The sequence below is a fragment of the Saccharothrix sp. S26 genome (assembly GCF_021390395.1).
In the GTDB taxonomy this organism is placed as follows: domain Bacteria; phylum Actinomycetota; class Actinomycetes; order Mycobacteriales; family Pseudonocardiaceae; genus Actinosynnema.
This window is the reverse complement of sequence record NZ_JAJUWT010000001.1, coordinates 172404-228483: the sequence shown is the minus strand read 5'-3', so window position 1 is coordinate 228483 and position 56080 is coordinate 172404. Positions and strand designations below refer to the sequence as shown.

Below are 56080 nucleotides of genomic sequence, written 5' to 3'. Positions count from 1 at the left end.
CCACCACGACGTCCAACACGTCCACGACCAGCACCACCACCACCCAGCCGGTGTCGAACTGCCGCGTGACGTACACCGTCAATGCCTGGAACACCGGCCTGACCGCGAGCATCACGGTGGCCAACACCGGCACCACGGCCATCAACGGCTGGACGCTCGCGTTCACCCTGCCCAGCGGGCAGGCGATCACCAGCGGCTGGAACGCGACCTACTCGCCCACCAGCGGCATGGTCAACGCGACCAACGTCAACTACAACGGCTCCATCGCCCCGTCGGGCTCGGTCACGATCGGCTTCCAGGCCACCCACGGCGGCAACACCGCGAAGGCGGACTCGTTCCGGCTCAACGGGATCCCCTGCACGGTCGGCTGACCGCGCGCGAGAAGGGCCCCGCCCGGACAGGCGGGGCCCTTCTCGCGCGCTCAGGCCCAGAGGTGGCCGTCGAGCCGTTCCGCCGCCTCGTCCAACGTGCCCGCGTACGCGCCGGTGGACAGGTACTTCCACCCCGCGTCCGCGACCACGAACGCCACGTCCGCCGACTCGCCGCGCGCCGCCGCCTTCTCCGCCGCGGCCAGCGCCGCGTGCAGGATCGCGCCGGTGGAGATGCCCGCGAAGATGCCCTCCACCTCCAGCAGCTGCCGGGTGCGGCGCAACGCGTCGTACGAGCCGACCGAGTAGCGGCCGGTCAGCACCTCGGCGTCGTACAGCTCGGGCACGAAGCCCTCGTCGAGGTTGCGCAGCCCGTAGACCAGCTCGCCGTACCGCGGCTCGGCCGCGATGACCTGCACGTCCGGCTTGTGCTCGCGCAGGTACCGGCCGACGCCGACCAACGTGCCGGTGGTGCCCAGGCCCGCGACGAAGTGCGTGATCGTCGGCAGGTCCTTGAGGATCTCCGGCCCGGTGCCGTGGTAGTGCGCGCCGGGGTTCGCCGGGTTGCCGTACTGGTAGAGCATCACCCAGTCCGGGTTCTGCGCGGAGAGCTCCTTCGCCAGCGCCACGGCCTGGTTCGAGCCACCCGCCGCGGGCGAGAACACGATCCGCGCGCCGTACGCCTGCAACAGCTGCTTGCGCTCGGCGGAGGTGTTCTCCGGCATCACGCACACCAGGCCGTAGCCCTTGAGCTTGGCGGCCATGGCGAGGGCGATGCCGGTGTTGCCCGACGTCGGTTCGAGGATCGTGCAGCCCGGCGTGAGCACCCCGCTGCGCTCGGCCTCCTCGATCATCATCAGGACCGGGCGGTCCTTGATCGAGCCGGTCGGGTTGCGGTCCTCCAGCTTCGCCCACAGCCGCACGTCCTTCGACGGCGACAACCGGGGCAGCCCCACCAGGGGCGTGCCGCCGACCGCGTCGAGCAGTGACTCGTACCGGGCCACGATGCGTCCTCCGGAGGGGTGGGTCAGCCGCCCGCGACGGCCGGGAGGATCGTCACGGTGTCGCCGTCCTTGACGGCCGCTTCCAGGCCGCCCGCGAACCGCACGTCCTCGTCGTTGACGTAGACGTTGACGAACCGGTGGAGCGCGCCCTCCTTGACCAGGCGCTGCTTGAGGCCACCGTGGTTGGTCTCCAGGTCGTCGATGACCTCCGCGAGCGTCGCGCCCGCGGCCTCGACGGACTTCTGCCCACCGGTGTGGGTGCGCAGGATCGTGGGGATGGAGACGGTGACGGCCATGCTGGTACCTCCGAGGAGCCGGGTTTGGTGAAGGTGGTGCCACGAGTGGTGCGCGAGGGCGCACCTGGAGGGCTCAGGGACAGTCGGGGGTGTCGTCGGCGCCGGTGTGGGCGAACATGTACGACTCCACGACCTCGACCGGCTCTTCGGTCACCACGCCGTCCACGATCCGGTAGGAGCGCAGCTCGTGCTGCTCCGGGTCACGGGTGGAGATGAGCACGTAGTGCGCCTGCGGTTCGCTCGCGTAGGAGATGTCCGTGCGGGACGGGTATGCCTCCGTCGCCGTGTGCGAGTGGTAGACGACGATCGTCTCCTCGTCGTTCGCGCTCATCTCGCGGTGGACGCGCAGCTGCTCCATCGAGTCGAAGCGGTAGAACGTCGGCGAGCGCTCGGCGTTGTCCATCGCGATGAACCGCTCCGGGCGGTCGGAACCCTCCGGGCCCGCGATGATCCCGCACGCCTCGTCCGGGTGGTCGCGACGGGCGTGCGCCACCATCGCGTCGACGAGGTCACGGCGAATCACCAGCACCCCTCCATCCTACGTGGTGGGGGAAGGTGTCCCGGGGTGTGAGAACTCGCACTACACCGGTTCGCGCGTGCCTTCGTAGACCGCACGGTGCACCGCGGGGTCGGTCGGGTGGACGCCCAGCAGGCCGCCCGCGCCCAGCACCGCGAGCCCGAGCGCGGAAGCGCCCCTGGCCATCAGGCCGAAGCCGTGGCCCCGGAGCCGGAACGACGTGAGGTAGCACACAGTCGCCGCTGCGTTGGCGGCCAGTTGCACGAACGCGGCCCGCCGCTTGTTCTCGGGCAGCGTGCCGTACTCGGCCAGTTCGGTGGCCAACGCCGCCGGTGCGAGGGCCAGCCCCGCCCCGATAGCCGTCCGCGCCGCCTTGCCGCCGCCCGGCATCAGGTCCAGCGCCGCGGACGCCGCGTACAGCCCGATGGGCAACGCCACGACCGCCGGGTGCACCGGCCGTCCCAGGGCTCGCGCGCGCAGCAGCTTGGTCACCTCGCGTCGGCGTAGGGCGGCGGGCACCGCCTCCGCCAACGCCCCGGCCGCCTTGCCGACCGCCGGACTCGTCCGCACCCACTTCAACGCCTTCTGCACACCGGCCATACCGGCCGGGTACCCCGTTCGCGAGCGTTGAATTCAGCCGTTCCGAACGTAGGACACACGCGGCGCGAACGTAGGACTCTCGCGCGAGTCCTACGTTCGGAACGCGAGAGTCCTACGTCCAAAACCCCCGAGTTCAACGCTCAGGACCGGCCGACGGCGTGGTGGAGGGCGGTGGTGGCGGTGGTGCAGAGGGTGTTCAAGCCGGTGTCGGTCGGGTGGCCGGTGGCGACGGCGAAGACGGTGGCGGGCGCGGTCACGCCGGCGCGGGCCAAGGCGTCCTGGGCGGACATCGCCACCCTTCGGCACCCCGCCGGGTCCAGGTCGGCGTCCACCACGACCAAGCCGACGGCGGTCGAGCCGATCAGGGCCAGAGCGGGGGCGTCCAGCGGCACGGCGGAGGTGCACATCGCGTAGCCGTCGGCCGGGGGCAGGCCCAAGGGCTCGGCGGCGGGGACGATCGGGACGACCTCGAACGGCTGCGGGCCGACGGGGAAGCCGTGGCCGCGTTCGGCCAGCCAGCGCACGACACCGTCGACCACCGAAGGCCCGCCCAGCACCACGGCGTGCACCCGCCGCACCAACGTCGACGGGTCCAGCAGGTCCAGCTCACGGGTGCCGACCGGCGCGCCCCGCACGTCCACCCCGGCCACCGCCCCACCGGGCGTCAGCAGCACGGCCGCCCCCGCCGCCCGCCCCACCAGCATCAGTTCATGACCGCTTCGACCAGCGTCTCCTGCACCCACGTCAACCAGTGGTAGACGCCCAGGTGCGGCGACCGCGGGTCGTCCGGCGGCAGCTCGTCGGGCATGTCCTCCTGCACGTCCAGCGCCGTGCCCAGCGCCAGCCGCACGTCGTTCAACGCCGACAGCCACGCCTCGGCCTGCTCCAACGCCAGCCGCACCTCACCGCCGTCGGGCGGGCACGTCTGGAGCACCACGGCCGCGACCCCGGTCTTGAGGTCCAGCAGCTCCGGCTCGTGCAACGACCGCAGCGCGTTGGCCGAGTCGACCTCGGCCGGGTCCGGCGCGTCGGGGTCGAGCCGGTGGAAGTCCGGCAGCAGCCGGCCCAGGATCGGGTCGTCCGGCGGCGTGGACGGCCCGGTGCGGATGCCGGTCAGCTCCGCCAGCTCGTCCTGCGGCGCCTCCTCGGCGCGGGCCAGCAGCATGTCCTGGATCTGGCTCACCAGGCCGCGCACCACGGCCGCTTCCTGCCGGTCGAACCGGCCGAGCACCTGGTCGCCGGTGCGTGTCCACTTCTTCACGACGAACGCTGCATGGTCGCCCAGAGCCCGGCCGCGTGCAGCTTGGCCACGTCGGCCTCCACCTTGTCCTTGGTCCCCGACGACACGATCGCCCTGCCCTTGTGGTGCACGTCCAGCATCAGCTTGGTCGCGTGGTCGCGGCTGTAGCCGAACAGCTTCTGGAACACGTACGTCACGTAGGACATCAGGTTCACCGGGTCGTTCCAGACCAGCGTCTGCCAGGGGCGGTCCTCGGAGCGGACCTCCTCGCCTGCCGGGTCAACCTGCGTCCGCTCATGCTCGACGGGCGTGGTCATACCGCCAATGGTGTCATGTTCCGCTCCGCGGTGGAGCCCGCAGGGCCACCCCGGCCGACCGCTTAGGCTCTGTCCCCATGTCGACGTCGCTGTTCACCGACCACTACGAGTTGACGATGCTCGCCGCGGCGCTGCGCGACGGCACCGCGGACCGGCCGTGCGTCTTCGAGGTCTTCGCCCGGCGGCTGCCGGAGGGCAGGCGGTACGGGGTGGTCGCGGGCACCGGCAGGCTGCTGGACGCGATCACCGACTTCACGTTCACCGAACGTGACCTGGAGCTGCTGGAACGCACGAACGTGGTCGACCAGGCCACGCTGTCGTGGCTGGCGGACTACTCGTTCACCGGTGACGTGGACGGCTACCCGGAGGGCGAGCTGTACTTCCCGGGCTCGCCGATCCTGTCCGTGCGCGCGCCGTTCGGCGTGGGCGTGGTGCTGGAGACGCTCGCCCTGTCGATCCTCAACCACGACAGCGCGATCGCGTCGGCCGCGGCGCGGATGGTCAGCGCGGCCAACGGGCGGCGCATGATCGAGATGGGGTCGCGCCGCACGCACGAGGAGGCGGCGGTGGCCGCCGCACGCGCCGCGTACCTGGCCGGGTTCACCGCCACGTCGAACCTGGAGGCGGCCCGGCGGCACGGCATCCCGACCGCCGGGACGTGCGCGCACGCGTTCACCCTGCTGCACGACAGCGAGGAGGAGGCGTTCCGGGCGCAGGTCGAGGCGTTGGGCGTGGACACGACCCTCCTGGTGGACACCTACGACATCACCAACGGCATCAAGACCGCCGTGGAGGTGGCCGGGCCTGAGCTGGGCGCGGTGCGGATCGACTCCGGCGACCTGGGCGTGCTGGCGCGGCAGGCGCGCGACCAGCTCGACTCGCTGGGCGCGCGGAACACCCGGATCGTGGTGTCGGGCGACCTCGACGAGTACTCGATCGCGATGCTGCGGGCCGAACCGGTGGACGCGTACGGCGTCGGCACGTCGCTGGTCACGGGGTCCGGCGCACCGACCGCGGGCATGGTCTACAAGCTGGTCGAGGTGGACGGGCGGCCGGTGGCCAAGCGCAGCTCGCACAAGGAGTCGCGCGGCGGGCGCAAGAGCGCGCTGCGGCGGCACAAGGAGACCGGGACGGCGTTGGAGGAGGTCGTGTTCCCGCACGACGCCCAGCCGTCGACGGGCGAGCACGACCGGCTGCTGGCCGTGCCGCTGGTCCGCGCTGGACAACGGGTGGACGACCTCGACACCCTGGTGGAGAGCCGGGAGCGGCTGCGTGCCGCCCTGGTGACGGTGCCGTGGGAGGGTCTGAAGCTGTCCCGCGGCGAGCCCGCGATTCCGACGACGTTCCTGTGAGGCTGTGATGGGCAAGGCGCTGATCGTGGTGGACGTGCAGAACGACTTCTGCGAGGGCGGGTCGTTGGCGGTGGCGGGCGGTGCGGCGGTGGCGGCGGCGATCTCGGCGCACGTCGCGTCGTCGTCGTACGACCACGTCGTGGCGACGCGCGACTACCACGTGGACCCGGGGTCGCACTTCAGCGAGACGCCGGACTTCGTGGACTCGTGGCCGGTGCACTGCGTGGCGGGGACGGCCGGTGCGTCGTTCCACCCGGAGCTGGACGTGACGGCGGTGGAGGCGGTGTTCTCGAAGGGCGAGTACGCGGCGGCGTACTCGGGGTTCGAGGGCACGTCCGGCGCGGGCGAGCAGTTGGTGGACTGGCTGCGGGCGCGTGGCGTGGAGCGGGTGGACGTGGTGGGGATCGCCACGGACCACTGCGTGCGGGCGACGGCGTTGGACGCGGCGGGCGCCGGGTTCGCCACGACCGTGCTGCTGGACCTGACGGCCGGTGTGGCGCGGGCGACGGTGGACGGGGCGTTGGCGCAGCTCGGTGACGCCGGCGTGACGCTGAAGGGCACCCCGCGCGTCGGCTGACCCCCTGGGTGCCCCGGATCGGCTCCGGGGCACCCGAACCCGCGGGTGGCGTGTTCTGAGCGTTGAACTCGGGGGTCCTGAACGTAGGACTCTCGCGTTCTGAACGTAGGACACACGCGTTCTGGAGGTAGGACTCGCGCGGGTTAGGGGGTTGGGGAGCAGGCGGTGGAGCCGAGGACGACGTCGCCGGTCAAGCCCGAGGCCTCGGTGAAGCGCAGGTGCAGCATGTTCATCGCGATGCTGCCGTCGTTCGGGTCGGGCAGGATCGTCTCGCCGAACGTCGCGGTCGCCAGCACCGCGCCGTTGCCCGCCTTCACCTCGTGCACGTAGTTCGGCGTGATCTGCTCCGGCAGCCCCGAGAAGCCCTGCAAACCGTCGGCCGCCCAGCCCGCGCTCGTGCCGGACTCGGTGCCCGTGCACGTCACCTTCCACCGGGCCACCCGCAGGCGCGGCCCGCCCGCCGACACCAGCGCCGACAGCTCGAACTCGGTGCCGTCCGCCTCGGACGTGGTCCTGGTCGTGCCGTGGTCCGGGTCCACGACCGCGGTGGCGCACGACGACGTGCCCGGGCCGAACCGGACGCCCGTGCGGCTCACCGCCTCGGACGAGTTCGACGTCCGGCCGTCCACCGCGCACGGCGCCAGCGGCGCGACGGTGACCCGCGTGCCCGCCTTGGTGAACTCGGCGGAGCCGACGGACGCCACCCCCGCCGGGTTGGCCGCCGACGCCGGTGGCGCGGCCGCGACCAGGCCGAGTACGAGCGCCGAGGCCACGGCGCCGACCCGGCGCGCTCCGATCTGCTTCATCGTGTCGCCCTTCTCCTTCATCACGGACGTGAGGACTATCGAGCCCCGGCGGACGGCGGCTGACGATCTAGCGCCCACATCACCCGCAAGTGGAAAAACCGATACCTGATCGAGTGACAGGGCGCGGTCAGCACGGGATGCGCACGGGCAGCGGCGCGGTCGAGAAGTCGTTCGGCAGGCCGACGAGCCGCTCCAAGGCCCCGCGCACCCTGCCCGCCGCCCGCCCGTCGCCGAACGGGTTGCGCCCCAACGGCAGCCGCAGCCGCGCGCCGAGCACCCAGCCCGCCTCGGCGATGATCCGGATCGGGTCGGTGCCGACCAGCCACGCGCAGCCCGCGTCCACCGCGGCCACCCGCTCGGTCGTGTCACGCAGCACGAGCACCGGCACGCCGAACGTGGGCGCTTCCTCCTGGAGGCCGCCGGAGTCGGTCAGCACCAGCGCGGCCCGGCGCAGCGCGCGCACCAGGTCGGAGTAGTCCAACGGCTCGGTCACCACGATCCGCTCGTGCCCGCCGAGCAGGTTCCGCGCCGCCGCGCGCACCCGCGGGTTCGGGTGCACGGGCAGCAGCACGCGCACGTCGGGGTGCCGGTCGGCGATCGCCCGCACGGCGCGCAGCACGCGCGACAGCGGCTCGCCCCACGACTCGCGCCGGTGCACCGTGACCAGGACCAGGCGTTCGGAGCGCTCGTCGAGCACGCGTTCCAGCACGGCGAGCCGGGGGTCGCGGGCGGGCAGGTCGGCGGCGGCGACGCGCTGCACGGCGTCGACCACGGTGTTGCCGGTGACCACGATCCGGCGGTCGGCCATGCCCTCGCGGACCAGCGCGGCCGCGGCGTCGTCGGTGGGCGCGAGGTGCAGCGCGCAGATCCGGGCGATCATCTGCCGGGTGCCCTCCTCGGGGAACGGCCCGGCGAGGTCGCCGGTGCGCAGGCCGGCTTCGAGGTGGGCGACCGGGATGCCGCGCCAGAAGGCGGCGAGCGCGCCCGCCAGTGCGGTGGTCGTGTCGCCCTGGACGAGGACGACGGCCGGGTCGCGCTCGCGCAGCAGCCGGTCGAACTCCGCGACCAGGCGGGCCAGCAGCTCGGCCTGGCTGCCGGTGACCCGCGGCACGTCCAGCTCGACGTCCGCGAGCAGGCCGAACGAGCGCAGCGCCTGCTCGACCATGCCGTTGTGCTGTCCACTGTGCACGATCACGGGTCGGAGCACCGGGTGGTCGCCCAGCGCCAGCGCCACCGGCGCGATCTTCACCGCTTCGGGCCGGGTGCCCGCGAGCAGCACGACTTCCTTCACCTTGCTCCTCTCACTGCGGTTCGGTGGGTGGTGCGGCGCCCCGGGCGCGCGACTGGGGGTGGGCGCGCGACCGGGGCGCACGCGCGCTACTCGTCGGCCGCCGCTCGTCGCCCGCGTGACGCGCGGATCAGCAGCAGGCCGGCCACCAGCAGCACGACACCGGCCACCACCCACCACGCGACGCCGGCGCCGGTGGCCGCCAACGAGCCGATTCCCGTACCGACCGCGACACCGCTGCCGGGAACCCTGTACATGCTCAGACCGCCTCGAGGTCGTGCCGGCGGCGCAGCGCCGCGGCGCCGACGGGCACGCCGAACAGCGCGAGCAGGCCCAGCCCGATCCACAGGCCCGCGCCGGACGCCATCGGGATCGGCAAGCCGGCCGGACCGCAGGTCGCGGACGAGATCACCAGGTCGCCGGAGCCGAGCGAGCCGAGCACGCCACCGATCAGGGTGACGTGGACGGCGTTGACGGTGAGGCTGCCGTCGGCGTTGCGGACCTGCTCGTTGAACACGACCCTGGCGATGTCCACGCCCAGGAGGTCGACGTCGATCGCGGTGTTGGGCGCGGGTTCCGCGTCGACGTCGCCGAGCCGGCCGAGGTCGAGCCCGGCGAGCTTCGCCTTGCCCATCACGCCCTTCTGGGTGGCCGCGCACTCGGCCTCGGCCAACTGGGCCGACAGGCCGCCGGTGACGGTCGCGAGCAGGTCGAGGCGGACGTCGGCGGTGCTCGCCCAGGAGCTGACGCCGCCGGTCTTGTCATCGCGTGACGCGGACGCGTCGAGCACGCCGGTGCGCAGCACGCCGGGCCGGTCCACGGACGCGAACGTGCTGGTCGTGGGGCCGTCCGCGGCGGCGGCGGCGAAGGGCCCGGCGGACACCGCGTCCCGGCCCAGGAGCGAGAGGGCGAGCTTGGCGCCGTGGGCCGAGGCGTCCCCGGGCGCCGCCGAGGCGGGCGCGGCGCTCACGACGAGCGCCGCGACGGCGACCAGCCCGGCCACCGCGGCACGACGCGTCATTCGGACACGCATGGGGCTCCTTTCTCGAAACGTGTTTATCGAGCAATTGCCCCTATCGGCGTTCCTCCCGTGGGATTAAGGGTTACTGACCGTAAAGGGGGACGGCGGCCACTCGAATCGCCCAATCGGGACCACCGCAGGTGGGTAGTCAGCCCGAAATCACCTCACGTTGTCACTCGATCCGGGGGTGAGGTTCGCAGTACGGCGATCCGATGACCTTCAAGCAGCCCTATCGGGCGATCCCTGATCGGATGGAAGGACTCTTTCAGTGGCGCTTGCCGTGCCCCGCACCGAACGCCTCAACCGGGTGGTCGTCGTCGCACTGGTGGCGGCCGCCGCCGGCCTCGTGGTGGCGCACCGGGCCTACCGGACCGCCGAGATCCTGCTGTCCGGGCTGCTGCTCGACCTGATCAGCTCCGACGGGGTGGAGGTCGTCGTGGCACGGCAGACCGTCTACTTCGGGCTCGGCTCCGGCACCCCGCTCGGCCTGCGGATGACGCCCGAGTGCACGTCGGCGTTCCTCGTCGTGCCGCTGCTGGCGGTGGGCGCGGTGATGATCGCGTTGCGGCCGCGGATCACGCGCAGGGTGCTGTTCGCGCTGGTCGTGGCGGGCGTCGCGGTGGTCGTGGTGAACCAGGCGCGGGTGTTGACGCTGGTCGGGCTGGTCGAGTGGCTCGGCGTCGACCGCGGCTACTACTGGGGCCACACGCTGCTCGGCTCGATGGTGAGCGTGTTCGGCGGCGCGGCCGCGCTGGTGGCGTTCGTGTGGTTGGCGACGCGGCGGTGAGGCGCGCCGACGTGGTCGTGGTGGCGCGATGAACCTCGACGTGCTGCTGGGGTTCACCCAGGCGTTGGCGCTGACGATGAGCGTCGCGTTCGTGACGTACGTGTTCCTGATCGTGGTGCCCTACCTGCGGTACCGGCCGCGGCCGGTGGGGCGGGCGGCCGACTTCGAGTGGCACTTCCTCGTGCCGTGCCGCGACGAGGAGGCCGTCATCGGTGACACGGTCCGGTACCTGCGCGAGTCGTTCCCCGGGGCGCACGTGTGGGTCATCGACGACGACTCCGACGACGGCACGGCGGAGGTCGTGCGCGGCTTCCGCGACGACCGCAACATCCACCTCGTGCGACGGCGGCGGCCGCACGCGCGGACCGGCAAGGGTGACGCGCTCAACGACGCCTACCGGACGTTGAAGCTGTGGATGGGGCGGCACGCGGACGCCGACCGGGCCGTGGTCGTCGTGGTCGACGCCGACGGGCGCCCCGCCCGCAACTGCCTGGACGTGTGCGCGGCGGAGCACCTGTTCGGCGACCCCGCGATCGGCGCGGTGCAGGTGGACGTGCGGATGGTGAACGCGGGCGTGCGGCAGGCGGGCGTGCCGCGGTGGCGCGGGGTGCTCGGCGACCTGCTGGTGCGGATGCAGGACCTGGAGTTCCGGACGGCGATCGCGGCGATCCAGCTGTCACGCGGGGTCACCGGCACGATCTCCATGGGCGGCAACGGCCAGTTCACCCGGTTGTCGGCGTTGGACTCCATCGCCGGGCCGGCCGGTCAGCCGTGGCGCGGGTCGCTGCTGGAGGACTTCGAGCTGGGGGTGCACCTGCTCACCGCGGGGTGGCGCACCGGGTTCACGTTGGACGCGCACGTGCACCAGGAAGGGCTGTACAGCCTGCGGCGGTTCCTCGCGCAGCGCACCCGGTGGGGCCAGGGGACGATGCAGTGCCTGCGGTACGTGCGGCGGATCTGGGCGTCGCCGCACCTGTCCACGTTGGGCGCGTCGGAGATGATGTACTACCTGGCCCAGCCGTGGATGCAGTTGCTCGGCACGCTCGTCTACCCCATCCCGTTGCTGCTGCTGGGCCACCGGGCCGTGACCGCGCCGGGCGAGGTGTGGACGTGGTTCGTCGACGGCGCGTGGATCCTGTTCACGGTGTACGGGATGTTCGGCCTGCTGCCGTTCGTGCTGTGGGGACCGGTGTACCGGACGCGGTGCGCGCCTGCGCTGGGTCGTTGGCGGGCGGTCGGCCTCGGGTTCGCGTACGCGCTCTACATCTACACCTTCTACATCACGTCGTGGCGGGCCGTGATCCGGTTGGCGCGCGGGCGCAACGGGTGGGCCAAGACGCGCCGGAACACCGAGCGGATCACCGGCGACGTGGCACTGGACCACTGACCCCGCGCGAGTCCTACGTTCAGAACGCGAGTGTCCTACGTTCAGAACCCCCGAGTTCAACGCTCAGGACGCGTTGGGGTGTCCGACCCGCCCTGACGGGGTGGGCGGGTACGGTCTTCGCCGTGCCCGCCACCACCGCGATCCCCGACACCCGGACGTTGCTCGCCGTCGCCGTGGAGGCGGTGGGCGGAGCCGAACGGCAGGGCCAGGTCGACATGGCCGAGGCCGTCGAACGGGCGATCCGCACCGGAGAGCACCTGGCCGTGCAGGCGGGCACCGGCACCGGCAAGTCGCTGGCCTACCTGGTGCCCTCCCTGCGGCACGCGGTGGCCGAGGAGTCGACGGTCGTCATCTCCACCGCCACGATCGCCCTGCAACGCCAGCTCGTGGACCGCGACCTGCCGCGCCTGGCCAAGGCGTTGCGCAAGGAGCTGGGACGCGAACCGCGCTTCGCCATCCTCAAGGGCCGCCGCAACTACCTGTGCATGCACCGCCTGCACACCGGCGCGCCCGACGAGCCCGAGGACGCGGGCCTGTTCGACCCGTTCGCGGTGTCCAAGATGGGCCGCGAGATCAAGCGCCTGCACGAGTGGTCGTCCGACACCGAGACCGGCGACCGGGACGAGCTCGTCCCCGGCGTCACGGACCAGGCGTGGCGGCAGGTGTCCGTGACCGCGCGCGAGTGCCTGGGCGTGAACAAGTGCCCGATCGGCGTCGACTGCTTCGCCGAGAAGGCGCGGGCCGAGGCGGGCAAGGCCGACATCGTGGTGACCAACCACGCGATGCTCGCCGTGGACGCGCTGGAGGGCTACCAGGTGCTGCCCGACCACGACGTGGTCGTGATCGACGAGGCGCACGACCTGGTCGACCGGGTGACGTCGGTGGCCACGGAGGAGCTGAGCGCGTCCCTGGTCGCCACGGCCGCGCGGCGCTGCGGACGGCTCATCGACCAGGGCGTGGCCGACCGGATGGCCGAGGCGAGCGACGGCCTGGCGATGATCCTCGAGGAGATGCCCCCGGGTCGGCTCGACAGCCTGCCGCAGGCGTTGGCGGGCGCGTTGCGGGCGACCAAGGACGCGGCGCACGCGTGCATCACGTCGTTGGGGCCGGAACGCAAGGAGGACGTCGACGGCGCGACCTCGCGCAAGCTGGCGCTGTCGCTGCTGGACGAGGTGCACGACTGCGCCACGCGGATCCTGGAGGCGTTCGACGCCGACCACGACGTGGTGTGGGTGTCGGGTGACTTCGCGGACCGCACCAAGGCGCCGTCGCTGCGGGTCGCGCCGCTGGGCGTGGGCGGGTTGCTGCGGGAGCGGCTGTTCGGCAAGCGCACCACGGTCCTGACGTCGGCGACGTTGACGTTGGGCGGGACGTTCGACACGTTGGCGCGGCAGTGGGGGCTGCCGGCGTCGTCCGGGGTGAAGAAGGCCGAGGGTGCGGCGACGGACAAGGAGCCGCCGTCGGACGTGAGCGGGCCGCGGTGGAGCGGGCTGGACGTCGGCTCGCCGTTCTCGCACGGGAGCGCCGGGATCCTGTACGTGGCACGGCACCTCCCACCGCCGGGGCGCGACGGGCTGCCACCGTCCTATGTGGACGAGATCGAGGGCCTGGTGAACGCGGCCGGTGGACGGACGTTGGGGCTGTTCTCGTCGATGCGTGCGGCGAAGGCGGCGGCGGAGGCGTTGCGGGGCAAGCTGGAGCACCCCGTGCTGTGCCAGGGTGACGACGCGACCGGGCAGTTGGTGAAGCGGTTCGCCGAGGACGCGCGGACGTGCCTGTTCGGGACGTTGTCGTTGTGGCAGGGCGTGGACGTGCCGGGGCCGTCGCTGTCGCTGGTGGTGATGGACCGCATCCCGTTCCCGCGGCCGGACGACCCGCTGGCGTCGGCGCGGCAGAAGGCGGTGGAAACGCGTGGCGGCAACGGTTTCCTCACCGTGGCGGCGACGCACGCGGCGCTGCTGCTGGCCCAGGGTGCCGGGCGGCTGCTGCGTTCGATGAACGACAAGGGCGTGGTGGCGATCCTCGACCCGCGCCTGGCGACGGCCCGTTACGGCGGGTTCCTGCGCGCCTCGCTGCCGCCGTTCTGGACGACGTACGACCCGGAGGTCGTGCGTGCGGCGCTCAAGCGGCTCGACGCGGCGAACAACTGACGGCGTTCGCGCAGGTCGCGTGTTCTGAGTGTTGAATTCGGGGGTTCTGAACGTAGGACACGCGCGTTCTGAACGTAGGACACGCGCGACGCGAACGTAGGACTCTCGCGTTCTGAACGTAGGACTCGCGGGTCAGCCGTCGACGAGGAGGCCGCGCAGCGGGCCTTGGAGGCGGCCGGCGCGGCGGGAGACGCCCGGCAGGGCGGTCAGGCGGTGTTTGCCGGGAGAGGTCAGGGTCGGGCGCCAGAGGCGGTCCACGACCTCGTGGGCGGGGCCCGACACCGCGGACAGCGGGCGTTGCAGGTGTTCCGACCACAGGCGCAGGCGGGTGTCACGGGCGACCGCCGGGTCGTCGGTGACGAGGTTGACCTCGGTGTCGTTGAACAGCGAGTGCTCGTTGAGGTTGGCCGAACCCACGCTCAGCCAGCGGTCGTCCACGATGGCCAGCTTGGCGTGCACGTAGACCGACGAGGACGTCACGCCGTCGTGCGAGGACAAGGTCGCGGCCACCAGGCGGTGGTTGCCGTCGTCGGCGTCCAGCAGGCGCCCGAGCTGGCCGCGGGTGGTGTCGGCGCCGTTGCTCGGCTTGCGCGGGAGCACCAGGACGACCCGGAAGTCCGGGTGCGGCGGCTTGCGCAGCTTGGCCAGCAGCACCTCGGTCACCTCCGGTGACCACAGGAACTGGTTCTCGATGTAGACCAGGCGCTGCGCCGAGCGCAGTGCCCGCAGGTAGGAGTCGAGCAGGCTGAACTCGCCGCGCGAGCAGAAGTCGTAGGTGCGCTCCGGGATCGTGCGCACCAGTTGCGCCGACGACGAACCGGCGGGAGCGGGCGGGGTCACGGGCGGCAGTTGCTCGCCCGCGATCTCCTGCCAGCGCTGCCGGAAGTGCTCGGCCACGTCGGCGACGATCGGGCCGCGCAGGCGCGTGCCGATGTCGTGCCAGCCCAGCGGTTCGCGCGGCGGGTGCTCGGCGGTGTCGTGCCGGTCGCCCTCCACGGCGGTCAGGTCCATGCCGCCGACGAACGCCACCTCGTCGTCCACCACGACGATCTTCTCGTGGTGGCAGTGCAAGGTCCGCTCGCGCGCGTCGATCTCGCACCGCACCGCGCTGTCCCGGGTGAACTCCCGTTGGCTCGCCAGCACCCGCTTGCGGGTCGGCTCGAACATCGGCACCGGCGGCCCCGCCCACAGCAGCACGCGCACCGGCACCCGGGACGCCGCCGAGGCCAGCAGTTCGCGCAACGTCGGCGAGCCCGGCTCACGGGTCAGCCGGAAGTCCGGGCTCGCGCACCACCCCGCCAGGTGCACGGACTTGCGGGCCGACGAGATCGCCTCGGCGATGGCGGGCAGCACCTCGTGCCCGTCCACCAGCACCTCGACCCGGTTGCCGGTCCGCACCGGCCGCCGCGGCGTCCACCAGCCGTCCGCGGGGTCGAACACCGAACCCCACCCGAGTTTGCGCAACCGTCTCGCGTGGTGCGCGCACAACAAGCTCTCCAGCCCGTCACCGAGCTTCGCGTCCAGCACGTCCAGCAGGCCCACGCTGGGGATGGTTACCGCAAAACGGTCATCCGAAACGTCGGTTCACGGCCACCGTGGCCGTTCCGGGCGCCACCTCGGTGTACCCGGCGTCCCGCACCAGCACGACGTCCGGCCGCGCCACCAGCTCGTCCCACGCCGCCACCGACGGCGACCGCACGGCGCACCGGTAGTCCAGCGCCGCCCACTCCTTCAGCTCGGCGTCGGACAGGTGCGGCGCGAGCAGCATCGACGCGTGCCCCACCTGGGCCGCCGCCTTGCCCGCGGTCATCTCCACGCGCGGGTTCAGCCACAGCTCGTGCGCGCCGGGAGGGATCGGGCCGGGCTCGTCGGGCGGCAGCTCGCTGCCCGAGATCTGCAACCGGCTCAGCTCCTTGGGCAGGTCCACCACCCGACCCGGCACGAACGCCCGCACCGACGCGCTGCCCACCGTGATCGTGACGCCGGGCAACGCCTGCACGGCCTCCCAGTGCGCGCCCCGCGCCCGCCGCGCCACCTTCCGGATCCGGCCGCGCACCCAGGCCACCAGCTCGTCGTGCCACTCACCGCCGGGCAGGGCCCGGTCGTCCAGGCACACCGCGATCGCGGCGGCCGCGGCGGCTTCCAGCACGTCGGTCCTCGACGGCGGCGCGGACCGCTCGATCCGCATCACCACCGGCATCGCCCGCACCGACGCCGGATCCTCCTCGTCGGTCGCGTAGTGCCGGTCCACCAGCATCCGCAGGATCGGGTTCACAGCCGGTTCAGCTCCAGACCGTCCGCCGCGTCCGCGGCCTCCACCTCCGCGCGTGTCACGCCCAGCACGAACAGCACCGCGTCCAGGAACGGGTGCGACAGGGCGGTGTCCGCGACCTCCCGCAACGCGGGCTTGGCGTTGAACGCGATGCCCAACCCGGCCGCGCCGAGCATGTCGATGTCGTTCGCGCCGTCACCCACGGCGACCGTCTGCGCCAGCGTGATGCCCTGCTGTTCGGCGAACCGCCGCAGCGCCACCGCCTTGCCCGCCCGGTCGACCACGTCGCCGACGACCCGCCCGGTCAGCTTGCCGTCCACGATCTCCAGCTCGTTGGCCGCGCAGAAGTCCAGCGCCAGCTCGTCCACCAGCCGCTGGATCACCCGGGTGAACCCGCCGGAGACGACCCCGCAGCGGAACCCGAGCCGCTTCAACGTCCGCACGGTCGTGCGCGCGCCCGGCGTCAGCTCCAGCGACTCGGCCACCTCGTCCAGCACGGACTCGTCCAAGCCCTCCAGCAACGCCACCCGCCGCCGCAGCGACTCGGTGAAGTCCAACTCGCCGCGCATCGCCGCGTCGGTGATCTCCTTGACCTGCGGCTCCACCCCGACGTGGGCGGCCAGCATCTCGATCACCTCGCCCTGGATGAGCGTGGAGTCGACGTCGAACACCACCAGCCGCTTGGCCCGCCGGGTCAACCCGGCCCGCTCCACCGCGACGTCCAACCCGCCGCGCACCGCCACCTCGGCCAACGCCGACCGCAGCTGGGCGTCGCTCTCCGGCGTGTCGGCGGCCACGGACACCCGCAGCTCGAGGCCCGTCACGGGGTAGTCGGCCACACCGCGGATCGCGTCGATGTTCACGCCCAACGACGCCAGCCGCCGCGCCACCTCGGTGAACGCGCGGGCCGTCACCGGGCGGCCGAGCAGGATCAGCACGTGGCTGGACTCCAGCCGCGCGGTCCGCCGCGAGTCCGCGCCGATCTCCACCTCGACGTGCATGGACACCGTCGCCATGGCCTGCTCGACGGCCTCCTGCAACCCCTCCGGGTCGTGGTCGGCGGCGACGAGCACGCCGAGCACCAGCCGACCGCGGATGACGACCTGCTCGACGTCGAGGATCTCCACGCCGTGCCTGGTCAGCACCGCGAAGAGCACCGAGGACACCCCCGGCTTGTCCGGTCCGGTGACGGTGATGAGGACGGGCGTGGCGCTGGGCTTGGTCACTGATGGCTCCTATGCCAGACAGCGGCGAGCCCCGACGACCCGGGCCCGAGGATTCGGACGCCGGTCGTCGGGGCTCGCCGTTGAACCTGCGCTCAGGTTACAAGCGTTACTTGTGGTCGCCCTCGGTCCCTTCCGAGGCTGTGCCCGATTGCACAGCCGCGGCGGCCACCTCGGACGGCGCCTTCGGCGCGTCCTCGTGCGCGATCGCCTTGCCGGTGAACGTCACGTGCGCCTCGCTGTGCAGCCGCTCGATCATGTGCGGGTAGTGCAGCTCGAACGCCGGGCGCGCCGACCGGATGCGCGGCAGCTCGGTGAAGTTGTGCCGCGGCGGCGGGCACGAGGTGGCCCACTCCAGCGAGTTGCCGAAGCCCCACGGGTCGTCCACGTGCACGGTCTCGCCGTAGCGGTAGCTCTTGAACACGTTCCAGATGAACGGCAGCGTGGACGCGCCCAGGATGTACGCGCCGATCGTGGAGATCGTGTTCAGCGTGGTGAAGCCGTCGCTGGGCAGGTAGTCGGCGTACCGGCGCGGCATGCCCTCGTTGCCCAGCCAGTGCTGCACCAGGAACGTGGCGTGGAAGCCGAGGAACGTGGTCCAGAAGTGGAGCTTGCCCAGCGGCTCGTCCATCATCCGGCCGGTGATCTTCGGGAACCAGAAGTAGATGCCCGCGAACGTGGCGAACACGATCGTGCCGTACAGCACGTAGTGGAAGTGCGCGACGACGAAGTACGTGTCCGAGACGTGGAAGTCGATCGCCGGCGCGGCCAGCAGGATGCCGGACAGGCCACCGAAGAGGAACGTGACGATGAAGCCGATGCTGAACAGCATCGGGGTCTCGAACGTCAGCTGCCCCTTCCACATCGTGCCGATCCAGTTGAAGAACTTGATGCCGGTCGGCACCGCGATCAGGAACGTCATGAACGCGAAGAACGGCAGCAGCACCGCGCCGGTGGCGTACATGTGGTGCGCCCACACCGCCACGGACAGCGCCGCGATGCCCAGCGTCGCGTAGACCAGGCCGTTGTAGCCGAAGATCGGCTTGCGGCTGAACACCGGGAAGATCTCCGACACGATGCCGAAGAACGGCAGCGCGACGATGTAGACCTCGGGGTGGCCGAAGAACCAGAACAGGTGCTGCCACAGGATCACGCCGCCGTTGGCGGGGTCGAACACGTGCGCGCCCAGGTGGCGGTCGGCCAGCAGGCCCAGCAGCGCGGCGGTCAGGATCGGGAACGCCAGCAGCACCAGCACCGAGGTCACCAGGATGTTCCAGGTGAAGATCGGCATGCGGAACATGGTCATGCCGGGCGCGCGCAGGCACACCACGGTGGTGATCATGTTGACCGCGCCGAGGATGGTGCCCAGACCACCGACGACCAGGCCGGAGATCCACAGGTCGGCGCCGACGCCGGGCGAGTGGATGGCGTTCGACAGCGGGGTGTAGGCGAACCAGCCGAAGTCGGCCGCGCCGCCCGGCGTGAGGAAGCCCGCCATCACGATCAGGCCGCCGAACAGGTACAGCCAGTACGAGAACGCGTTGAGGCGGGGGAACGCCACGTCCGGCGAGCCGATCTGCAACGGCAGGACGAAGTTGGCGAAGCCGAACACGATGGGCGTCGCGTAGAGCAGCAGCATCACCGTGCCGTGCATGGTGAACAGCTGGTTGAACTGCTCCTGCGACAGGAACTGCATACCCGGCCGAGCCAGCTCGGTCCGCATCAGCATGGCCATCGCGCCGCCCACCATGAAGAAGGCGAACGACGTGACCAGGTACATGATCCCGATCTGCTTGTGGTCCGTGGTGCGGAACATCCGCAGCAGGAACGAACCCTTGACCGCCTCGCGAGTCCCGAAGGGCCGCGTTGCGATCGGCTGCGGGGCTACGGCCGTCACGGTGCCTCCTGCACTGTCTGGTACTGGCTGTGCCGGTGGGTGGCGCCGCCGGCTCATCGGATCGTAGACGGCGCTGTTCCGGGAGGTGCGGCTGGGCTGCCCCCTGGATCAAGTGAGGTAGCGCAGGTCACAGTGTTGGATTGCCCCTGCTTCGCAGATGGCGGCTCCCTCGACGCGACCTCGCGGTCCCAGGGGGAAGGCGAGGTCGCGTCGAGGGTGGGATAGGTCGAAGGCGCAGGTGAAGGTCAGCGGCGCAGGAGGGAGCGCAGCTTCGGGGAGGCGACGAAGGCGGCGCCGGCGGCGACCAGGGCCAGGCCGACGATGAGCAGCCAGCCGCCGTCGAAGCCCGTGTTGGCCAGGTTGCCCTCGTTGTCCGTGCCCGGTGCGGCGGCGGGGGTCGAGGTGCTGGTCGGGGTGACCGCGACGGAGTCGGTGGTGGTGGTGGTCGTCGTCGGGGTGGCCTCGGTGGTGGTCGTCACCGTGGTGGTCGTGGTGGTCGGGGCGGTGGTGGTCGTGGTGACCGAGTCGTCCTGCTCGGCGCAGACGAACCAGTGGCTGATGCCCGCCGGCTTGCCGCTGGCGTTGAGCGGCGCGTGCAGGTCTTCCCAGGCCAGGTCGCCCAGGTCGGCGGCGTCGTAGACGTTGTAGGCGTTGCCGCCCTTCACCACGACGCCGGTGAGGACGTAGCCCTCCGGGTGCGCGGTGACGGTGATGTTGACGCCTTCGACGGTGAAGGTGCCGGCGGGCATCGTCAGCTCGTCGCCGGGCAGCCCGACGACGTCGCAGGCGTCGCCGGGCTGGCCGATGTCGACGTTGCCCCCGACCGCGGTGGCACGGTCGTCGCCCGCGTCGAGGGGCGCGCCCGGCGAGGCCGAGGCGGTGCCGCCCAGCAGACCGGTGGTGCAGAGGGCGAGCAGGGCGGCTGCTCCGAGAAGACGGCGGGTGGTGATGCGCATGGTGCTGCTCCGCGTGGTTCGAGGGCTGACCGGGGGATCGAACTACACCGACCACCCCTCTATCGAGGTAGCCCATTCGAACGAAGCGGGTTGCCGTCTATTCGTTATGACGTGGTGATGTTCACCGTCCGTATCGGACCGTTCACTTCCGGAGGAGCTTGCGGAGTTTCGGCGAGACGAGGAACGCGGAACCCGCGGCCAGCAGGGACAGCCCGGCGACGAGCAGCCACCAGCCGTCGAAGCCGGTGCTCGCCAGGCCCTCGCCCGAGCCGGGCACGACCACCGCGCCGGCGGCCTTGGTGGTCGTGGTCGGGGTGATCACGACGAGCGGTGCCGTGGTCGTGATCACGGGGACCGCGGTGGTGGTCGTGGGCACGGTGGTGGCCGTCGTCGTCACGGTCGGCTGAGTGGTGCCCACGGTGGTCGTCGTGGTCGTGTCACTGGTGGTCGTAGTGGTGGTCGTCGTGGTGGTGACGGGGGTCAGGCAGACGAACCAGTGGCTGATCGCGGCCGGCTTGCCGCTCGCGTTCAGCGGGGCGTGCAGGTCCGGCCACGGCAGCGCGCCGAGCGCCGGGTAGACGTTGTAGGCGTCGCCGCCCTTGACCACGACGCCGCTGATCTGGGAACCGTCCGGGTTGGCGGTGATGTCGATGTACGTGCCGTCGTCGGTGAACCCACCGGACAGGGTCGCCTCGGTGCCGGGCAGGCCGACGGTGGCGCACGCGTTGCCCGGCTGGCCGATGTCGATGTTCCCGGCGACGGCGGTCGCGCGGGGGTCGCCGGACTGCGGCGGGTCCTGGTTCGGCTGGGCGGACGCGCCGCCGGCCAGGACACCGGCCGCGATCACGGCCAGCAACGGGACTGCTCCGAACAGGATGCGGCTTGTCGTGCGCATGGGGGTCTCCGCATGGGCTCGCAGTGGCGTTCGGCGGATCGGACTGCTCCGTCGCTGCTGTATCGCGTTGCGCCGTTCGGTTGATGCACGTCGAGACCGAGTCGTTATGCCGCGCTCACCTGGAATGACCGGATTTCACCCGTGCCGGGGATGCCGCCCGCGACCTTTACCGAACCCGAACACGCTCGTCGCCCTGATCACGGCCCCCGTCGTGCCACGATGCGCGGCGTGCCGGGACTCGTGCTGGTCGTGGAGGACGAACGGGCCATCGCCGACCTGATCTGCCTCTACCTGCGCCGGGACGGGTTCGGCGTGCACGTGGAGGCGGACGGGCACGACGCGTTGGCCGCGGTGCGGCGGTTGCGGCCGGTGGCGGTGCTGCTGGACGTCGGGCTGCCCGGGATGGACGGGGTCGAGGTGTGCCGGGCGCTGCGCGCGGCGGGCGACTGGACGCCGGTGCTGTTCGTGACCGCACGCGACGACGAGGTGGACCGCGTGCTCGGCCTGGAGCTGGGCGCGGACGACTACGTGACCAAGCCGTTCAGCCCGCGCGAGCTGGTGGCCCGCGTGCGCACCGTGCTGCGCCGGGGAACGCCGCAGGTCAGCCCGGTGCACGTGGTGGGTGAGGTGAAGCTGGACGGCGACCGGCGGCGGGTGTGGGCGGGCGCGGCCGAGGTGGCGTTGACGTCGACGGAGTTCGACCTGTTGGCGCACCTGATGCGGCACCCGGGCCGGGTGTTCGCGCGGGAGCAGCTGCTGAGCGCGGTGTGGGGTTACGCGGCGGCCGCGGGCACGCGCACGGTGGACGTGCACGTGGCGCAGTTGCGGGCCAAGCTCGGTGATCGCAGTCCGATCAGGACCGTGCGCGGGGTCGGCTACTCGGTCGAGGCGTCGTGACCGGCCGCACGAGCCTGGCGTTCCGGATCACGGCGCTGTGCCTGGCCGTGGCCGGGGTCGCGGTCGTGGTGGCCGGGCTGGTGTCGGCGCGGCTGGTGCTGAGCACGTCGCGGGAGGTGAGCCGGCAGGCGCTGGCCGACCAGGCGGACGTGGTGGCCGGGCAGCTCGAGGTCGGACGGGCCGGGCGGCTGCGGGCGGTCGAGGTGTTGCGCGGGCAGGGCATCGACCTGGTGCGGATCGGGCCGGACGGCGGGTTGGTCGGCGCCGCGCCAGCCGTGCGCGCGGTGCGTGACACCGGGGTCCGGTCGGGCACCGCGGGCACCCGGCTGGTCGAGGTGCGGCCCGGGGTCGCGCTGGTGCAGGAAACGGCGACAGGCAACGGGCCGGGGCGCGAACTGCTGCGCAACATCGCGGTCGCGCTGGGGTTCGGGCTGCTGGTGGCGGCGGTGGCCGGGTGGCTGCTGGGCAAGCTGGTCGCGCGGCCGTTGCGGCGCACGGCGGAGGTCGCGCGCACGATGAGCGGCGGTCGGCGTGACCTGCGCGCGCCGGAGCACGGGCCGGCGGAGGTCGCCGAGGTGGGCGGGGCGGTGAACGCGCTGGCCGACGCGTTGGCGCGCAGCGAGGCCAGGCAGCGGGAGTTCCTGTTGTCGGTCTCCCACGAGCTGCGCACGCCGTTAACCGCGGTGAGCGGGTTCGCCGAGTCGTTGGCCGACGGCGTGGTGTCCGGTGCGGAGGTGCCGGGAGTGGGCCGCACGATCTCCGAGGAGGCGCACCGGCTCGACCGGCTGGTCACGGACCTGCTGGACCTGGCCCGGTTGGGCGCCGACGACTTCCGGGTCGACCTCGCCGCGGTCGACCTGGTCGACGTGGTGTCGTCGGCGGCGCAGGTGTGGCGGGCGCGGTGCGCGGCGAAAGGCGTCGAGTTCCGGCTGGAACTGCCGCCGGGACCGACCGTGCGGCGGACGGACGCCCGGCGGCTGCGGCAGGTGCTGGACGGGCTGCTGGAGAACGCGCTGCGCCTCACGCCCGCCGGCAAGCCGGTGGTGCTGGCGCTGGACGACGTGCTGCAAGTGCGTGACGGCGGTCCGGGGTTGTCCGACGACGACTACCGCGTCGCGTTCCGGAAAGGTGCCCTGCACGCCAAGTACGAACGGTCCCGACCGGTCGGCACCGGCGTCGGCCTCGCCCTGGTGCACGGCCTGGTGACCCGGTTGGGTGGCACGATCGAGGCCGGTCCCGCACCCGAGGGCGGCGCGGCGTTCACGGTGAGGTTGCCCCATGCATGAGCTGGAAGTCCGGTGGCACGAGGCGGTCGGGGTGCTGGGCGGCGCGCACGGGCCCGCGGACCTCGTGCGGCGCTACGCCGAACCGCACCGCGGCTACCACAACGCCGACCACGTGCTGGCCGTCGTGCGCGACGTCACGGTGCTCGCCGAAGCCGACCACCGCACGGCACGCGAGCGCGCTGTGCTGACGTTGGCCGCCCTGGCGCACGACGTGATCTACGACGGCAAGCCGGGCGACGACGAGCGCCGCAGCGCCGAGTGGGCCCGGGACCGGCTCGCCGGCCTGCCCGAGGCCGACGAGGTGGCCGACCTCGTGCTCGCCACCGCCGACCACGCCTCGGACGACCCGCTGACGTGCCTGCTCCTGGACGCCGACCTGGCCGTCCTCGGCGCCGACCCGGCCGTCTACGAGCGCTACCGCGCGGCCGTGCGCGCCGAGTACGCGCACGTGCCGGACGACGCCTGGCGGGTCGGCCGCGCCGCCGTGCTGCGGTCGTTGGCCGGGCGCGACCCGCTCTACGTCACCCCGTACGCGCGCGCACGCTGGGAGGACCGCGCCAAGGCCAACCTCGCCGCCGAGCTCAGCTCGCTCGGTGACCCGCCATGAGCACGTCGAACGTGGGGAACGACTTGGCGATCTCGCTGCCGGTGAAGTTGCCGACCCAGCCGTCGTCGTCGTGGAAGAACCGGATCGACACGTAGTCCGGCCGGGTGCCCATGTCGAACCAGTGCGTGGTGTTCGCGGGCACGCTCAGCAGGTCGCCCGCCTCGCACAGCACCGCGTACACGCGCTCGTCGACGTGCAGGTAGAACACGCCGGAGCCCCGCGCGAAGAACCGGTCCTCGTCGTCGTCGTGGGTGTGCTCGGCCAGGAACTTCAGCCGCGCCCGACCCGCCGACTCCAGCCACTCGGGGTCGTCCGACGGGGTCATCTCCATCGCGTCGACCAGGATGTAGCCCTCGGTCTCGGTCACCCGCGCGACCTGCTCGGCGTACACCTCCAGGGCGTTGTCCTTGGTCACGCCCGGCACCACCGGCCACTGCTCGTAGCGCACGCCCAGCCGCTTCAGCTCGGCCGCGACCTCGGCGGGGTCGGTGGTGCGCACCAGGGCGGTCTCCGGGTCGGTGTCCGACCACACGGTCAGCAACGTCATCGCGCCTGCTCCCTCACGCTCGCGGTGGGTTCGTGGTCTCGGCTTTGAAGCGCAACAGCCACTCCAAGCACTCCAGCCGGTGCCGCGCCTGGTAGAGGTCGTCACCCCACACGTACACCCCGTGCCGGGCCACGATCAAGGCCGGCACGTCCGGGCGGAAACCGGCCTCGAACGCGTCGCCGAGCACCCGCATGTCCTGGCTGTTCGGCACGACCGGGACCACGACGGTCTCGTGCGCCTGGCGGCCGAAGCCCTTGAGCATCTCCAGGTCGCTCAGCTCGACGCCCCCGGGCCAGCGCTCGGCGGCGACCACGGGCGCGAGGGCGTGCACGTGGACCACCGCGCCCGCGCCGGACACCGCCGCGATCCGCCCGTGCAGGCCCGCTTCGGCCGACGGCACGCGCACCGGGTCGTCCGTGCGGCCGTCGGCGTCGATGATCACGACGTCGTCGGGCGTGAGCTCGCCCTTGTCCTTGCCGCTGACGGTGACCGCGAGCCGCAGCGGGTCGCGGTCCACGACCACGGACAGGTTGCCCGACGTGCCGCGCATCCAGCCCATCGCGGTGTACCGGGCGCACTCGGCGGCCAGCGCCTCCCCCGGCGTCACAGGGCCCGCACCGTCCGGTGTGGACCGAAGTCCGCGTCGCCGTACGGCTCCCCCGGCCGCGCCACGCCGACGGTCCGCCAACCCGCCTCGGCGGCGGCGTCCAGCTCGGCGGGCACGTCGGAGTAGAACGTGATGTCGTCGGAGCCGAGCACGGAGGCGATCTTCAGGTACGACGCGGCCTCGCGCTTCGGGCCCGCGTTGACCGTGTCGAAGTGGTGCTCGAACAACGACGTGAGGTCGCCGTCCGCGGTGTGGGCGAAGAACGCCACCTGGCCCGCGACCGAGCCCGAGGAGAACACGGCCAGCTTGACGCCCCCGGCGTGCCACGCGCGCAGCGCCGGCACGACGTCCGGGAAGAACTCGGCCACCAGGTCGCCCCGCGCGTACCCGCGCTGCCAGATCAGGCCCTGCAACGTCTTGAGCGGCGTGACCTTCTGGTCGGCGTCCATCCAGCCGTGCAGCACGCGCACCAGCTCGTCCGTGCCGCCGTCCACACCGGACAGCTCCCGGATCTGCGCGACGGCCTCGGCCACCGCCGGGTCGTCGCCGTGCTCGTCGATCCACGGCCCGAGCCGGGGCCGGGCGTAGTCGTACAGCGTGACCAGGACCTGGTCGGTGGCGCTGAGCGTGCCTTCGATGTCCAGCACGACCCATTCAGTCATGAACGTCCCCAACGTAGTAATCGGCCAAACCGTCCGGAGCGTACGCACCGCGGTCGGTCACCACCGTCGTGACGAACCGGGGCGGGGTGACGTCGAACGCCGGGTACAGGCCGCGGGCCCGGTCGGTGGCCGTGCGGCGGCCCAGGGTGTGCAGCACCTCGTCGCCGGGCCGGTGCTCGATGGGCACGTCGGCGGCGGTCGGGGCCAGGCGGTCCGGTGCCTGCACCATGGCCAGGAACGGCACGTCGAACGCGTGCGCGGCGACCGCGAGGCCGAGCGTGCCGACCTTGTTGACCACGTGCCCGTCCATGGTGACGCGGTCGGCGGCGGTCAGCAGCACGTCCACCTCGCCGGTCGACATGACCGCCGCGCCCATGCCGTCGGTGATCAGGGTCGTGTCCACGCCCATCTCTCCCAGCGTCTCCGCGGTCAGGCGTGCGCCCTGGAGGTACGGTCGGGTCTCCGTGCAGACGAAGCGCAAACGTTTGCCCATGGCCTGGGCAGCGGCGACGGTCTCGGTCAGGTACAGGTCGGCCCAGCAGTGCGTGAGCACCGCGCCCTCGTCCGGCAGCAGTCGCGCGGTGTGCGCGCCGAGGCGGCGGCTGCGGTCGCGGTAGCGCTCGTCCCCCGCTCGCGCGCCGGCCAGCGCACCGGCTTCGAGGTCGTCGGCCGCGTCCACCCCGGCCAGCACGGCGGCCACCGCCTTGCGCAGGTGGTTGTTGGTGGGACGGGTGGCGACCAGGAGCCGCCCGGCCCGGTCGAGCCGGGCGCGGGCCTCGTCGCGCGGCAGGCCGCGGGCCTCGCGGGCGGCCAGCACCATGCCCCACAGCGCGGCGAAGTACGGCCCGGAGGACTGCGTGACCATGTCCTCGATGGCCTTGGCGACCTCGGCGACCGTGGCGCAGCGCACCCACGTCTTCTCGAACGGGAAGTCGCGCCGGTCCAGGATGTGCACCCCGTCGTCCTCGAGGCGCACGCTGCGGGCGAGCAGCGGTTCCATCAGCTGTACCCGGTGAACGGGGCGTGCTCGCCGGTCAGGTAGTACGCGCCGAGCTCACGCGCCTTGTACGACACGGGGTCGTGCAGGGTGAGGGTGCGGGCGTTGCGCCAGAACCGGTCGAAGGCGTAGCCGGCGGCCGTGGCCCGCGCACCGCACAGCTCGAACACCCGGCTGGTGGTCTGGTTGGCGACCTTGGTGGACACGACCTTGGCCGAGGAGATCGCGGCGGCGGTCTCGGCGCGTTCGTCGTGGGTCAGGTCCGCGCCGCGCCGCGACGCCAGGTCCAGCCGGTCCGAGGCGTGGTCGGCGAGGAGGCCGGCGGCCCGCACCTCGGCGACCAGCTCGCCGTACGTGGCCAGGACGTACGGGTCGGCGGTGGCCGCGTCGACGCCGCTGAGGAACCACGGGCGGGTGGTCGTGCGGGTGTACCGGGACGCCTCGGCCAGCGCGCCCTCGGCCATCGCCACGTACAGCTGGGCCAGCACGAGCTGGAACCCGAGGGCGGCCAGCGAGAGGCGCGGGCTGGTCTCGTCGTGCGTGCCGAGCACCTGGTCGGACGGCACGTGGACGCGGTCGAACACCACGCCGCCGCTGGCGGTGAGGCGCTGGCCGATGTTGTCCCAGTCACCGCGGTAGGTGATGCCGTCGGCCTTGGCGTCGAGGGTGAACGTGACCTTGTCGCCGGTGTCGGTGTGCGTGGCGCTGACCACGAGCCGGTCGGCGACCGACGCGCCGGTGGCGAACGTCTTGCGGCCGCTGACCTCGAACCCGCCGTCGACCGGGCGCAGCTCCAGTGCGGCGTCCAGCGGGTTGCTGACCCCTGCCCAGAAGAGATCGGCACCGGACCCGTTGTCGCCGGGTCGGTGGTCCGGGTTGTCGAACAGGCCGCTGCGCCACACCTGGAGGTAGTGGTAGCCGAGGAGGTGGCCGACGTTGGCGTCCGCCGCGCCGACGACCCTGGTCACGGCCTGCTGCGTGGCCCAGTCGCCGATCCCGAGCAGCCCGGAGCGGCGCAACGCCTCGACCTCGGCCACGGGCTCGGCACCCCGCCGGTCGCGTTCCGCCGCGTCCACCCGCAACGCCGCGGCCAGCTCCTCGGCGACGGTCAGCCACTTCTGCCGACCATCGGTGCTCGTCATGCCTTGCCTCCGTCTGCCTCGCCCGCACGTTCCCAGCAGGCGAGCCTAATCGCCGCGACGGGCCGCGGACTGAGCGTTCCGCCACATGGGAGCACCCGCGACGGCGGTCAGGCGCGCGGGCGGCAGTGGTGCGGCAGGCCCAGGTCGGCCAGCAGTTTCGGCACGGATCGGCCCCGGGTCGCCTCCACGTGGTCGCGCCACACCTCGCGGTCGGCGCGCCACGCCGTGAGGTAGTCCACGCACAGCCGCGGCTCGATCAGGCGGTTGCGACCGCGGGCGGCCTTGAGCGCGGCGATCATCCTGCCCTTCGCGGCACCGTCCGGCTGGGTGTCCTCGACCAGCGCGATCACCTCGTCGATGAACCGCCTGCGCTGGCCCAGGAACCACCGCCAGTAGCCCGCGGTGGCCTCGGTCAGGCCGCGGCCGGTGTCCAGCAGGCCGAACAGCCCTTCGGCCAGGCAGTCGCCCAGCTCCTCGGTGCGGGCCCGAGTGGTGTCGCGGTAGGGGTCGTACGGCTTCTGCAACGCCAGGCCCGTCACCGCCGACGGCGACAGGCCCGTGTCGTTGAGCAGGAAGAACCAGTCCTCGTTGTAGATGTTCGGGAAGAACGAGGTGAACGACTCGCGGCCGATCGCCAGCGCGCCCGTGCCGATGAACGTGTCCTGGTCGCCGCCCGCCTCCCGGTAGGCGTGGCAGACCACCGAGTTGTCCGGGTAGCCGCCGACCGACAGGCCCACGCCGGTGAAGGTGTCGAGCAGGCCCACCGCCGTGCCGAGGTCGTCGGGGTTGGGGATCACCACGTCGTCGTCCACGTAGACGACCCGCTCCCAGCCCGCCGCGGTGGCGAGCAGCAGCCCCAGGTTGCGCTTCAGGCTGGTGTCGGTGCGGCGGTCGAACCGGCCGCCGCGCAGCATCGCCGTCGTGCGGAAGTCGGGCACCACGCCCGCGGGGGCGACGGCGAGGTCGACCGCGACGATCTCGACACCGGCGCGTTCGGCGAGCGCGGTGGCGGCGTCGGCGGACGCGTGACGGCTGCACAGCACGACCAGCGTGCAGCCGTGGTGCGCGGCGAGCGTGACGACGTGCTCCAGGTAGGCGGTCGGTCGCGCGGTCGGCACGATGATCGCGTCCACCGCGGCGGGCACGGCGAACGCGTCCCGGGTCAGCAGGTGGCGGTGCGAACCGTGGTGGTTCGCCGACCGGGGGCCTCGCGGCCCGGGTCGCCCGCCTGGCGCGGGGGTCCCGGCGAGCGCGGGCGCTGCGGCGTTCAACTCTGGCCCTCCGGCCATTCGAAGAGGCGGAAGTACGGCAGGTTCCAGTCCGGCGTGACGACCTGGCCGTTCACGACCATCACCCTGGTGAGGACGCTGTAGGAGGCCAGGCCGGCGAACCGCTGGCCGAGGTACTCGGCGTTGCGGTCGCGGAACCTGCTGTCGGTGAGTGCCCGCACGACGCCGAGGGTCCCCCTGCCGTACTGGCCGTTGCAGATCGTCACCGTTCGCTTGTGGTTGAACGGGTTCGTGCCGCGGTAGAAGTGCCCGACGTCCTCCAGCAGGACCTCGCGGCCGTCGTGGTTACCGAGCTTGGGCGCGTAGAGGCGCTCGTCGCCGCCGGGCGTGCGCACCACGAACCCGCCCGCCTCGTCCTCGACGTGCCGGGCGACCTGCGTGATCGGCAGGTCGACCCGGTCGAGCAGCTCGCGGGTGACGAGGTTCCAGTCGACGCCGCCGAGCAGCACGAGGTGCGTGGTGTAGTCGTCGGGCGCGAGGTCGGAGGCGATGCGGAAGTTGACCTGGCTGCGCGGGTTGAGCGCGCGGATGTGGCCGTGCAGCTCGATCAGGGCGTCGAGGTCGGCGTAGGTGTACAGCTCGACGTAGTCCGGCTGCGTGGGGTCGGAGTAGGGCATCTTCGCCCGCATGTCGGCCGGGAGCTGGGCGACGACGATGGTGATCACGTGCCGGTCGTGGAAGTACCAGAAGCCGCGGTCGGCGCGGTCGTGCGCGGGGGTGGCGCCGTCCTCGCGCTCGGCGGCCGCGGCCCGCAGGTCGGTCAGCTCGCGCAGCAGCTCGTCACGCCGGCGCAGCTCGTCCGGGGTCAGCTCCTCGACCGGGACCAGCCGGTAGGGACGGGAGGCGACGGACCGCTTGGTGGCGAAGAACGTGGCGTAGGCGGCGAGGCGGTGCAGCGGCGGGGTCTTGGGCTTGGTGCGGCTCTCCCACGACGACAGCAGCGGCACGCTGGCCGGCTTCTCGGCGCTGAACGCCTGGGCAAGATCACTCTGCGTGATCGTCACGTCGGGCCAGCGCTCCTCGCGCAGCGCCCGGAGGCGGTGCGCCAGCGTGTGGGAGTCATCCGCAACGACCACGACCGCGCGCCCTTCAGTGAACTTCAGCGCACTAGCTGAAGCGTGAAACATACACGATTGCGGAGAAAAGTCACGAGCCGATACCCCCGTAAGGGGCTTGTCACTCCTATACAGCTGGACTTACCCTCAAGTTACTGAGGTTCAGTCAACTTCAGTGAGTCTAGGTGAAGTTCACCCAGGAAGCCATCCGGGGGTCATCATGAACATGCTCACCGCGTTAGCTCAATCATCTCCCACCACCGAGTGGACGCCGCTCGTGGTGGTCGTCCTGATCGGCGCGTTGACGCTGGTCATGGGCCTGGTCAAGCTCCTGCGCCGAGTGCTCGGCCTGCTCACCCGGATCCTGCTGACGGCCGGTGCGGCGATGACCGGGATCGCCACCATGCTGGCCATGTGCACCGTGCTGACCACCGTTCTGCTGGTCTACGTGCGCTGAACCGCCACGTGCGGCCCACCCCCTTCGACTACGGTATGCGGGCCCGCATCGAAGGGGGAGTCGCACGATGGACCTGTCGCGCAGACCGTCCTCCGGGGGAACCGCTCTCGCCGCACCGGCGGGCGCGACCCCCGGGACGACCGCCGCGCCGGCCCGGACGCCGCGTCCACACCGGCCGTCCACACCGCACCTGCTCGAAGCCGAGCAGCTGGTCGGCTACCTGTCCCTGCCGACGTGCCCGTTGGCGAACAACACCTACAAGGAACCCGACCAGCCGAACGTGGTCCGGTGGGGCTCGCCCGGCGACGCGTCCGGGTGGGTCAACCAGAGCCAGTGCGCTTCGTTCCTGACCGCCGTGCTCAAGCGGACGTACCGGTGGGCGACTTCAGGTTTCTTCAGCGCCCACTTCGGCGTCGCCAGCCCGTTCGCGCGGGACTACCGGGCGGCGTTCGCGGAGCGGGAGATCCCGCACTTCGAGCGCGTCACCAGGGTGGCGGACCTTCGTCCGGGTGACCTGATCGCCATCGACTACCGCAACGACCAGGACACCAACACCGGGCACGTGGTGATGGTGCGTTCGGTCAAGGGCGTCTACACCGCGCCGACCCGCGGGCTGAACTTCGCCGGTGAGACGCAGTACGCGGTGGAGGTGGTGGACTGCACGTCCGAGCCGCACGGCGTGTACGGGGTGGGCAACTACTTCCGGTTCCCCGACAACCGCATCTTCAACGCCACCGCGTCGACCGACGGCGCCGGGTACGGGCACATGATGTTCTACGCCTCCGACGCGACCGGCGAGTTCAGCCGGTACCGGTGGAGCGTGAACACGTCGTCCGCGGGGACGTACGCGGCGGCGGAACGACCGGTGTCCGCCGCCCGCGTGACGTTCTGAGCGTTGAACTCGGGGGTTCTGAACGTAGGACTCTCGCGTTCTGAACGTAGGACACACGCGTTCTGAACGTAGGACTCTCGGGTGTTGGTCAGAGGCGTTGCCAGAGGGCGGGGGCGTTCGGTGGTTCCCAGCCCACCAGGGACGTGTGCGACTGGCGGCACTGGTAGGTGACGCCGTTGTAGGTGACCTGGGTGCCAGCCGTGTACGCGCGGTTCGGGGCCCAGGCGCCGGACGGTTGGGTGGTCGTGGTGGTCGTGGTGGTGGTGCCGCCGTTGTCCCAGGGAACCTGGGGTGAGCGGTAGAAGTCGAGGCCCATGGCGGTCCAGCGCGGGGCTTGCGCGCCCAGGCGCAGGCGGAACGCGTCCCAGTTGTGCGTCGACCACGGCGACCAGCCCAGCTCGGCGATCGCCGGCAGGCGCGGGAACGCCATGAAGTCGACGTGCGCCGGCGTCACGATCGTCTCGCTCCACAGTGGGGCCTCGACGCCCAGCACGGCGGACTCGGGCACCCCGCTGACGTGCGTGCCGGGGTTCCAGTTGTAGGCGTCCTGCACCTCGACGAGGCCCGCCCAGCTCAGGCCCAGCGGCGTGCCGGAGTTGTACTTCATGTCGAGGTACGCCTTGTTCGCGGGCGACATCAGGACCTTCTGCCCGCGCGCGGCGGCGTTCTGCACCACCGCGTTGGACGTCGTCGTGCCCCAGTACTGGGCGACCGCCCCGGTGTCGGTGGTCGTCTTGACGAACTCGTGCCAGCCCATGGGCTTCTTGCCGTACTTGCCGACCAGCGGCAGCACCCGGTTCATGAACGTCAGGTACTCCTGGTCGGTCGTCGCGTTCGCCTCGTCGCCGCCGATGTGCAGGTACGGCCCGGGCGTCAACGCGGCGATCTCGCGGATCACGTCCTCCACGAACGCGTAGGTGATCTCCTTGGACACGCACAACGACGAGTAGCCGACCGCGATGTCGGTGCGCAGCGCGGGCGCGACGCCGTTGCAGTTCAGCTCGGCGTACGACGCCAGCGCCGCGTTGGTGTGGCCGGGCAGGTCGACCTCGGGCACCACGGTGATGTGCCGTGCCGCCGCGTACGCCACGATCTCCTGGTACTGCGCCTTGGTGTAGTACCCGCCGGGTCCGCCGCCGACCTGGGTGCTGCCGCCGTGCGTGGCCAGCCGCGGCCAGCTGTCGACCACGATCCGCCAGCCCTGGTCGTCGGTCAGGTGCAGGTGGAAGTAGTTGACCTTGTAGAGGGCGAGCTGGTCGAGGTACCGCTTGACCGTGGCGACGGGGTGGAAGTGCCGGGCCACGTCGAGCATCGCGCCGCGGTGGGAGAACCGCGGGTAATCGGTGATCGTCGCGCCCGGCACGGTCCACGGGCCCGGCTGCGCGGTCCGGCTCTCCACCTTGGCGGGCAGGAGCTGGCGCAGCGTCTGCACGCCCGCGAACAGGCCCGCCGGCGTGGTGGCGCGCACCAGCACGGCCGCCGACGTGACGGTGAGCTGGTAGCCCTGGTCGCCGACGGACGCGGGCGCGCCGCCGACGAGCAGCGCGATGCCGTCGGCCGGGACGCCGGTGGTGTCGGTGACGGGCAGGGCGTAGCCGGTCGACGGGCGGAGCAGGGCGGCGAGCTGGTCACCGACGCCGTGCGCGGCGGGCGAGGTGTGGATCCTGGTCTCCGCGGTGATCACGTGCGTGACGCCGGGGGAGGGCTGCACCGAGACCGGGGCCGGGACGATGCCCCGCAGGGGTTCGGCGGCCGAGGCGGGGCCCGCGTCGATGTTCCAGACCGCGATCGCGCCGAGCGCCATCACCAGGACGGCGAGCGCTCGCGCCGTCCTCGTTGGGAGTTTCACCGTTGGTCCTCCTGGGGCAAGGCGGCGGCCGGCTGCCGTCAAGCGTGCGTACGCCCGGCGGGTGCTGTCAATGGGTCTAGACCATTCGGCTGTGCGCTGGGCAGGAGCGCCGCTCGAAGGGGTGTCGCGACCGGATCGGCTTCGCTATGTTCCGCCTGTGCCAGGACATTCGCGCAGTGCTCCGGACTCCCCGGCCGGCGGCGGGTTGCCCGAGGCCGAAGGGCCGGTGAACCGCCCGACTGGCTTCACCGAGCAGCCGGGCTGGACCGCGCTCGGGCTCCTGGTCGTCTGCGCCGGTCCCCTGATCCTGCTGGCCGGTGTCAGCGGGCTCGTCCCCGACGACGCCAGGGCGGGCGTCGTCGTGACCGGCCTCGTCTGGACCCCGTTCACCGCGGTCGTCCTGGTCCTGTTCGTCGTCGGCACCCTGCGGGACCAGCGCGTGTGGCGCGAGCTGGACGCGGCCGGCGTGCGCGTGCTGGGCGAGGTGACGTCGGCGCAGCACGTGTGGTCCGGCGAGGACGACCGCTGCACCAGGATCCGGATGCTGGTCGCCGTGCCGGGCCGGCCGCCGTTCACCACGAGCCACCTCGTCGCCGGGGAGCGGGTCGTCGAAGTCGGGACGCGCGTCCCGGTCGACGTGCACCCGACGCGCGACCTCTTCCGCCTGGCCGCCGAACCCGCGTCCCGGTGAGGCGACGACCCGGTCGGGTCGTCAGGCGAGGTCGAGCTTGGCCAGTTCCACGCGGGAGGCGACGCCCAGCTTCGGGTACGCCTTGTAGAGGTGGTAGCCGACCGTGCGCGGGCTCAGGAACAGCTGCGCGCCGATGTCCCGGTTGCTCAGGCCCTCGGCCGCCAGCCGCACGACCTGCAACTCCTGCGGGGTGAGGGTGCCGAGCGGGTCCGGGCCCGGTGCGGAGCGGCTCTCCCCCGTGGCGCGCAGCTCGGTGCGGGCGCGCGACGCCCACGGTGTCGCGCCGAGCCGTTCGAACTCCGCCAGCGCCGAGCGCAGGTGCGGGCGGGCGTCGGCCCGGCGGCGGGCCCGGCGCAGCCACTCCCCGTACAGCAGCTCGGTGCGGGCGCGTTCGAACGGGCGGCCCTCGTGCGCCCGGTGCAGGTCGACGGCTCGCGCGTACCACCGCTCGTCGTCGGTGAGCAGGGCGCGGCAGCGGGCGGCGACGGCCCGCGCCCACGGTCGGCCGGTGCTCGACGCCCACTCGTCGTACCAGGTCGCGGCGTTCTCGGCGAACCCGTGCCGGCCCAGCCTCGCGGACGCCTCCACCAGGTCGGGCAGGCTGGTGATCGAGTGCAGGCGGTCCGCACCGGCGGCGACGTCGGCCAACCGGTCCAGCACGGCCTCGTGCCGGCCCAGGCCCAGGTCCAGCAACGCCGACGCACCCGCGGCCCGCACGGAGCGCGACGAGCCCTCGGTCAGGATCGACACCAGCTCCGCGCACCGGACCTCGTCGCCCTCGATGGCCGCCAGCTCGGCCAGCACACCGGCCAGGAAGCCGACGCTGAACTCCTGGCCGATGTCCCCGGCGATGCGCAGCCCCTCCTCGGCGGTGGCCCGCGCGTCGCGGTGCCGGCCCAGGTGCAGGCGGCCCCGCGCCAGGTAGGCCAGGGCACGCGGCAGCACGCCGAGAGCGCCTTGCGCGCGGGACCGGCGTTCGAGGTCGAACGCCCAGGCGTGCGCGGCCTGGTCGTCACCGAGGACCAGGTGCCACCACGCGGTGACGGCGTTGCCCGGTCCGCCCACGTACGGGGAACCCAGGAGCCCGCGCAGCGCGGCCATGCCACCGGGCACGTCGTCGCCCGCCAGGCCCAGCGCGGCGGTCACCACGGCTCGCGTGTCGTCCGCACCGGGCAGGTCGCGCGCCCGTGCCGCGATGTCCCTGAGGGTGTCGAGGTCCTGACCCGCCCACGCGTGGTTGGCGGCGTTGAACAGCAGGTCACCCGCCAGCTCGCGGTCGGTGTGCTCGGCGCAGGAGACCGCGCGCAGCAGCTGCGCCGCGGCCTGCGCGGACCGTCCCTGCTCGCCGGCCAGCCTGGCCTGGATGCGCGCCACCCTGGCCCCGTCCACCGGGTCGGACACCAGCTCCCACGCCCGGTCGGCGAGCACGACCGCGCGGTCGAACTGGCCCGCCGCACCCGCCGCGCCCGCGGCCGCCGCCAGCCGGTGGCCGCGTTCGACCGGGTCGGGGGTCAGCTCGGCGGCGCGGTGGTAGGCCGACGCGACGGCGCTGTACCCGCCCCGGTCGCGGGCGTCCTCGGCGGTGCGGGCCAAGGCCCGGGCGACCTGTTCGTCCGGCGCGGTGGTGGCGGCGGCCAGGTGCCAGGCGCTGCGGTGGGCGTCGTCCAGCACCTCGGCCAGGGCCCGGTGCACGGCGAGGCGGTGCTTGAGCGGCGCGCTCTGGTAGGCGGCGGCGCGGATCAGGGGGTGGCGGAAGGTCAACCGGCCGTCGTCGGAGCGCAGGAGCTGGCGTTGCTCGGCGGCTTCGAGGTCGTCCACGGTGGCGTCCAGCAGGCCCGCGGCCTTGAGCACGACGCCCGGGTCGCCGGTGTCGTCGGCGGCGGCGACCAGCAGGAGGGTTCGGGTGCGTTCGGGCAGCGTGCCGATGCGGTCGGCGAACGTCTGCTGGACGCGGCTGTGGGTGGGCAGGGCGGCGACGCCGAAGGCGTGGGCGGGCAGGCGCCCTTCCCGTTGGGCGGCGGGCAGTTCGAGCAGCGCCAACGGGTTGCCGTCGGCTTCCTCGGCGATCCGGTCGCGGACGTGGCTCGGGAGGTCGGCGGCGTGCTCGTCGAGCAGCGCGGCGGCGTGCTCGGGCGCCAGGCCGGTGAGGCGCAGTTCGGGCAGGCCGGGCGCGGGGAACGGGGGCGCGTGCAGGTCGCGGGCGGCGAACACCACCGCGACGCCCTCGGCCTGCAACCGGCGGGCGGCGAAGACCAGGGCGTGCGCGGAGCCCTGGTCGAGCCAGTGGGCGTCGTCCACCAGGCACAGGACCGGGCGGTGCTCGGCGAGGTCGGCCAGCAGGGTCAGCACGGCCAGGCCAACGAGGTGGTGGTCGCCGCCGTCGGGCGGGGCGAGGCCGAGGGCGGTGCGCAGGGCGGTGGCCTGGTTGGGCGGCAGGGCGTCGACCCGGTCCACGACGGGCCCGAGGAGCAGGTTCAGCCCGGCGAACGGCACGACCGACTCCGGCTCCACCGCGGTGCCGCGCAGGACCAGGAACCCGGAGGGGCCCGGTGGCGGCGAGGTCGCCCGGGTGGCGGCGAGGTCGAGCAGCGCGGACTTGCCGATGCCCGCCTCACCCCGCACCACGAGCACACCGCTGCGACCGGCGCGCGCGGCGGACAGCAGGTCGTCCACCACCGCCAGTTCCGCGGAACGACCGTGCAGCACATCTCCGACCCTAGCCGGCACCCGGCAGCACGACGACCGTGTGCCTGATCTCCTCCGCCGGGACCTGAGCCGCACCGCCCGCGCGTCAGGTCCCGTAAGGCCGCTTGGCGCGGGCCTCCTTCAGCGCCGTGCCCCACCAGACCAGCTGGTCGAGCACCGTCGTGGCGGCCTTGTCCGCCTCGGCCGCGTCCACCGGGTTCCCGGCCTCGTCGAACCGGGACCACGCGCCGTGGAAGCTCACCGTGTCCCGCACCGTGACGGCGTGCAGCTCGGCGAAGACCTGACGCAGTTGCTCGACCGCCCGCAACCCGCCGCCGATGCCGCCGTAGGACACGAACCCGACCGGCTTGGCCTGCCACTCGGTGAAGTGCCAGTCGATCGCGCTCTTCAACGGCGCGGGGAAGCTGTGGTTGTACTCGGGCGTGACGACGACGAACGCGTCCGCGTCACGCAGGCGCGGCGAGACCAGGGCCACCTCCGGAGCGGGATCCTCGCCGAACGCGTGCAGCCGGTCCGGCAGGTCCAGGTCGTCGAGGTCGAGCACGTCCACGGTCAGGTCCTCGCGCTGCTTGGCCCGGTCGGCGAACCAGTTCGCCACGACCGGCGCGAACCTCCCGCGCCGGGTGCTGCCGACGATGATCGCGAGCTTGATCACAACAGTTCCTCCCTCGGTTGCGTGCCACCGACGCTAGGAGCGGGCCGAGGGGCCGGGCATCTGTCACGTGACTGGTCGTGCGGGTCAGCCGAGCAGCGCGAGCACTTCCTCGGTGTCCTCGACGCGGCCCTGGGCGCGGAACAGGGTGAGGGCCCGTTGCCACGCGTCACGCGCTTCGGCGTGCCGCCCGACGGCGGCGAGCACGTCGCCGAAGTGCCGCAGCACGGTGGCTTCCTCGTAGGAGTTGTCCAGTTGCCGGTAGAGGGTCAACGCGTGCCGGTAGTGCTCGACCGCGTCGGCGTCGCGGCCGTGGTGGTGGGCGATGTAGCCGAGGCTGTCCGAGGTGGCCGCCTCGCCCTCGACGTGACCGAGCTCCACGTTGAGCGCCAACGCCTCCCGGCAGTGCGCCTCGGCCCCCGCGTGGTCGCCGAGCCTCGCCATCCGGTAGCCGACGTCGTTGAGCGCTTCCGCGACCCGGACCGGGATGCCGAGCGCCCGGAACCGCTCCAGCTGGGCCAGCGCGTGCTCCAGCGCGCCCTCGACGTCACCCCGTCGTTCCATCGCCCACGCCATGGCGCGGTGCGCGGCGGCCTTGCCGTAGTCGTCGTCCACCAGCTCCAACGCCTGCCGCAGGTGGTGGTCGCCCTCGTCGTAGCGGCCCACGTCGGTCAACGCCATGCCGAGGAACTTGTGCGCCGAGACCTGTTTGAACCGGTCGCCCAGCGCGTAGGCGGCCTCCAGCGCGGTCCGCCACACCGCGATGTCCTCGGCCGCGTGACCGCGCCGCAGGTGGTAGTTCGTCAACGCCCACGCCAGGTGCCACGCCAGGTCGTGGCGGCCGTGCCCAGCGGCCAACCGCTGGGCGGCCAGCAGGGACTCGTACTCGGCGTCGAACCAGTCCATCGCCGCGGTCACGTCGGGCAGCGGCGCCGCGTCGCCGTCCGGCCTGGGCACCGGCGGGCGGTGCGGCTCGATGAGCCGGTCCCCGTCGTGCGCGGTGGCGGCGAAGTAGCCGATGAACGCCTCGATGTTCGCGTCGGCGTGCGCGGGCGCCACCTCGGCGGCGTAGAGGCGGACGAGGTCGTGCATCCGGTAGCGGCTGACGCGGTGCTGCTGCACCAGGTGGGCGGCCTCCAGCTCGCGCAGCAGCCGGCGCGTGTCGGACCGGCCGGTGAGCGCGGTGATCGCCCGCAGGCCCAGGTCCGGCGCGCACGTCAGGCCGATCAGCCCGAACAGCCGCGCGGCCTGGTCGCTGAGCACCCGCAACGAGCAGGCGAACACCGTGCGCAGGTCGGCGCTGAGGTCGTCCAACGCGTCCAGCCGGTGCTCCCGCAGCTCCTCGGTCAGCGCCGACAGCGGCAGGTCCGGCTGCGTCACGGCACGGGCCGCGATGATGCTCAGCGCCAGCGGCAGCCCGCCGCACAGTTCGAGCAGCTCTCGGGTCACGTCCGGCTCGGCCTCGACGCGTTGCGCGCCCAGCCGGGAGACGAGGAACGCGCGGGACTCGTGCTCGTCCAGCACGTCGAGCACGACCGAACGCGCGCCGTGCGCGGTGAGCAGGCCGAGCAGTTGCAGGCGGCTGGTGACCAGCACGGTGCAGTGCGCGCCACCGGGCAGCAGGGGCGTGACCTGGGCGGTGTCGCGGGCGTTGTCCAGCACGACCAGCATCCGCTTGTCCGCGACCAGGCTGCGGTAGAGGGCGGACTGGGCGTCGAGGTCGGCGGGCGGGTCGGCGACGCCGAGGGCTTCGAGGAAGCCGCGCAGCGCGTTCTGCGGCGTCACCGGGTCGCCGACCGGGTCGAAACCGCGCAGGTTGACGTAGAGCTGGCCGTCCGGGAAGTCGTCCGCGTGCTGGTGCGCCCAGTGCAGCGCCAACGCCGTCTTGCCGATGCCGCCCGCGCCGCCGATGGCGGTGATCACGACGGTGGCCGACGGTTCGGCGAGGTCGGCGATCTCCTTCTCGCGGCCGGTGAACCAGCGTTGCGGCGCGGGCAGTTGCCGGGGCACCGCCCTGGTGGTCTCCGTCTCCGGCGTGGCCTGCCGGCCCAGCAGTCGCAGGTAGAGCTCTTGCAGCGGGGCGCCGGGGTCGGTGCCCAGCTCGTCGGCGAGCGTGCGGCGCAACGCGTCGTAGTGCCGCAACGCCTCCGACGACCGGCCGCTGCGGTGCAGGGCGAGCATGAGCTGGCCGGCGAGGCGCTCGTCCAGCGGGTGGGCCTGCGTGGCGTCGCGGAGCGCGGGCAGCAGGTCGGCGTGGTGGCCCAGCCGGATCGCCACGTCGTTGCGGTCCAGCTCGACGGCCGCCCGTTCAGCCTGCAACGACTCCCTGACCTGCGCGAACCACGGCGAGTCGAGCCCGTCCAGCGCCTCGCCGCGCCACAACGCCAACGCCTGGTCGTACAGCTCGGCGGCACGGTCGGAGTCGGCTTCGGCACGCGCCCGCTTCGCCAGGGCGCGGAACTCGACCAGGTCGACCCGGTCGGTATCCAGCAGGTAGCCGCCCGGCCGCCGCTGGATGTCGATCCCGGCCGACCGCAGCTTCGACACGTAGCCGTACAAGGTCTCCTTCGCCCGCAACGGCGGTTGATCACCCCAGACGCGGTCGACGAGCCGTTCCGCGGGCACCGGCCTCCCGGACTCCAGCAGCAAGGCCGCCAGCACGCTGCGCCGCCGGGTGTGCCCGATGTCGAGGTCGGCGCCGCCGACCCGTGCCCGGACGCCGCCGAGCAGTCCGAAGTCCACGCTGGAGCCCCCTCGAACAGCCGGTTCAAGGTTCATCCTAGGTTCGCTCCCGGTGGGCCGAGCAGGGTGTGCCCATGACCGCGGATCGATGAAGTGACCCGGCGGAGTTGCCCCACACCTCCGCCCGGTTCGAGGGGTCGACGTCCCGACCGGTGCTCCCCCTGCCGGTTGGGACGCCGCGGCGTGTCCGGCCCCGGTTCGGGTGCGCGGGCACCTCGGAACTCACGGGGACGGCCGACCTGGGGGCGGCCGTCCCCGTGTCCGGCGGGCTCGCGTACGGGTGCTACCGCGTCCCGGCGCTGGTGCGGACCGCGGCGGACACGGTGCCGGCGTTCGCCCAGGCCCGCGCGGGTGGTGCTCAGCGGCGTGCCGGACGACCCGGAACGGCCGTTCACCAGGGGCGACCCGGCTCCCGTCGTGGACCGGGAGACCGGCCGGGTGTTCCTGCCGTCCACGTCGAACGAGGCTCAGCCCAGCGGTGCGCCTTGGTCACCGAGCCGCACGGGCACGCCGTCGACGTGCGCCGCGCATTCCGGCCGCATCCAGTCGGCTTTGTGTCACCCTTTGTTCGCCAGGATGCGGGTGGACGCCGTGCCCAGGCCCGTCGGCCCGCGCAGCGACTGCGGCGTGACCGCGACCTCCCGGCCGCCGAAGTGCTTGGCCAGGTCGGCGTCGTGGTAGCGGACGACCTCCCGGTGCCAGTTCAGGATGCCCGCCAACCAGTCCCGCAGCTCGCCGACGTAGGCGTTGAGCGCCTCGCGCGCCTCGCGTCCCAGGCGGAATTCCTCGAACAGCGCGGGCAGCTCGACCGCCACCGAGTGCTGGAACTGCTTCAACCGCGCGTTCGCCAGGTCGGTCGCGACCCCGATCGCCCGCTCCAGGCCCACGTCGAGGAAGTTGCGCACCACCAGCACCAGGTTGTGCACCTCGCCCTCGAACTGGATCTCCTTGCGGTACGAGAAGAGGTCGTTGAGGATGATGGCGTAGTCCATCGCCGAGTTCTCGATGTTGGCGATCGTGCGGGTCCGGTAGATCTCCGGGGGCACCAGCCTGCCGTGGCCGAGCCGGGCCAGGCTCATCGTCAGCTCCGAGCCGAACGTGTGCCGGCGCATCTCGACGTAGTCGACCGGGTCGGGCACGCGGTTCTCGTGGTGGTTCTTCAGCTCCCACATCCAGCTGTCGAGCATCAGCTCCAGCGTGTGGCGAAACTGCCGCCGGTTCTCCAGCGGCATCGGGGCCGTGGTCCGCTGCCAGGCGTCGGCCAGGCCGCGCTCCAGCGGGGTCACCGGCGACGGCGACGCGCCCTCCAGCGGCATCATCTGCTTGAGCCGGTCGGTGGCGGCCTTGGCCACGGCCAGGTCCGGCGTGCGGCCGAACGCGACCGGGTAGTAGTCGTCGCCGTAGGTGCCCCAGGTCAGCCACAGCGCGTTGATCACCAACTCGTCCGCGGTGGCGTCCGGGTCGATGCCGGCCGAGCACAGCGCGAGGTCGTAGTCGCGCAGCTTGCTCTCGGTCCACACGCGGGGCACGTCGTCGAAGATGCCCATCTCCCGCGCCCACGCGATGCTCTGCTCCCGGGCGTGCGCCCAGTTCCGGTTCACCGACAGCTCGAACGGCATGTCCAGCGCCGGTTCGGGCAGCGGCGGCACCTGCTCGAACGGCACGTGGCCGAAGCTGCGCAGCCGTTGCGGCGCGGTGGCGATGAGCGCCCGGATGCCGTTGGTGCCCAGGCCCGTGGGGCCGCCGAGCACGGGGTTCGCGGTGACGGCGCCCTCGTTCATGTACCGGCTGGACCGGGCGTGCCACTCGTGGCCGCCGGACTGCCAGTCCTGCAAGCCCTTCACGTAGGCCAGCACGGCGAGCCTGCCCGCCGGGTCGATGCCGTGCTCGTCCAGCAGCAGCGGCACCTCGGTGACGGCGGTGTGCTCGAACTGGTGCAGGCGGGAGGTGAGCAGGTCGTTGACCGCCTCGGCGGCCTCCTGGGTCGGGATGTCCAGGAACTTCTCCAGCACCAGCACGCCGTTGCTCAGCTCGCCCTCGTCCAGCACTTCCCGCTCGTAGGAGAACAGGTCGTTGCGCAGGTGCACGGCGTCGGCGAACGTGTCGCGCAGGACGCCAATGGGGCGGGACAGGGCGATGCGGGCGGGCACCTCCATGCCGGTGACGTGCTCGACCAGGTTCGCCGACCAGGGTGCGCCACCCACCTTGCGGCGCATCTCGATGTACTCGATCGGGTTGCTCAGCCGGCCCTCGGAGATGTTCAGCAGCTCCCACATGGACTCGTCCAGCAGGTGCTTGGTGTTGTCGGCGAACCGGCGGCGCCAGTCCTCGGAGTGGCTGCCGACCGTGCGCGTCCACAGGTCGGCCAGGCCCTTCTCGACCGGGTTCGTCGGCGCCTCGGTGATCGCGCCGTCGACCGGCATGAACAGCGGCAACCGGTCGAGGTAGGCCTTCGCGCCCGCCACGTCCGGGTTGCGCTTGTACAGCTCCACGAAGTGGTCGTCGAAGTAGAAGACCCACACGTACCAGTCGGTGACCAGGTCGAGGTCGTCCGCCGAGGCGTCCGGGTGCGTGTACGAGCACAGCAGCGCGTAGTCGTGCGAGTCGAGGTCGCGCTCGGTCCAGATGACGGTGCCGTGCTGCGGCACGTCGATCATGTCCATCTCGTAGGCCCACGCCTTGGTGTGCGCCCGCGCGCGATCCAGGTTGGGGTTCAGCCGCGCCGGGTAGGGCAGGTAGAAATCCGGCAGCTGGAACGGCTGCGCCATCGGCACGCACCTCTCGTCTGGTCGCCTGACGGGTGTACGCAACCAGGGTGAGGGCGCGACGGCCAAGGGGCGGCGGCGCTGATCCACACGTTCGAGCACCGGGTCCGCCCGACCGGATCAATCGGTGCTGCTCTGGGTGGTGTTCGGCGGCGTTGGGTGGCGGCCGGTCGGGCCGGCGGCGGCCGGTCGGGTCGGTGCGGTGCCCCGGAGGCGACGAGCGGTGAAACCGGCACGCAGGCGTCACACTGGACGACGTGCCAAGCCTGGAGCCGTTCGACGTGGACTTCTACGACTCCGCGCCGCAGCGCCACAGCTACGTGCTGGACCTGCCGGTGTCGCCCGAACGTGTCTGGCGGGGACTGGCCGCCTCCAACCCGCTGTGGTGGTGCCGGCTGCTGTCGTCGGTGGAGTACACCTCGCCGCGCCCGTTCGGGGTGGGCACGACGCGGACGGCCGCGGTGCTGGGCGTGCTGCGGCTGTACGAGCACTTCATCCGCTGGGAGGAGGGGCGGCGGCAGTCGTTCCTGGTGGACCGGTCGAACCTGCCGGTGTTCCGGCGCTTCGGCGAGGACTACCTGGTGGAGCGGTCGGGCGAGGGGTGCCGGCTGACGTGGACGTTCGCCTACGAGCCCGCGCTCAAGGGCGGCGGCAGGCTCAACGCGCTGGTGTTCGAGTCGATGGTGGCCGACACGCGGCGGCACTTCGCGGCCTGATCACGGTTGCTCGGCGTTACCCGTTAGGCCGAGAAGTGCAGTAGATCACGCCCATATGGGTGATTCGTGAGATTAGGTTAGGCTCCCCTCATGTCTAAGGGAGACGCGCTGCTCGCCGGTGAGGAACTGGTTCTCGCGCACCACGACCGCGCGGTGGTGCACGGTGTCTCGCTCGGACTGCGCGCCGGGACCGTCACCGCGCTCGTCGGGCCGAACGGGTCCGGCAAGTCGACCGTCCTGCGATCCCTGGCGCGACTGCACCGGCCGCGCGAGGGGCGCGTGCGGATGGGCGAGCGGTCGGTCTGGGGGCACTCGCCCCTGTCCGGCAAGGAGTTCGCCCGCAACGTCACCCTGCTCACCCAGCAGCGGCCGACGCCCTCCGGCGTCTCGGTGCGCGACGTCGTCTCCTACGGCCGCTACCCCTACCGGACCGGGTGGCGCGGGGTGGACCTCGACGGCAGCGCCGCCATCCAGCGCGCCATGGACCTGACCGGCGTCGCCCCGATGGCCGACCGCGGCGTGGACGAGCTGTCCGGCGGCGAGCTGCAACGCGTGTGGCTCGCGTCGTGCCTGGCTCAGCAGACGTCGGTGCTGCTGCTGGACGAACCGACCAACCACCTCGACCTGCGCTACCAGGTCGAGGTCCTCGACGTCGTGCGCGACCTGGCCGACGACCACGGCGTGGCGGTCGGCGTGGTGCTGCACGACCTGGACCACGCCGCGATCATCGCCGACGAGGTCGTGCTGCTCAGCGAGGGCAGGGTCGTCGCGGCGGGCGGCGTCCGCGACGTCCTCACCGGCGAGCACCTCACCCGCGCCTACGGCGTCACGGTGCACGTCGCCGACGACCCGGTGACCGGCGCGATCCACTGCCGCCCCCTCGGCAGGCACACCCCGCGACCGGCCTGAGCCCTTCCCCTTCTCCCTGAGAGGTACCAGCGATGCGCTTGCTTGCCCCTGCCCTCGTGACGGCGGCCGTGCTGCTGTCGGCGTGCGGCACGACCGAGACCCCGACGTCCACCCCGACCGAGTCCACCGGCGGCCCGGTCACCGTGACCGACGCCCGCGGCAAGGAGGTCAAGCTCGACGCCCCGGCCAAGAAGGTCGTCACGCTGGAGTGGGCCGAGACCGAGACCGTCGCCTCCCTGGGTGTCATGCCGGTGGGTGTCGCGGACGCCACCGGTTACAAGACGTGGGACGCGGCCGTGCCGCTCGCCGCCGACGTGAAGGACGTCGGCAAGCGCAACGAACCCAGCGTCGACTCGATCGTCGCGCTCGACCCCGACCTGGTGATCATGGCCAAGGGCCGGGACGAGACGCTGGTCGGCCAGTTGGAGAAGTACGTCCCGGTGATCGTCACCCAGGCCAGCGACGCCTCGCGCAACCTCGACCGGCTGCGCGAGGACACGAAGCTGGTGGCCGCGGCGGTCGGCAAGGCCGCCGAGGGCGACGAGTTGCTGTCCGAACTGGACACCGCGCTGGCCGACGGCAAGAAGGCGGTCGAGGCCAAGGGCGCGACCGGCACGCCGTTCGTCATGGCCGACGGCTGGCTCCAGGGCAGCACGGTCAACATCCGCCCGTTCGGCAAGGGCTCGCTGGTCTCCGACACCGCCGAGGCGGTCGGGCTGAAGAACGCGTGGACCGGCGAGGTCGACCCGCAGTGGGGCCTGGGCGCCACCGACGTCGAGGGCCTGACCGCGATCACCGACCCGAAGACGATGCTGTTCTACAGCGCCTCCGAGGACGACGTGTTCACCACCGGCCTCGCGGCGAACCCGGTGTGGCAGCGGCTGCCGTTCGTGGTGAACAAGAAGGTCGTCAAGCTGGAGCCGGGCACGTGGACGTTCGGCGGGCCGAAGTCGGTCGTCAAGGTCGCCGAGCAGTTCGTGAAGGCTGCCACCGCCTGATGCGCGCCGCCGTCGTGACGGCGGGGATCGTGGCGCTCATCGCCCTGCTCTCCGCCGTCCACCTCACGCAGGGCACCGCGTCGACCGGCGTGCTCGACGTGCTCGCCGCCCTGGTGGGCGACGGGGACGCGCAGACCCTCGCGGTGCTGGAGGGCTCGCGCGTGCCGCGCCTGCTGGCCGCGTTGCTGCTCGGTGTCGCCCTCGGCGTCGCCGGTGCCGGCATGCAGTCGGTGGCGCGCAACCCGTTGGCCTCGCCGGACACGCTCGCCGTGAACGCGGGCGCGCACCTCGCCGTGGTCTCGATCGCGGCGTTCGGGTTGAGCCTGCCCACGCTGCCCGCGGGCGCGGCGGCGTTCGCGGGAGGGCTCGCGGCGGCGGTGGTCGTGCTGGGGCTGTCCGGCGGCGGTTCGACCAGCCCCCGGCTGGTGCTCGTCGGCTCGGCGGTCATGCTGACGCTGCAATCCGCGACGATCCTCCTGCTGCTGATGTACGAGCAGGAGACGACCGGGCTGTTCGCCTGGGGCTCCGGCTCGCTGACGGTGAGCGACCTGGACGCGACCGCGCAGATGACGCCGGTCGTGGTGGTCGCGGTGGCGGCGCTGGTGGTGATGGGGCGGTCGCTGGACATCCTCGCGCTGGGCGACGACAACGCGACCGTGCTGGGGTTGAAGGTGCGGCGCACGCGCGTGGGCGCGGTGCTGCTGACCGTGGCGTTGACGGCGGCGGCGGTGACGGTCGCCGGGCCCATCGGGTTCGTCGGGCTCAGCGCGCCGGTGATCACCCGGCTGCTCACGCCGTTCGTGCCCGGCCTGGGCAGGCACCGCGCGCTGCTGCCGGTGTCCGGGCTGGTCGGCGTGGTGATCGTGCTCGGCGCGGACGTGCTGCTGCGGGCCGTCATGGGTTCGGCGGCGGCGGTGCGCGTGCCGACCGGCGTGATGACGACGATCGTCGGCGCGGTCGTGCTGATCTGGTTGGCGCGGCGCGGCCGTTCGAGCGGGACGCCCCGGCAGGCACCCGCCGGGCGGGTCGGCGTGGCCACGTCGTCACGACGGCTGGTGGTCACGTCGGTGGTCCTGGGCGTGTTGCTGGTCGCCGCGCCGACGGTCGGGCTGATGCTCGGCGACCGGCTGGTGCTGCTGGGTGACCTGGCGAACTGGTTCGCCGGGCGGACCGGCACCGCGTTGACGTTCGTGGTCGACCAGCGGCTGCCGCGCGTGCTCGCGGCGCTGGTCGCGGGCGCGGCGCTGGCCGTGGCCGGGTGCGGCATCCAGTCGGTGAGCCGCAACCCGCTGGCCGAACCCGGTCTGCTGGGCATCACGGCGGGCGCCGGGCTGGGCGCGATCGGGTTGATCACGGCCGTGCCGATGGCCGGCGCGTGGCACATCGCCGGGGCCGCCGGCGTGGGCGCGATGGTGGCGTTCGCGCTGGTCTACGGGCTGGCGTGGCGATCGGGGCTGGACTCGGACCGGCTGGTGGTCATCGGCATCGCGCTGTGGTCGGCCGGGATGGCGCTGATCACGCTGCTGATCGTGACGTCGGACCCGTGGAACACGGCGAAGGCGTTGACGTGGATGTCGGGTTCCACGTACGGGCGGACGCTGGAGCAGGTGGTGCCGACGGCGCTGGCGTTGGCGCTGCTGACGCCGTTGCTGTGGGCGCGGCACCGCGAGCTGGACCTGCACAGCCTGGACGAGGACACGCCGCGCGTGCTCGGGATGCGGGTGGAGCGGTCGCGGCTGGTGATCCTGCTGGCGGCGGGCGTGCTGGCGGCCACGGCCGTGTCGGCGATCGGCGTGGTGGCGTTCGTGGGGTTGGTCGCACCGCACCTGGCGCGGTCGTTGGTCGGTGGTCGGCACGCCCGCGTGCTGCCGGTGGCGGCGGCGGTCGGGGCGGTGCTGGTGAGCGCGGCGGACACGGTGGGCCGGACGGTGATCGCGCCCGCGCAGGTGCCGGCGGGGTTGGTGATCGCGTTGATCGGGACGCCGTACTTCGTGCTGGTGTTGTGGAGGACGCGCGAGATGCGGACGTGACGGATCGGCGGGAGTGATCGGCCGCGGGTGATCGGCAAGGGTGATCGGCGCGGGTTGAGGTCAGGTGGGGCTGGTCAGGTGCTTCTGGAGGAGGTCGGTGGTCTCCTCGTCCAGGTCGGCGGCGGCGCGGGTCAGCAAAGCCCGCAGGGCCGGTGCGTCCGCCGGGTCGACCTCCAGCGGTGCGACGGTCCGCCGTCGCCACGGCACCGAGACCAGGGAGCGTGAGATCCGCGTGGCGTCCGATCGGCCGCGCCGCGCCAACCGGGCGTGCGGACCGGTCACGACCGTCAACGCGGCGCGCAGCTCGGCGACCGGTCCGAGCCGCCGGGCCAGTCGGTACCCGGCCAACCGGACCGCGGGTCGGTCGTCGGACAGCAGCTCCCACGGCAACGTCGCCGGCACCGACCGCACGGCCGCGGTCGCCTCGCGCACCACGGGTGACGCCGGATCGCGCAACATCGGCAGCACGAGGTCGTCCGAGGCTTGCTCGAGCAACCGCAGCGCCCGCAGGGCGCGGGCCCGGATCGTCCCGAGGGGTGGGCCAACAGGCCGATCAGGTGCCGGCCGTCGCCACCGACCTCGGCGAACCCGTCGATCGCACCCGGCGTCACGCGCGACCGGTAGTACTGCGGCACGTCCACGCCCTCCCGTGACGCCGCGGCCCGTGCCAGGGCGCGCACGAGGGAGGAGGCGTCGTCCAGGTACGGCACGACCTCCGCGTCACGCCCCAGCCGCACCAGCCCGGTCAACGCCTGCACGCGCACCTCGGCGTGCGGTGACCCGGCCAGCCGCCGCAACACCTCCACCCGTCCAGACCACACGCAGTCGCGTGCCGCGGCCTCCGCCGCCGCCGACCGCAGCCGCACGTCCGGAGCCGTCAACGCGACCGACACCTTCCGGTCCGGCCGCCACGTCCCCGCGCCGAACGCGAACGCCCGAACCCGCCGGTCCGGCGAGCCCAGTAACGACTCCAACGGCGCACGGGGATCGGCCGCGGCGGCGACGAGCTGCTTGCGCACGAACGATCCCCGCAGCCACCCCTCGATCCGCAGGCCCACGCCCAGGGCGACGGGCAGCATCCGGGCGGGGTCGTCGTGCAGCAGCACGGCCAGGCCCGCACGGGCCTGGTCACGCACCTGACGCACCCAGTCACCGGTCCGCAGCACCAGGAACGGCACCAGCTCGGGCACCGGTCGCGCGACGATCTCCCGGACGCCGCGTTCACGGATCCGGCCGTCGCCGTGGGTGCAGGCCAGCGCGACGCTCAACGGTGACGCGCCCGGCTCGGGCAGTCGGGTGCCGAGCCGGAGGAGGTCCGGCGGCAGGTAGTCCTCCGACAGCCACCACCGGACGCGGCGGGCGTCGGCGTCGAGGCGGATCAACGCGCGCGGGCGGCGGGCGAGCACCGCCAACGCGGCCGGCCCGGTGGCCTCGTCACCCGTCACGTCGAGGGTGGTCAGCAGGGCGAGCACGGGGTCGGGCTCGTCCCGGCCGCGCCGACGTCCGTCGGCCAGCAGCCGGTCCAGTTCGTCCACCACGGCGTCGTCCACCACGGCATGGTGGCGCATCGGCACGCTCGCGCGCCTCCGCATTACCGATCGGCATGGGCACAGGTCTTGGACGCGGTGCTCGGGTCATGAGCACGATCGGGCCCATGACTGAACACCTGTCCCGAGCAGACGTGCTGCGTGGTCTGGGCGCGACCGCGGTGGGGGTGGCGGCGGGCTCGCTGCTCGGCGGCGGCACCGCGAGCGCCGCTCCCGAGCACCCCAACGTGAAGCTGATCAAGGACTACTACGCGGCCTACGGCTCCGGTGACGTGAACGCCCTGCGCCGGTTCTTCGCCCACGACATCCGGTGGACGATCCCCGGCCACCACCCGTTGTCCGGCACCAAGGTCGGCGTGGAGGAGGTGCTGGCGTTCTTCGGCGCACTCGCCGAAGCGGGGTTCCGCGCGGAGCCGATCTTCCTGGCGGCGGACGGCGAGTGGGTGGTGGACCTGCACCGAGGGTGGAGCACCCGGCCGGAGGGATTGGACATCACGTGGGCGTTGGCGTTCCGGATCCGCGGGCGGCGGATCGTCGAGGCGGTCAACTTCGCCGGTGATCAGCACGCGGCGGATCGGTACTTCTGGCAGAACTACCCGCTGGCGCGCATCCCGGACCGGTTGGCGGGGACGTGAGGTGACCAGGACGACGGGTCGGCGGTTGTCTGCGCGCCCGTGGCCAGGTCCTTGACCTCGTGCGGACGGCCGTCCTCGAAGGGCGGGAACCACACGAACGGGATGCCCTTGCGGGAGGCGTACCGGATCTGCTTGGCGACCTTGTCCTCTTGGTGGTACTGCTCGACGTTGAACCCGTTGGCGCGCAAGGTTCTGGCGGTGTCGGTGGAGGTCGCGCGGCGGTCCTTCGGGAGTACGACGAGGACGTCGGCGGGACTGCTCGGGCCCGTGGTGAGCAGGCCGGCCGACAGCATCTTGGCGAAGATCCGGGAGAACCCGATCGACATGCCGACGCCGGGCAGCCTGCGCCGGATGAACGACCCGGCCAGGTCGTCGTAACGGCCGCCGGAGCAGATCGCGCCGTACTCCGGCCAGTCCACGAACCGGCCTTCGTAGACGGTGCCGGTGTAGTAGTCCAAGCCCCGGGCGATCGAGAAGTCCGCCACCACGCCGGGGAGGTCGGACAGCTCGCGCAGGACGAAGTCCAGTTCCGCCAGGCCCTCGTCCAGCAACGGTGACCGCACGCCGAGCTCGCGCACCTGCTCGGGACCACCGCGCAGTCGGGCCAGGGCGAGGACGGAGGCCAGCTGGGTTGGATCGAGGCGAGTGCTCAGCAAGGCCGAGACGCCGTCGAGGCCGATCTTGTCCAGCTTGTCCACGGCCCGCATGACGTCCAGCGGCTCGGTGATGCCCAGGCCCTCGTAGAAGCCCTGCAACACCTTGCGGTTGTTGACGTTGATCGTCCACGGCGGCAGGTCGAGCGAGGTCAGGACCTCGTGCACGATGCGCGGCAGCTCGGCGTCGAAGTGGATCGCCGTCTCGTCGACGTCGATCACGTCGATGTCGCACTGGGTGAACTCGCGGAACCGCCCGTCCTGCGGTCGTTCACCGCGCCAGACGCGTTGGATCTGGTAGCGCTTGAAGGGGAAGACCAGGTCGTTGAAGTGCTGGGCGGTGTAGCGGGCGAAGGGGACGGTGAGGTCGAAGTGCAGGCCCAGTTGCGGGTCGGATGAGTTCGGCTGGGTGGTTGAGTTCGGTTGGGCGGTGGTGCTTTGGGCGCGGGTGAGGGTGTAGACCTCGTTGGAGGTTTCGCCCTTGGAGAGGAGGACGTCCAGCCGTTCGGCGGCGGGGGTTTCGATGGAGCAGAAGCCGTAGCGTTCGAAGGTGGCGCGGATGTCGTCCAGCCGGCGCTGTTCGACCAGGCGCACGTGCGGCAGCCACTCGGGGAAGCCGCTGACGGGTGTCGGGCGTACTGCGGGCTGGTCGCTCATGGGGGAAGTCCAGCCGATGTCGGGTGAAGGTGCCAACGGCATTTTCACGATCGGGTGATGGCGGGGAGGGTCAGGTCTGGGGCTCGGTGGTCTAGCCCGGCCCGATTTGACATGGGGCCCTTACGGGCACTCCAGGCAGGCCAAAGCCGGCAGGCCCGGCGGGGAAGAGCGTCCCGCCAGGCCTGCCGGCTTCGACCAGCCTAAAGCACCCGAACCCATGTCAAATCGGGCCTCGGTGGGTGCGCTGCGGGTCCGATGTGGATGGGGGTGGGGGTTCAGGGGGTTTGGGCGGTGATGTGGGGTAGTGGTTGGAGGGCGGTCATGATGTCGTCGACGGCCTTGCCCAGTTTGGCGTACTTCTCGGTGTAGAGCACGGGGAAGACGTTGGGGCGGTTGGCGGGGCGGTAGGTGTCGACGTAGTCGGTGCCCAGGTTGCAGAAGGCGACGACGATGTAGTTGCGCCTGGCCTTGCCCGGCAGGGACCTCACGATGCCGGCGTCGCTGCCGGTGGTGTCGACCCAGCCCGTCTTGTGGCTGAACGTGACCTCGGCGGCCGCGTCGCAGGGACGCACGTCGCTGTCGTAGACGGCCGAGCCGACGATCATGGTGCCGTCCGGCTGGACCCAGCGGGCCGGGGTTTCCTGCGGGATGCCCTGCACCGGGTAGTCGCGGCCGCAGTGGTTGGTGGTGGAGAGCATCTCGTTGTGGCCCTGGTTGTTCAGGGACTTGAGGAACTGGACGCGGGAGGCGGTGGTCAGCTCGTCGCGGGTGACCTGCCGGCCCGCGTCGGTGGTCCACAGGACGCCCGCGCCGCCGTTGACCAGCAGGAGCAGCTTGGCGGTGTCGATGCTGCTCATGTTCGACCCGATCCACCGGCCGCCGTTCTCCGGGTTGGTGCCGGTGACCATCAGCGTCGGCATGCCGAGGTCGGCGAAGGTGCGGTTGACCTCGTCCCACGCGCCCAGGTCGTGGAGCATCTTGATCAGCGCGCAGGTCGACTCGTTCTGCGACTTGGTGATCATCTCGTCGAAGTGCTGACGGATCACCTTGCTGGACGGGCCGCCGCACACGGGGTGCTGCGTCACCGGTCGGTAGTCGTACACGGCGTCGAGGTCCACCCGGCCCTGGTCGGCCAGGCGCAGGACGCCGAAGCCCACCATCAGCTTGAGCACCGACGCCGGGTACGGCGAGGAGAAGTCGATCGGCGCGTTCTCCCGACCGGGCAGCACGTCACGGGTGCCCCGACCGCCGTTGACGTCCCACTCGGTGTCGTCCCACCAGCGGTAGCGGACCTGGTCGGTGGACAGGCCCTTGCGGTTCAGCGGGACCACGACGCCGTTGGGGTACTGCGGGCTGAGCAGGACGTCGGCCATCGCGATCGGCCGGCCCATGCGGTCGATCTCGATCACGGCGAGGTCCATGTTCGGCGTCTGGTGCAGCGGCCGGGCCGCGGTGGCGCCCAGGCGGGTGGTTTCCGAGGCGGGCAGCGGGTCGTGCTTCTCCGGTGCGCCCGCCCTCGACGCGGCGACCTGGTCCGGCGGGGTCAGGTCGAGCACGTCCTTGAAGTCCTGCGCCACCACGGCCTGCCGCAACGACTCGGCGAGCAGGGCGCTCACGTCCTCGCCGGCGGTGGCGGTCGGGACGGTGGCGGTCGCGCCGACCAAGGCTGTCACGGCGGTCGCGGCGAACAGGCCGCGTCGGAAGGATCTCATCGCACTCCCCCAGGAAATGATCCGTCTGCGCCGACGACCGTAGTGCATTCGCTGCCGATGCGTGACCGTTCCGGCACTGGACGTGGCTAGCGGAACGCGGTCAGGAACTGGTCGCGGAAGGCGTTCATCGGGCGCACGGGGGCTTGAGGGCTCGGGGCGAGACCCTCGGTCCACCCCCAGGCGGCGGTGCGGTCCAGGACGGTCGGGTCGCGGGAGACGAGGGTGATCGGCACGTCGTGGCCCGCGTCGGGGCCGGTGACGAACGGGGCGGGTTGGTGGTCGCCGAGGAACACGAGCACCAGGTCGTCGTCGCCGTAGGTCTCGACGTAGGAGACGAGGGTGTCCACCGAGTACTGGACGGTGCGCGCGTAGTCGGCGCGCACGAGGGCCGGGTCGCGGCCGAACATGTCCTCTGCCGGGGCCTCGCCCGAGGCCATCGAGTGGTAGACCGAGCCGTCGCCGAGGTGGTCCCAGCCGATCGTGGTCGGTGCGGGCGACCACGGGGCGTGGCTGGAGAGCAAGGGGATGGCCGCCATCACGGGTGCGTGGCCGTCGGTGCGCTCGAACTGCTGGAACCGGGCCATCGTGAACTCGTCGGGGGTGGTGGCGTAGCCGAAGCGCGGCCCGCGGTAGTTCAGGTCGTCGAAGGCGTAGATCCGGTCGTAGTCGAAGAACGCGCCCTCCGGCCACGCCCTCGTGATGCCCGGCATGACGCCGACCGAGCGCCAGCCCGCCCGCCGGAACGCGCCGCCCAACGTCAACCGGTCACCGGCCAGCAGGGTGCGGTAGCGCTGCTGGTTGTCGACCCACAGGCCGGACAGCAGGGTGGCCTGGGCGAGCCAACTGCCCCCGCCGGCGGTCGGCGAGGTGAGGAACGCGCTGCGCGAGCTGAAACCGGCTGCGGTGAGCCGGCGGGTGCCCGCGTCGAGGGCGGTGGTGACGTGCGGGGCGATGTCGGGGTGCGTCACGGCGGAACGCCCGTAGCTCTCGACGAATGCGATGACGACGTCCTTGCCGCGCAAGGCGGTCAGCATGTCCGCGCCCGGTGTGCCCGCGAACGGGTCCGCGGCCGACTCGTGGGCGAAGTCCTGCCGGTCGCGCAGGCCGGCCCGCACTTGGAGCGCGTGGTCGTGGACGAGCGTGGTCGTGCTGTGCGAGGCGATCGGCACGACGGGCAGGGCGAGGGCGATCCAGGCGATCGTGACGGCGCGGGTGGCGGTGGGGCGGTGTCGGCCCACCGCGCGGCTGAGCCGTGAAGTGGACCGGGCCAGCAGGACGATCACCGCGCCCGCCAGGAGCACGGCGGCGACGACGGCCCCGACCGCCGCGAACCGGCCCGCCGTCACGTCAACGTAGTCGACCGCGGGCTGGAGCAACGGCCAGTCGAGGACCAGGTCGAACGGCCGGTGCAGGACCGCGTCGAAGCCGAGGTCCAGTGCCTTGACGATGAGCAGGACGCCCAGCAGCGCACCGGCGGCCGGAGCCGCGACGCGTCGGGGCCGTTCGGGCAGGACGAGCACCAGCACGACGCCGAGCAGCGCCTCCACGGGCAGGCGCAGGAACGTGGCGGGCGTCAACGAGTCGACGTCGCCCGGCACGAGCAGGGCGAGCAGGACGAGCAAGGCCGCCAGGGCCGTGACGGGCGCGGTGCTTCGGGTCATGCCGTCCTCTCGGCTGGTCTCGTCCGGTACAACGCGCGGCGGCGCCTGCCCGGTTCACCGATGACCCATTCCGCCACCGCGGCGTTGATCACCCAGGCCAGGCCGAGCAGGAGCGTCCTGGTCGAGCCGGTGGCCGGGCCGACCAGCACCACCCAGGCGATGGTGACCAGGGCCTGCGTGCCGGCACCCTGGGCGAGGGCGTAGCCGCGGATCATCCACGCGCGGTGCCGGGCCAGGTCACGACGTCGGATCGCGCGGAAGCCGAGGACGAGGGCCAGGACGGTGGTGGAGCCGGCCACCAGCCGGAAGGCCGCCAGGAGGTCGCCGTCGCCCTCCGGGTAGGGGTAGAAGAGGGTCATCCACAGGCCGGTCAGGGCCATCAGGAGGCCGGCCGGGAGCAGGACCCGGCCCAGGCGGCGGTGGTTGCGCCCGCGGAAGGCCGGTGAGAACTGGACGGCGCCGCCGAGGCAGAAGACGACGGCGGTGACGATGTGCAGCACCACGGGGACGGGTGAGGCGAAGAACCGCGCGTTCTCCGGGGTGACCTCACCGCCGGTCAGGTCGGTGAGGCGGATCGCGCCGCCCGCCACCGGGATGAGGGTGAGCGCGATCAACGCGGTGGGCACGAGCCAGTCGGCCCTGCGGGAGGAGGTCACGGCGGAGGCCCTTCGGTGATGTCCGGTGTGCACCGAGTCTGCGGATCGGCGCGGCGGAGGTCATCGGGAGAAAGGCCGGAGCCGGGCGGTACCGACGGGCAGGTGCGGGCTAGTACTTTCGGCCGGTTTCGTAGGCCCACAGGGCGATCTCGACGCGGTTGCGCGCGCCCAGCTTCGCCATCAGGCTCGCGACGTGCGTCTTGACCGTGCTCAGGGTGATGTGGAGTTCGGCGGCGATCTCGCTGTTGGTGCGGCCCCGGGCGACGGTCGCCAGCACCTGCTCCTCGCGGTCGGTGAGCGGTTCGACGGGTTGCGCGGGTGACGCGGGCTCGGCGGCGGCGAAGGTCCGGAGCAGGCGGGCGGTGATGCTCGGGGCGATCAGCGCGTCGCCGTCGGCGGCGGCGTGGACGGCCTGGGTGAGCAGCGCGGGCCCGGCGTCCTTGAGCAGGAAGCCGACCGCACCGGCGCGCAGGGCGGCGTAGACGTACTCGTCCAGGTCGAACGTGGTGATCACGACGACGGCGAGCGGGTCGTCCACGTCCGGTCCGGCCAGCAGCCGGGTGGCTTCGATGCCGTCGACGCCGGGCATGCGGATGTCGAACAGGCACACGTCGGGGCGCAGGCGGCGGGCCAGCTCCACGGCGCGGCGGCCGTCGGCGGCCGCGCCGACCACCTCGATGCCGGGTTGGGCGTCGAGGATCATGGTCAGGCCGGTGCGGACGATCTCCTGGTCGTCGGCGACGACCACGCGGACGCTCATGCGGGCGTTCCCGTCCTGGGCAGGGTGGCGGTGACGGTCCAGCCGCGGTCGCGGTCGGGGCCCGCGGCGCAGGTGCCGCCGAGCAGGTCCACGCGCTCGAACATGCCGATCAACCCGAAACCCGGGTCGCTGGGCGCGGCCCCTTCGCCGTCGTCGCTCACGCGCAGGTGCACCGACGTGTCGTCGGCGGCGACGCGGACCTCGATGCGGGTGGCGTGCCGGGCGTGCCGCCGGGCGTTGGTGACGGCTTCCTGGGCCAGGCGGTAGACCGCCGCGCCGATCGACGGGTGCACGTCGTCCACGTCGCCGGTGAGGCCCACCTCCACCGACGGGCCGGTGCGGGACGACGT

Annotated in this window: 54 protein-coding genes (2 of these 54 only partly in view); 17 read left to right on the top strand and 37 right to left on the bottom strand. The window is 72.3% G+C overall.

Annotated elements, in window-relative coordinates; genetic code table 11:
* A protein-coding gene (locus LZG04_RS01025; RefSeq protein WP_233812339.1) for a PHB depolymerase family esterase crosses the window boundary here: on the top strand, positions 1-371 show its end. Its footprint begins 967 nt before the window's first position; the window shows 371 of its 1338 coding nt (coding positions 968-1338); the start codon falls outside the window, past its left edge; it ends in the stop codon at positions 369-371.
* A gap of 50 nt (positions 372-421) precedes the next feature.
* Here LZG04_RS01025 and LZG04_RS01020 read toward each other — a convergent pair whose 3' ends face one another.
* The 7 genes from LZG04_RS01020 to clpS form a co-directional block, all read right to left on the bottom strand.
* The gene (locus LZG04_RS01020; protein ID WP_233812338.1) at positions 422-1372 is read right to left on the bottom strand and encodes a PLP-dependent cysteine synthase family protein; all 951 of its coding nucleotides are present in this window, start codon (positions 1370-1372) and stop codon (positions 422-424) included.
* 23 nt (positions 1373-1395) lie between these two features.
* Positions 1396-1668 carry a MoaD/ThiS family protein gene (locus LZG04_RS01015; RefSeq protein WP_106615251.1) on the bottom strand — a complete coding sequence of 91 codons (273 nt, stop codon included), beginning with the start codon at positions 1666-1668 and terminating at the stop codon, positions 1396-1398.
* Between the two features lie 73 nt (positions 1669-1741).
* On the bottom strand, positions 1742-2197 hold the full coding sequence (locus LZG04_RS01010; RefSeq protein ID WP_073889135.1) for a Mov34/MPN/PAD-1 family protein: 456 nt from the start codon (positions 2195-2197) through the stop codon (positions 1742-1744).
* Positions 2198-2248: 51 nt separating this feature from the next.
* Positions 2249-2785, bottom strand: a complete 537-nt coding sequence (locus LZG04_RS01005; protein WP_233812337.1) for a DUF2231 domain-containing protein — start codon at positions 2783-2785, stop codon at positions 2249-2251.
* Positions 2786-2925: 140 nt separating this feature from the next.
* Positions 2926-3489 carry a P1 family peptidase gene (locus LZG04_RS01000; protein ID WP_233812336.1) on the bottom strand — a complete coding sequence of 188 codons (564 nt, stop codon included), beginning with the start codon at positions 3487-3489 and terminating at the stop codon, positions 2926-2928.
* A complete protein-coding gene (locus LZG04_RS00995) occupies positions 3489-4046 on the bottom strand; it encodes a DUF2017 domain-containing protein (protein WP_233812335.1) in 558 nt (185 codons plus the stop codon). The genes LZG04_RS01000 and LZG04_RS00995 overlap by 1 nt, the downstream gene beginning before the upstream one ends.
* The gene (clpS, locus tag LZG04_RS00990) at positions 4043-4342 is read right to left on the bottom strand and encodes an ATP-dependent Clp protease adapter ClpS (protein ID WP_123743809.1); all 300 of its coding nucleotides are present in this window, start codon (positions 4340-4342) and stop codon (positions 4043-4045) included. Before clpS ends, LZG04_RS00995 begins: the two co-directional genes overlap by 4 nt.
* Before the next feature lie 77 nt (positions 4343-4419).
* Between clpS and LZG04_RS00985 the strand changes: the two genes are divergently transcribed.
* Together LZG04_RS00985 and LZG04_RS00980 are read left to right on the top strand one after the other, a co-directional pair.
* Entirely contained in the window at positions 4420-5694 is a 1275-nt protein-coding gene (locus tag LZG04_RS00985; protein ID WP_233812334.1) for a nicotinate phosphoribosyltransferase, read from the top strand.
* A 7-nt stretch (positions 5695-5701) separates the two neighbouring features.
* Complete coding sequence (locus tag LZG04_RS00980; protein WP_233812333.1) at positions 5702-6271, top strand: isochorismatase family protein; 570 nt, start codon at positions 5702-5704, stop codon at positions 6269-6271.
* Positions 6272-6414: 143 nt separating this feature from the next.
* Here the strand turns inward: LZG04_RS00980 and LZG04_RS00975 are convergent, their stop codons facing one another.
* The 4 genes from LZG04_RS00975 to LZG04_RS00960 form a co-directional block, all read right to left on the bottom strand.
* Positions 6415-7077, bottom strand: coding sequence for a hypothetical protein (locus tag LZG04_RS00975; protein WP_233812332.1), 663 nt, complete (start codon positions 7075-7077; stop codon positions 6415-6417).
* A 127-nt stretch (positions 7078-7204) separates the two neighbouring features.
* Positions 7205-8368, bottom strand: a complete 1164-nt coding sequence (wecB, locus tag LZG04_RS00970; RefSeq protein ID WP_233812331.1) for a non-hydrolyzing UDP-N-acetylglucosamine 2-epimerase — start codon at positions 8366-8368, stop codon at positions 7205-7207.
* Between the two features lie 86 nt (positions 8369-8454).
* The gene (locus tag LZG04_RS00965) at positions 8455-8622 is read right to left on the bottom strand and encodes an LPXTG cell wall anchor domain-containing protein (protein ID WP_233812330.1); all 168 of its coding nucleotides are present in this window, start codon (positions 8620-8622) and stop codon (positions 8455-8457) included.
* A gap of 2 nt (positions 8623-8624) precedes the next feature.
* Positions 8625-9398, bottom strand: a complete 774-nt coding sequence (locus LZG04_RS00960; protein ID WP_233812329.1) for a choice-of-anchor P family protein — start codon at positions 9396-9398, stop codon at positions 8625-8627.
* A gap of 256 nt (positions 9399-9654) precedes the next feature.
* On the opposite strand from LZG04_RS00960, the gene xrtP reads away from it, so the two are divergent.
* The 3 genes from xrtP to LZG04_RS00945 all read left to right on the top strand — a co-directional run bounded on the left by xrtP (position 9655) and on the right by LZG04_RS00945 (position 13710).
* Entirely contained in the window at positions 9655-10173 is a 519-nt protein-coding gene (gene xrtP, locus LZG04_RS00955; protein ID WP_233812328.1) for an exosortase P, read from the top strand.
* Positions 10174-10201: 28 nt separating this feature from the next.
* Positions 10202-11560, top strand: a complete 1359-nt coding sequence (locus tag LZG04_RS00950) for a glycosyltransferase (RefSeq protein ID WP_233812327.1) — start codon at positions 10202-10204, stop codon at positions 11558-11560.
* A gap of 122 nt (positions 11561-11682) precedes the next feature.
* Positions 11683-13710 (top strand): ATP-dependent DNA helicase, encoded by a 2028-nt coding sequence (locus LZG04_RS00945; protein WP_233812326.1) that lies wholly within the window; start codon positions 11683-11685, stop codon positions 13708-13710.
* Between the two features lie 132 nt (positions 13711-13842).
* Here LZG04_RS00945 and LZG04_RS00940 read toward each other — a convergent pair whose 3' ends face one another.
* From LZG04_RS00940 to LZG04_RS00915, 6 genes are all read right to left on the bottom strand, one after another.
* On the bottom strand, positions 13843-15252 hold the full coding sequence (locus tag LZG04_RS00940; protein WP_233812325.1) for a phosphatidylserine/phosphatidylglycerophosphate/cardiolipin synthase family protein: 1410 nt from the start codon (positions 15250-15252) through the stop codon (positions 13843-13845).
* Positions 15253-15277: 25 nt separating this feature from the next.
* The gene (locus LZG04_RS00935) at positions 15278-15967 is read right to left on the bottom strand and encodes a peptidyl-tRNA hydrolase (protein WP_233812584.1); all 690 of its coding nucleotides are present in this window, start codon (positions 15965-15967) and stop codon (positions 15278-15280) included.
* 14 nt (positions 15968-15981) lie between these two features.
* On the bottom strand, positions 15982-17208 hold the full coding sequence (gene serB, locus LZG04_RS00930; protein WP_233812324.1) for a phosphoserine phosphatase SerB: 1227 nt from the start codon (positions 17206-17208) through the stop codon (positions 15982-15984).
* Positions 17209-17314: 106 nt separating this feature from the next.
* Positions 17315-19102, bottom strand: coding sequence for a cytochrome c oxidase subunit I (ctaD, locus tag LZG04_RS00925; RefSeq protein ID WP_233812323.1), 1788 nt, complete (start codon positions 19100-19102; stop codon positions 17315-17317).
* Between the two features lie 245 nt (positions 19103-19347).
* On the bottom strand, positions 19348-20058 hold the full coding sequence (locus LZG04_RS41415) for a hypothetical protein (RefSeq protein WP_267934447.1): 711 nt from the start codon (positions 20056-20058) through the stop codon (positions 19348-19350).
* Between the two features lie 142 nt (positions 20059-20200).
* Positions 20201-20953, bottom strand: coding sequence for a hypothetical protein (locus tag LZG04_RS00915; RefSeq protein ID WP_233812322.1), 753 nt, complete (start codon positions 20951-20953; stop codon positions 20201-20203).
* Between the two features lie 228 nt (positions 20954-21181).
* On the opposite strand from LZG04_RS00915, the gene LZG04_RS00910 reads away from it, so the two are divergent.
* The 3 genes from LZG04_RS00910 to LZG04_RS00900 are packed head-to-tail and all read left to right on the top strand — an operon-like array spanning position 21182 to position 23743.
* Entirely contained in the window at positions 21182-21850 is a 669-nt protein-coding gene (locus LZG04_RS00910) for a response regulator transcription factor (protein WP_233812321.1), read from the top strand.
* Complete coding sequence (locus tag LZG04_RS00905; RefSeq protein WP_233812320.1) at positions 21847-23136, top strand: HAMP domain-containing sensor histidine kinase; 1290 nt, start codon at positions 21847-21849, stop codon at positions 23134-23136. Before LZG04_RS00910 ends, LZG04_RS00905 begins: the two co-directional genes overlap by 4 nt.
* The gene (locus LZG04_RS00900) at positions 23129-23743 is read left to right on the top strand and encodes a hypothetical protein (RefSeq protein WP_233812319.1); all 615 of its coding nucleotides are present in this window, start codon (positions 23129-23131) and stop codon (positions 23741-23743) included. Before LZG04_RS00905 ends, LZG04_RS00900 begins: the two co-directional genes overlap by 8 nt.
* Here the strand turns inward: LZG04_RS00900 and LZG04_RS00895 are convergent.
* From LZG04_RS00895 to LZG04_RS00865, 7 genes are all read right to left on the bottom strand, one after another.
* Positions 23718-24290, bottom strand: coding sequence for an acireductone dioxygenase (locus tag LZG04_RS00895; RefSeq protein ID WP_233812318.1), 573 nt, complete (start codon positions 24288-24290; stop codon positions 23718-23720). The genes LZG04_RS00900 and LZG04_RS00895 overlap by 26 nt on opposite strands.
* Positions 24291-24303: 13 nt before the next feature.
* Complete coding sequence (gene mtnB / locus LZG04_RS00890; protein ID WP_308198901.1) at positions 24304-24897, bottom strand: methylthioribulose 1-phosphate dehydratase; 594 nt, start codon at positions 24895-24897, stop codon at positions 24304-24306.
* Positions 24894-25559 carry an acireductone synthase gene (gene mtnC, locus LZG04_RS00885; RefSeq protein WP_233812317.1) on the bottom strand — a complete coding sequence of 222 codons (666 nt, stop codon included), beginning with the start codon at positions 25557-25559 and terminating at the stop codon, positions 24894-24896. Before mtnC ends, mtnB begins: the two co-directional genes overlap by 4 nt.
* Positions 25552-26559: a s-methyl-5-thioribose-1-phosphate isomerase gene (locus LZG04_RS00880; RefSeq protein WP_233812316.1), complete on the bottom strand. Its 1008-nt coding sequence runs from the start codon at positions 26557-26559 to the stop codon at positions 25552-25554. Before LZG04_RS00880 ends, mtnC begins: the two co-directional genes overlap by 8 nt.
* Positions 26559-27698: an acyl-CoA dehydrogenase family protein gene (locus tag LZG04_RS00875; protein WP_233812315.1), complete on the bottom strand. Its 1140-nt coding sequence runs from the start codon at positions 27696-27698 to the stop codon at positions 26559-26561. The genes LZG04_RS00880 and LZG04_RS00875 overlap by 1 nt, the downstream gene beginning before the upstream one ends.
* 107 nt (positions 27699-27805) lie before the next feature.
* A complete protein-coding gene (locus LZG04_RS00870; protein WP_233812314.1) occupies positions 27806-28969 on the bottom strand; it encodes a hypothetical protein in 1164 nt (387 codons plus the stop codon).
* Complete coding sequence (locus tag LZG04_RS00865; protein ID WP_233812313.1) at positions 28966-30063, bottom strand: XRE family transcriptional regulator; 1098 nt, start codon at positions 30061-30063, stop codon at positions 28966-28968. Before LZG04_RS00865 ends, LZG04_RS00870 begins: the two co-directional genes overlap by 4 nt.
* Positions 30064-30262: 199 nt before the next feature.
* On the opposite strand from LZG04_RS00865, the gene LZG04_RS00860 reads away from it, so the two are divergent.
* Together LZG04_RS00860 and LZG04_RS00855 are read left to right on the top strand one after the other, a co-directional pair.
* Complete coding sequence (locus LZG04_RS00860) at positions 30263-30499, top strand: hypothetical protein (RefSeq protein WP_233812312.1); 237 nt, start codon at positions 30263-30265, stop codon at positions 30497-30499.
* A gap of 67 nt (positions 30500-30566) precedes the next feature.
* The gene (locus LZG04_RS00855) at positions 30567-31391 is read left to right on the top strand and encodes a hypothetical protein (RefSeq protein ID WP_233812311.1); all 825 of its coding nucleotides are present in this window, start codon (positions 30567-30569) and stop codon (positions 31389-31391) included.
* Between the two features lie 88 nt (positions 31392-31479).
* Here the strand turns inward: LZG04_RS00855 and LZG04_RS00850 are convergent, their stop codons facing one another.
* On the bottom strand, positions 31480-33195 hold the full coding sequence (locus LZG04_RS00850) for a family 20 glycosylhydrolase (protein ID WP_233812582.1): 1716 nt from the start codon (positions 33193-33195) through the stop codon (positions 31480-31482).
* A gap of 271 nt (positions 33196-33466) precedes the next feature.
* On the opposite strand from LZG04_RS00850, the gene LZG04_RS00845 reads away from it, so the two are divergent.
* Positions 33467-33931, top strand: a complete 465-nt coding sequence (locus LZG04_RS00845) for a hypothetical protein (RefSeq protein ID WP_233812310.1) — start codon at positions 33467-33469, stop codon at positions 33929-33931.
* Between the two features lie 21 nt (positions 33932-33952).
* On the opposite strand, the gene LZG04_RS00840 is transcribed toward LZG04_RS00845, so the two are convergent.
* From LZG04_RS00840 to LZG04_RS00825, 4 genes are all read right to left on the bottom strand, one after another.
* On the bottom strand, positions 33953-36637 hold the full coding sequence (locus tag LZG04_RS00840; protein WP_233812309.1) for a LuxR family transcriptional regulator: 2685 nt from the start codon (positions 36635-36637) through the stop codon (positions 33953-33955).
* Positions 36638-36722: 85 nt separating this feature from the next.
* On the bottom strand, positions 36723-37292 hold the full coding sequence (locus tag LZG04_RS00835; RefSeq protein WP_233812308.1) for an NADPH-dependent FMN reductase: 570 nt from the start codon (positions 37290-37292) through the stop codon (positions 36723-36725).
* Between the two features lie 84 nt (positions 37293-37376).
* Positions 37377-40031 carry a BTAD domain-containing putative transcriptional regulator gene (locus LZG04_RS00830; protein WP_233812307.1) on the bottom strand — a complete coding sequence of 885 codons (2655 nt, stop codon included), beginning with the start codon at positions 40029-40031 and terminating at the stop codon, positions 37377-37379.
* A 557-nt stretch (positions 40032-40588) separates the two neighbouring features.
* Entirely contained in the window at positions 40589-42799 is a 2211-nt protein-coding gene (locus LZG04_RS00825; RefSeq protein ID WP_233812306.1) for a germacradienol/geosmin synthase, read from the bottom strand.
* A gap of 254 nt (positions 42800-43053) precedes the next feature.
* Between LZG04_RS00825 and LZG04_RS00820 the strand changes: the two genes are divergently transcribed.
* From LZG04_RS00820 to LZG04_RS00805, 4 genes are all read left to right on the top strand, one after another.
* Positions 43054-43512 (top strand): SRPBCC family protein, encoded by a 459-nt coding sequence (locus tag LZG04_RS00820; RefSeq protein ID WP_233812305.1) that lies wholly within the window; start codon positions 43054-43056, stop codon positions 43510-43512.
* Between the two features lie 90 nt (positions 43513-43602).
* The gene (locus tag LZG04_RS00815) at positions 43603-44421 is read left to right on the top strand and encodes an ABC transporter ATP-binding protein (protein ID WP_233812304.1); all 819 of its coding nucleotides are present in this window, start codon (positions 43603-43605) and stop codon (positions 44419-44421) included.
* 32 nt (positions 44422-44453) lie between these two features.
* The gene (locus LZG04_RS00810) at positions 44454-45419 is read left to right on the top strand and encodes an iron-siderophore ABC transporter substrate-binding protein (RefSeq protein ID WP_233812303.1); all 966 of its coding nucleotides are present in this window, start codon (positions 44454-44456) and stop codon (positions 45417-45419) included.
* Entirely contained in the window at positions 45419-47449 is a 2031-nt protein-coding gene (locus LZG04_RS00805) for an iron ABC transporter permease (protein ID WP_233812302.1), read from the top strand. The genes LZG04_RS00810 and LZG04_RS00805 overlap by 1 nt, the downstream gene beginning before the upstream one ends.
* Positions 47450-47509: 60 nt before the next feature.
* Here LZG04_RS00805 and LZG04_RS00800 read toward each other — a convergent pair whose 3' ends face one another.
* A complete protein-coding gene (locus LZG04_RS00800) occupies positions 47510-47731 on the bottom strand; it encodes a hypothetical protein (RefSeq protein ID WP_233812301.1) in 222 nt (73 codons plus the stop codon).
* 5 nt (positions 47732-47736) lie between these two features.
* Positions 47737-48999 carry a hypothetical protein gene (locus LZG04_RS00795; protein WP_233812300.1) on the bottom strand — a complete coding sequence of 421 codons (1263 nt, stop codon included), beginning with the start codon at positions 48997-48999 and terminating at the stop codon, positions 47737-47739.
* 104 nt (positions 49000-49103) lie between these two features.
* On the opposite strand from LZG04_RS00795, the gene LZG04_RS00790 reads away from it, so the two are divergent.
* Positions 49104-49631, top strand: coding sequence for a nuclear transport factor 2 family protein (locus LZG04_RS00790; RefSeq protein WP_233812299.1), 528 nt, complete (start codon positions 49104-49106; stop codon positions 49629-49631).
* Here the strand turns inward: LZG04_RS00790 and hisS are convergent.
* From hisS to LZG04_RS00760, 6 genes are all read right to left on the bottom strand, one after another.
* Entirely contained in the window at positions 49589-50941 is a 1353-nt protein-coding gene (hisS, locus tag LZG04_RS00785) for a histidine--tRNA ligase (protein ID WP_233812298.1), read from the bottom strand. The two genes, LZG04_RS00790 and hisS, sit on opposite strands and share 43 nt — an antisense overlap.
* A gap of 275 nt (positions 50942-51216) precedes the next feature.
* Positions 51217-52653, bottom strand: a complete 1437-nt coding sequence (locus LZG04_RS00780; protein ID WP_233812297.1) for a serine hydrolase — start codon at positions 52651-52653, stop codon at positions 51217-51219.
* An 86-nt stretch (positions 52654-52739) separates the two neighbouring features.
* Entirely contained in the window at positions 52740-54314 is a 1575-nt protein-coding gene (locus LZG04_RS00775; RefSeq protein ID WP_233812296.1) for a sulfatase-like hydrolase/transferase, read from the bottom strand.
* Entirely contained in the window at positions 54311-54970 is a 660-nt protein-coding gene (locus LZG04_RS00770; RefSeq protein WP_233812295.1) for a DUF2306 domain-containing protein, read from the bottom strand. Before LZG04_RS00770 ends, LZG04_RS00775 begins: the two co-directional genes overlap by 4 nt.
* Before the next feature lie 109 nt (positions 54971-55079).
* Positions 55080-55730, bottom strand: coding sequence for a response regulator transcription factor (locus LZG04_RS00765; protein ID WP_233812294.1), 651 nt, complete (start codon positions 55728-55730; stop codon positions 55080-55082).
* On the bottom strand, positions 55727-56080 hold the 3' portion of the coding sequence (locus LZG04_RS00760; RefSeq protein WP_233812293.1) for a sensor histidine kinase. 777 nt of this gene lie beyond the right edge of the window; the window shows 354 of its 1131 coding nt (coding positions 778-1131); its start codon lies off the right edge, out of view; its stop codon occupies positions 55727-55729. Before LZG04_RS00760 ends, LZG04_RS00765 begins: the two co-directional genes overlap by 4 nt.

What these genes read in the sequence shown, in the direction of transcription:
- LZG04_RS01015 (WP_106615251.1), bottom strand. Translation starts at nt 1,668, where the DNA reads ATGGCCGTCACCGTCTCCATCCCCACGATCCTGCGCACCCACACCGGT.
- LZG04_RS01005 (WP_233812337.1), bottom strand. Translation starts at nt 2,785, where the DNA reads ATGGCCGGTGTGCAGAAGGCGTTGAAGTGGGTGCGGACGAGTCCGGCG.
- LZG04_RS01000 (WP_233812336.1), bottom strand. Translation starts at nt 3,489, where the DNA reads ATGCTGGTGGGGCGGGCGGCGGGGGCGGCCGTGCTGCTGACGCCCGGT.
- clpS (WP_123743809.1), bottom strand. Translation starts at nt 4,342, where the DNA reads ATGACCACGCCCGTCGAGCATGAGCGGACGCAGGTTGACCCGGCAGGC.
- LZG04_RS00985 (WP_233812334.1), top strand. Translation starts at nt 4,420, where the DNA reads ATGTCGACGTCGCTGTTCACCGACCACTACGAGTTGACGATGCTCGCC.
- LZG04_RS00980 (WP_233812333.1), top strand. Translation starts at nt 5,702, where the DNA reads ATGGGCAAGGCGCTGATCGTGGTGGACGTGCAGAACGACTTCTGCGAG.
- LZG04_RS00975 (WP_233812332.1), bottom strand. Translation starts at nt 7,077, where the DNA reads ATGAAGCAGATCGGAGCGCGCCGGGTCGGCGCCGTGGCCTCGGCGCTC.
- LZG04_RS00965 (WP_233812330.1), bottom strand. Translation starts at nt 8,622, where the DNA reads ATGTACAGGGTTCCCGGCAGCGGTGTCGCGGTCGGTACGGGAATCGGC.
- LZG04_RS00960 (WP_233812329.1), bottom strand. Translation starts at nt 9,398, where the DNA reads ATGCGTGTCCGAATGACGCGTCGTGCCGCGGTGGCCGGGCTGGTCGCC.
- LZG04_RS00950 (WP_233812327.1), top strand. Translation starts at nt 10,202, where the DNA reads ATGAACCTCGACGTGCTGCTGGGGTTCACCCAGGCGTTGGCGCTGACG.
- LZG04_RS00935 (WP_233812584.1), bottom strand. Translation starts at nt 15,967, where the DNA reads ATGCTGGTGGACCGGCACTACGCGACCGACGAGGAGGATCCGGCGTCG.
- LZG04_RS41415 (WP_267934447.1), bottom strand. Translation starts at nt 20,058, where the DNA reads ATGCGCATCACCACCCGCCGTCTTCTCGGAGCAGCCGCCCTGCTCGCC.
- LZG04_RS00915 (WP_233812322.1), bottom strand. Translation starts at nt 20,953, where the DNA reads ATGCGCACGACAAGCCGCATCCTGTTCGGAGCAGTCCCGTTGCTGGCC.
- LZG04_RS00900 (WP_233812319.1), top strand. Translation starts at nt 23,129, where the DNA reads ATGCATGAGCTGGAAGTCCGGTGGCACGAGGCGGTCGGGGTGCTGGGC.
- LZG04_RS00895 (WP_233812318.1), bottom strand. Translation starts at nt 24,290, where the DNA reads ATGACGTTGCTGACCGTGTGGTCGGACACCGACCCGGAGACCGCCCTG.
- mtnC (WP_233812317.1), bottom strand. Translation starts at nt 25,559, where the DNA reads ATGACTGAATGGGTCGTGCTGGACATCGAAGGCACGCTCAGCGCCACC.
- LZG04_RS00880 (WP_233812316.1), bottom strand. Translation starts at nt 26,559, where the DNA reads ATGGAACCGCTGCTCGCCCGCAGCGTGCGCCTCGAGGACGACGGGGTG.
- LZG04_RS00875 (WP_233812315.1), bottom strand. Translation starts at nt 27,698, where the DNA reads ATGACGAGCACCGATGGTCGGCAGAAGTGGCTGACCGTCGCCGAGGAG.
- LZG04_RS00860 (WP_233812312.1), top strand. Translation starts at nt 30,263, where the DNA reads ATGAACATGCTCACCGCGTTAGCTCAATCATCTCCCACCACCGAGTGG.
- LZG04_RS00855 (WP_233812311.1), top strand. Translation starts at nt 30,567, where the DNA reads ATGGACCTGTCGCGCAGACCGTCCTCCGGGGGAACCGCTCTCGCCGCA.
- LZG04_RS00850 (WP_233812582.1), bottom strand. Translation starts at nt 33,195, where the DNA reads ATGGCGCTCGGCGCGATCGCGGTCTGGAACATCGACGCGGGCCCCGCC.
- LZG04_RS00825 (WP_233812306.1), bottom strand. Translation starts at nt 42,799, where the DNA reads ATGGCGCAGCCGTTCCAGCTGCCGGATTTCTACCTGCCCTACCCGGCG.
- LZG04_RS00815 (WP_233812304.1), top strand. Translation starts at nt 43,603, where the DNA reads ATGTCTAAGGGAGACGCGCTGCTCGCCGGTGAGGAACTGGTTCTCGCG.
- LZG04_RS00810 (WP_233812303.1), top strand. Translation starts at nt 44,454, where the DNA reads ATGCGCTTGCTTGCCCCTGCCCTCGTGACGGCGGCCGTGCTGCTGTCG.
- LZG04_RS00805 (WP_233812302.1), top strand. Translation starts at nt 45,419, where the DNA reads ATGCGCGCCGCCGTCGTGACGGCGGGGATCGTGGCGCTCATCGCCCTG.
- LZG04_RS00790 (WP_233812299.1), top strand. Translation starts at nt 49,104, where the DNA reads ATGACTGAACACCTGTCCCGAGCAGACGTGCTGCGTGGTCTGGGCGCG.
- hisS (WP_233812298.1), bottom strand. Translation starts at nt 50,941, where the DNA reads ATGAGCGACCAGCCCGCAGTACGCCCGACACCCGTCAGCGGCTTCCCC.
- LZG04_RS00780 (WP_233812297.1), bottom strand. Translation starts at nt 52,653, where the DNA reads ATGAGATCCTTCCGACGCGGCCTGTTCGCCGCGACCGCCGTGACAGCC.
- LZG04_RS00775 (WP_233812296.1), bottom strand. Translation starts at nt 54,314, where the DNA reads ATGACCCGAAGCACCGCGCCCGTCACGGCCCTGGCGGCCTTGCTCGTC.
- LZG04_RS00765 (WP_233812294.1), bottom strand. Translation starts at nt 55,730, where the DNA reads ATGAGCGTCCGCGTGGTCGTCGCCGACGACCAGGAGATCGTCCGCACC.